Origin of the sequence: Flagellimonas sp., assembly GCF_965233845.1 — a bacterium.
In the GTDB taxonomy this organism is placed as follows: domain Bacteria; phylum Bacteroidota; class Bacteroidia; order Flavobacteriales; family Flavobacteriaceae; genus Flagellimonas.
On sequence record NZ_OZ247584.1, the window covers coordinates 115343 to 172770 of the forward strand.

The 57428-nt window shown below is 42.8% G+C and carries 58 protein-coding genes, 1 tRNA gene and 1 pseudogene (2 of these 60 running past the window's edge); 36 read left to right on the plus strand and 24 right to left on the minus strand.

Annotated features, from left to right (window positions below):
* Positions 1 to 129, minus strand: partial view of a hypothetical protein gene (locus ACO6S0_RS00525; RefSeq protein ID WP_422350105.1) — the beginning only. It extends 441 nt beyond the left edge of the window; the window shows 129 of its 570 coding nt (coding positions 1–129); its start codon is at positions 127 to 129; its stop codon lies beyond the left edge, outside the window.
* A 70-nt stretch (positions 130 to 199) separates the two neighbouring features.
* On the opposite strand from ACO6S0_RS00525, the gene ACO6S0_RS00530 reads away from it, so the two are divergent.
* Together ACO6S0_RS00530 and ACO6S0_RS00535 are read left to right on the plus strand one after the other, a co-directional pair.
* Positions 200 to 427 (plus strand): hypothetical protein, encoded by a 228-nt coding sequence (locus tag ACO6S0_RS00530; RefSeq protein ID WP_422350106.1) that lies wholly within the window; start codon positions 200 to 202, stop codon positions 425 to 427.
* A gap of 337 nt (positions 428 to 764) precedes the next feature.
* Positions 765 to 1040, plus strand: coding sequence for a hypothetical protein (locus ACO6S0_RS00535; RefSeq protein WP_422350107.1), 276 nt, complete (start codon positions 765 to 767; stop codon positions 1038 to 1040).
* Positions 1041 to 1085: 45 nt separating this feature from the next.
* On the opposite strand, the gene ACO6S0_RS00540 is transcribed toward ACO6S0_RS00535, so the two are convergent.
* The 11 genes from ACO6S0_RS00540 to ACO6S0_RS00590 form a co-directional block, all read right to left on the minus strand.
* Positions 1086 to 1709 carry a hypothetical protein gene (locus tag ACO6S0_RS00540; protein ID WP_422350108.1) on the minus strand — a complete coding sequence of 208 codons (624 nt, stop codon included), beginning with the start codon at positions 1707 to 1709 and terminating at the stop codon, positions 1086 to 1088.
* A gap of 53 nt (positions 1710 to 1762) precedes the next feature.
* On the minus strand, positions 1763 to 2077 hold the full coding sequence (locus tag ACO6S0_RS00545; protein ID WP_422350109.1) for a type II toxin-antitoxin system RelE/ParE family toxin: 315 nt from the start codon (positions 2075 to 2077) through the stop codon (positions 1763 to 1765).
* Positions 2059 to 2301, minus strand: a complete 243-nt coding sequence (locus ACO6S0_RS00550; RefSeq protein WP_422350110.1) for a hypothetical protein — start codon at positions 2299 to 2301, stop codon at positions 2059 to 2061. Before ACO6S0_RS00550 ends, ACO6S0_RS00545 begins: the two co-directional genes overlap by 19 nt.
* A 76-nt stretch (positions 2302 to 2377) precedes the next feature.
* The gene (locus ACO6S0_RS00555; protein WP_422350111.1) at positions 2378 to 3007 is read right to left on the minus strand and encodes an NAD(P)H-dependent oxidoreductase; all 630 of its coding nucleotides are present in this window, start codon (positions 3005 to 3007) and stop codon (positions 2378 to 2380) included.
* Between the two features lie 2 nt (positions 3008 to 3009).
* Positions 3010 to 3735 carry a GNAT family N-acetyltransferase gene (locus tag ACO6S0_RS00560; protein ID WP_422350112.1) on the minus strand — a complete coding sequence of 242 codons (726 nt, stop codon included), beginning with the start codon at positions 3733 to 3735 and terminating at the stop codon, positions 3010 to 3012.
* Positions 3732 to 4181 (minus strand): DMT family transporter, encoded by a 450-nt coding sequence (locus tag ACO6S0_RS00565; RefSeq protein ID WP_422350113.1) that lies wholly within the window; start codon positions 4179 to 4181, stop codon positions 3732 to 3734. The genes ACO6S0_RS00560 and ACO6S0_RS00565 overlap by 4 nt, the downstream gene beginning before the upstream one ends.
* 35 nt (positions 4182 to 4216) lie before the next feature.
* The gene (locus tag ACO6S0_RS00570) at positions 4217 to 4825 is read right to left on the minus strand and encodes a Crp/Fnr family transcriptional regulator (RefSeq protein WP_422350114.1); all 609 of its coding nucleotides are present in this window, start codon (positions 4823 to 4825) and stop codon (positions 4217 to 4219) included.
* A gap of 52 nt (positions 4826 to 4877) precedes the next feature.
* Positions 4878 to 5330: a nuclear transport factor 2 family protein gene (locus ACO6S0_RS00575; RefSeq protein ID WP_422350115.1), complete on the minus strand. Its 453-nt coding sequence runs from the start codon at positions 5328 to 5330 to the stop codon at positions 4878 to 4880.
* A gap of 202 nt (positions 5331 to 5532) precedes the next feature.
* Positions 5533 to 6438 carry a universal stress protein gene (locus tag ACO6S0_RS00580; RefSeq protein WP_422350116.1) on the minus strand — a complete coding sequence of 302 codons (906 nt, stop codon included), beginning with the start codon at positions 6436 to 6438 and terminating at the stop codon, positions 5533 to 5535.
* Positions 6439 to 6521: 83 nt separating this feature from the next.
* Complete coding sequence (locus ACO6S0_RS00585) at positions 6522 to 7211, minus strand: Crp/Fnr family transcriptional regulator (protein WP_422350117.1); 690 nt, start codon at positions 7209 to 7211, stop codon at positions 6522 to 6524.
* A 78-nt stretch (positions 7212 to 7289) separates the two neighbouring features.
* Positions 7290 to 8018, minus strand: a complete 729-nt coding sequence (locus ACO6S0_RS00590; RefSeq protein WP_422350118.1) for a Crp/Fnr family transcriptional regulator — start codon at positions 8016 to 8018, stop codon at positions 7290 to 7292.
* A 51-nt stretch (positions 8019 to 8069) separates the two neighbouring features.
* On the opposite strand from ACO6S0_RS00590, the gene ACO6S0_RS00595 reads away from it, so the two are divergent.
* The 10 genes from ACO6S0_RS00595 to ACO6S0_RS00640 all read left to right on the plus strand — a co-directional run bounded on the left by ACO6S0_RS00595 (position 8070) and on the right by ACO6S0_RS00640 (position 18572).
* On the plus strand, positions 8070 to 10454 hold the full coding sequence (locus tag ACO6S0_RS00595) for a heavy metal translocating P-type ATPase (RefSeq protein WP_422350119.1): 2385 nt from the start codon (positions 8070 to 8072) through the stop codon (positions 10452 to 10454).
* A 3-nt stretch (positions 10455 to 10457) separates the two neighbouring features.
* A complete protein-coding gene (locus tag ACO6S0_RS00600; protein WP_422350120.1) occupies positions 10458 to 10907 on the plus strand; it encodes a hypothetical protein in 450 nt (149 codons plus the stop codon).
* Between the two features lie 66 nt (positions 10908 to 10973).
* Positions 10974 to 11183: a cbb3-type cytochrome oxidase assembly protein CcoS gene (ccoS, locus tag ACO6S0_RS00605; protein WP_420402069.1), complete on the plus strand. Its 210-nt coding sequence runs from the start codon at positions 10974 to 10976 to the stop codon at positions 11181 to 11183.
* 2 nt (positions 11184 to 11185) lie between these two features.
* Positions 11186 to 13390, plus strand: a complete 2205-nt coding sequence (gene ccoN, locus ACO6S0_RS00610; protein WP_422350121.1) for a cytochrome-c oxidase, cbb3-type subunit I — start codon at positions 11186 to 11188, stop codon at positions 13388 to 13390.
* A gap of 93 nt (positions 13391 to 13483) precedes the next feature.
* Positions 13484 to 13669 carry a CcoQ/FixQ family Cbb3-type cytochrome c oxidase assembly chaperone gene (locus ACO6S0_RS00615; RefSeq protein ID WP_138835662.1) on the plus strand — a complete coding sequence of 62 codons (186 nt, stop codon included), beginning with the start codon at positions 13484 to 13486 and terminating at the stop codon, positions 13667 to 13669.
* A gap of 4 nt (positions 13670 to 13673) precedes the next feature.
* A complete protein-coding gene (locus ACO6S0_RS00620; RefSeq protein WP_422350122.1) occupies positions 13674 to 14627 on the plus strand; it encodes a cbb3-type cytochrome c oxidase N-terminal domain-containing protein in 954 nt (317 codons plus the stop codon).
* A gap of 66 nt (positions 14628 to 14693) precedes the next feature.
* Positions 14694 to 16103 (plus strand): cytochrome c oxidase accessory protein CcoG, encoded by a 1410-nt coding sequence (gene ccoG / locus ACO6S0_RS00625; protein ID WP_422350123.1) that lies wholly within the window; start codon positions 14694 to 14696, stop codon positions 16101 to 16103.
* A 23-nt stretch (positions 16104 to 16126) separates the two neighbouring features.
* Positions 16127 to 16573 carry a FixH family protein gene (locus ACO6S0_RS00630; RefSeq protein ID WP_422350124.1) on the plus strand — a complete coding sequence of 149 codons (447 nt, stop codon included), beginning with the start codon at positions 16127 to 16129 and terminating at the stop codon, positions 16571 to 16573.
* A gap of 3 nt (positions 16574 to 16576) precedes the next feature.
* Positions 16577 to 17287, plus strand: a complete 711-nt coding sequence (locus ACO6S0_RS00635; RefSeq protein WP_422350125.1) for a sulfite exporter TauE/SafE family protein — start codon at positions 16577 to 16579, stop codon at positions 17285 to 17287.
* Positions 17288 to 17303: 16 nt separating this feature from the next.
* Positions 17304 to 18572, plus strand: coding sequence for an acetyl-CoA hydrolase/transferase family protein (locus ACO6S0_RS00640; protein ID WP_422350126.1), 1269 nt, complete (start codon positions 17304 to 17306; stop codon positions 18570 to 18572).
* 88 nt (positions 18573 to 18660) lie between these two features.
* On the opposite strand, the gene ACO6S0_RS00645 is transcribed toward ACO6S0_RS00640, so the two are convergent.
* Positions 18661 to 19482, minus strand: a complete 822-nt coding sequence (locus tag ACO6S0_RS00645; RefSeq protein WP_422350127.1) for a universal stress protein — start codon at positions 19480 to 19482, stop codon at positions 18661 to 18663.
* 16 nt (positions 19483 to 19498) lie between these two features.
* Entirely contained in the window at positions 19499 to 20857 is a 1359-nt protein-coding gene (hemN, locus tag ACO6S0_RS00650; protein WP_422350128.1) for an oxygen-independent coproporphyrinogen III oxidase, read from the minus strand.
* 158 nt (positions 20858 to 21015) lie between these two features.
* Here hemN and ACO6S0_RS00655 point away from each other — a divergent pair, with 158 nt between their 5' ends.
* Positions 21016 to 22863: a CBS domain-containing protein gene (locus ACO6S0_RS00655; RefSeq protein ID WP_422350129.1), complete on the plus strand. Its 1848-nt coding sequence runs from the start codon at positions 21016 to 21018 to the stop codon at positions 22861 to 22863.
* A gap of 2 nt (positions 22864 to 22865) precedes the next feature.
* Positions 22866 to 24062, plus strand: a complete 1197-nt coding sequence (locus ACO6S0_RS00660) for a succinylglutamate desuccinylase/aspartoacylase family protein (protein ID WP_422350130.1) — start codon at positions 22866 to 22868, stop codon at positions 24060 to 24062.
* Positions 24063 to 24104: 42 nt separating this feature from the next.
* Here the strand turns inward: ACO6S0_RS00660 and ACO6S0_RS00665 are convergent, their stop codons facing one another.
* Together ACO6S0_RS00665 and ACO6S0_RS00670 are read right to left on the minus strand one after the other, a co-directional pair.
* Entirely contained in the window at positions 24105 to 24830 is a 726-nt protein-coding gene (locus ACO6S0_RS00665) for an energy transducer TonB (RefSeq protein WP_422350131.1), read from the minus strand.
* A 105-nt stretch (positions 24831 to 24935) separates the two neighbouring features.
* Positions 24936 to 25634, minus strand: coding sequence for a DUF2490 domain-containing protein (locus ACO6S0_RS00670; protein WP_422350132.1), 699 nt, complete (start codon positions 25632 to 25634; stop codon positions 24936 to 24938).
* Positions 25635 to 25885: 251 nt separating this feature from the next.
* On the opposite strand from ACO6S0_RS00670, the gene ACO6S0_RS00675 reads away from it, so the two are divergent.
* From ACO6S0_RS00675 to ACO6S0_RS00700, 6 genes are all read left to right on the plus strand, one after another.
* Positions 25886 to 26674, plus strand: a complete 789-nt coding sequence (locus ACO6S0_RS00675; RefSeq protein ID WP_422350133.1) for a universal stress protein — start codon at positions 25886 to 25888, stop codon at positions 26672 to 26674.
* 22 nt (positions 26675 to 26696) lie between these two features.
* Positions 26697 to 28532, plus strand: a complete 1836-nt coding sequence (locus tag ACO6S0_RS00680) for an SLC13 family permease (protein ID WP_422350134.1) — start codon at positions 26697 to 26699, stop codon at positions 28530 to 28532.
* Between the two features lie 16 nt (positions 28533 to 28548).
* Complete coding sequence (pckA, locus tag ACO6S0_RS00685) at positions 28549 to 30177, plus strand: phosphoenolpyruvate carboxykinase (ATP) (RefSeq protein ID WP_422350135.1); 1629 nt, start codon at positions 28549 to 28551, stop codon at positions 30175 to 30177.
* Positions 30178 to 30188: 11 nt separating this feature from the next.
* The gene (locus ACO6S0_RS00690) at positions 30189 to 31505 is read left to right on the plus strand and encodes an ATP-dependent 6-phosphofructokinase (RefSeq protein ID WP_422350136.1); all 1317 of its coding nucleotides are present in this window, start codon (positions 30189 to 30191) and stop codon (positions 31503 to 31505) included.
* 138 nt (positions 31506 to 31643) lie between these two features.
* Positions 31644 to 31943 (plus strand): HPF/RaiA family ribosome-associated protein, encoded by a 300-nt coding sequence (locus tag ACO6S0_RS00695; RefSeq protein WP_422350137.1) that lies wholly within the window; start codon positions 31644 to 31646, stop codon positions 31941 to 31943.
* A 47-nt stretch (positions 31944 to 31990) separates the two neighbouring features.
* Complete coding sequence (locus ACO6S0_RS00700) at positions 31991 to 32617, plus strand: hypothetical protein (protein WP_422350138.1); 627 nt, start codon at positions 31991 to 31993, stop codon at positions 32615 to 32617.
* Between the two features lie 293 nt (positions 32618 to 32910).
* Here the strand turns inward: ACO6S0_RS00700 and ACO6S0_RS00705 are convergent.
* Positions 32911 to 34259: pseudogene (locus ACO6S0_RS00705) on the minus strand (sugar porter family MFS transporter).
* 31 nt (positions 34260 to 34290) lie between these two features.
* Positions 34291 to 35538 carry a 3-deoxy-D-manno-octulosonic acid transferase gene (locus tag ACO6S0_RS00710; RefSeq protein WP_422350139.1) on the minus strand — a complete coding sequence of 416 codons (1248 nt, stop codon included), beginning with the start codon at positions 35536 to 35538 and terminating at the stop codon, positions 34291 to 34293.
* Between the two features lie 79 nt (positions 35539 to 35617).
* On the opposite strand from ACO6S0_RS00710, the gene ACO6S0_RS00715 reads away from it, so the two are divergent.
* The 6 genes from ACO6S0_RS00715 (at position 35618) to odhB (ending at position 43713) form a co-directional block, all read left to right on the plus strand.
* Positions 35618 to 36760, plus strand: coding sequence for a DegT/DnrJ/EryC1/StrS family aminotransferase (locus tag ACO6S0_RS00715; RefSeq protein WP_422350140.1), 1143 nt, complete (start codon positions 35618 to 35620; stop codon positions 36758 to 36760).
* On the plus strand, positions 36757 to 37773 hold the full coding sequence (gene galE / locus ACO6S0_RS00720) for a UDP-glucose 4-epimerase GalE (RefSeq protein ID WP_422350141.1): 1017 nt from the start codon (positions 36757 to 36759) through the stop codon (positions 37771 to 37773). The genes ACO6S0_RS00715 and galE overlap by 4 nt, the downstream gene beginning before the upstream one ends.
* 130 nt (positions 37774 to 37903) lie before the next feature.
* Entirely contained in the window at positions 37904 to 39181 is a 1278-nt protein-coding gene (locus tag ACO6S0_RS00725) for an amidohydrolase family protein (RefSeq protein WP_422350142.1), read from the plus strand.
* A gap of 31 nt (positions 39182 to 39212) precedes the next feature.
* Positions 39213 to 39569 (plus strand): hypothetical protein, encoded by a 357-nt coding sequence (locus tag ACO6S0_RS00730; RefSeq protein WP_422350143.1) that lies wholly within the window; start codon positions 39213 to 39215, stop codon positions 39567 to 39569.
* A 97-nt stretch (positions 39570 to 39666) separates the two neighbouring features.
* Entirely contained in the window at positions 39667 to 42465 is a 2799-nt protein-coding gene (locus ACO6S0_RS00735; protein ID WP_422350144.1) for a 2-oxoglutarate dehydrogenase E1 component, read from the plus strand.
* A 24-nt stretch (positions 42466 to 42489) separates the two neighbouring features.
* Positions 42490 to 43713: a 2-oxoglutarate dehydrogenase complex dihydrolipoyllysine-residue succinyltransferase gene (odhB, locus tag ACO6S0_RS00740; protein ID WP_422350145.1), complete on the plus strand. Its 1224-nt coding sequence runs from the start codon at positions 42490 to 42492 to the stop codon at positions 43711 to 43713.
* A 187-nt stretch (positions 43714 to 43900) separates the two neighbouring features.
* Here the strand turns inward: odhB and ACO6S0_RS00745 are convergent, their stop codons facing one another.
* Positions 43901 to 44344, minus strand: a complete 444-nt coding sequence (locus tag ACO6S0_RS00745; RefSeq protein WP_422350146.1) for a retropepsin-like aspartic protease — start codon at positions 44342 to 44344, stop codon at positions 43901 to 43903.
* A 37-nt stretch (positions 44345 to 44381) separates the two neighbouring features.
* Here ACO6S0_RS00745 and ACO6S0_RS00750 point away from each other — a divergent pair, with 37 nt between their 5' ends.
* From ACO6S0_RS00750 to ACO6S0_RS00795, 10 genes are all read left to right on the plus strand, one after another.
* Positions 44382 to 45149 (plus strand): TatD family hydrolase, encoded by a 768-nt coding sequence (locus ACO6S0_RS00750; RefSeq protein ID WP_422350147.1) that lies wholly within the window; start codon positions 44382 to 44384, stop codon positions 45147 to 45149.
* A 9-nt stretch (positions 45150 to 45158) separates the two neighbouring features.
* Complete coding sequence (locus ACO6S0_RS00755; protein ID WP_422350148.1) at positions 45159 to 46184, plus strand: asparaginase; 1026 nt, start codon at positions 45159 to 45161, stop codon at positions 46182 to 46184.
* Positions 46185 to 46253: 69 nt separating this feature from the next.
* Positions 46254 to 46341, plus strand: a tRNA-Ser gene (locus ACO6S0_RS00760).
* A gap of 78 nt (positions 46342 to 46419) precedes the next feature.
* On the plus strand, positions 46420 to 47154 hold the full coding sequence (locus ACO6S0_RS00765) for a MotA/TolQ/ExbB proton channel family protein (RefSeq protein ID WP_422350149.1): 735 nt from the start codon (positions 46420 to 46422) through the stop codon (positions 47152 to 47154).
* A gap of 26 nt (positions 47155 to 47180) precedes the next feature.
* Entirely contained in the window at positions 47181 to 47627 is a 447-nt protein-coding gene (locus tag ACO6S0_RS00770) for a hypothetical protein (protein WP_138835613.1), read from the plus strand.
* Positions 47628 to 47639: 12 nt separating this feature from the next.
* Complete coding sequence (locus ACO6S0_RS00775) at positions 47640 to 48257, plus strand: ExbD/TolR family protein (RefSeq protein ID WP_420402101.1); 618 nt, start codon at positions 47640 to 47642, stop codon at positions 48255 to 48257.
* Between the two features lie 12 nt (positions 48258 to 48269).
* On the plus strand, positions 48270 to 48752 hold the full coding sequence (locus ACO6S0_RS00780) for an ExbD/TolR family protein (protein WP_249970193.1): 483 nt from the start codon (positions 48270 to 48272) through the stop codon (positions 48750 to 48752).
* Between the two features lie 178 nt (positions 48753 to 48930).
* On the plus strand, positions 48931 to 49551 hold the full coding sequence (locus ACO6S0_RS00785; RefSeq protein WP_422350150.1) for an ExbD/TolR family protein: 621 nt from the start codon (positions 48931 to 48933) through the stop codon (positions 49549 to 49551).
* 8 nt (positions 49552 to 49559) lie between these two features.
* Entirely contained in the window at positions 49560 to 50036 is a 477-nt protein-coding gene (locus ACO6S0_RS00790) for an ExbD/TolR family protein (protein ID WP_422350151.1), read from the plus strand.
* 99 nt (positions 50037 to 50135) lie between these two features.
* On the plus strand, positions 50136 to 50795 hold the full coding sequence (locus tag ACO6S0_RS00795; protein WP_422350152.1) for a porin family protein: 660 nt from the start codon (positions 50136 to 50138) through the stop codon (positions 50793 to 50795).
* Here ACO6S0_RS00795 and ACO6S0_RS00800 read toward each other — a convergent pair.
* From ACO6S0_RS00800 to frr, 5 genes are all read right to left on the minus strand, one after another.
* The gene (locus ACO6S0_RS00800; RefSeq protein WP_422350153.1) at positions 50790 to 51392 is read right to left on the minus strand and encodes a hypothetical protein; all 603 of its coding nucleotides are present in this window, start codon (positions 51390 to 51392) and stop codon (positions 50790 to 50792) included. The genes ACO6S0_RS00795 and ACO6S0_RS00800 overlap by 6 nt on opposite strands.
* Positions 51392 to 52849 (minus strand): RNA polymerase factor sigma-54, encoded by a 1458-nt coding sequence (gene rpoN / locus ACO6S0_RS00805; protein ID WP_422350154.1) that lies wholly within the window; start codon positions 52847 to 52849, stop codon positions 51392 to 51394. The genes ACO6S0_RS00800 and rpoN overlap by 1 nt, the downstream gene beginning before the upstream one ends.
* Positions 52850 to 52892: 43 nt before the next feature.
* Positions 52893 to 54326 carry an asparagine--tRNA ligase gene (gene asnS, locus ACO6S0_RS00810; protein ID WP_422350155.1) on the minus strand — a complete coding sequence of 478 codons (1434 nt, stop codon included), beginning with the start codon at positions 54324 to 54326 and terminating at the stop codon, positions 52893 to 52895.
* 86 nt (positions 54327 to 54412) lie between these two features.
* Entirely contained in the window at positions 54413 to 56809 is a 2397-nt protein-coding gene (locus ACO6S0_RS00815) for an efflux RND transporter permease subunit (protein WP_422350156.1), read from the minus strand.
* Positions 56810 to 56884: 75 nt separating this feature from the next.
* Positions 56885 to 57428, minus strand: the 3' portion of a protein-coding gene (frr, locus tag ACO6S0_RS00820; RefSeq protein WP_422350157.1) for a ribosome recycling factor. It continues 11 nt past the right edge of the window; only the last 544 of its 555 coding nucleotides appear in the window; its start codon lies off the right edge, out of view; it ends in the stop codon at positions 56885 to 56887.

Consider the following 57428-nt stretch of genomic DNA (forward strand, 5'->3'; position numbering starts at 1 on the left):
CCCAATTGTAACATATGCATTTGGAATTTCTCCCTCTTCTGAAATTACTTTACCAGATAAGGTAACTCCATTTTGGCTGCATAGGCTCATGGAAGTTAGGAAGCATAAAACTAGCAGATAGTTTTTCATATGTTGTACAACGGTTTGGCTATATGTAGTGCCGAACTTTAAAATTACACAAAACTTAATTTGAAAAACAATGGCTGAAAAAACAGAACAAATTGAATTAAACGAAGAGGCATTACATATAGCTGATGTTATATGCCGTCTTTTTAAAAGTGGGCACATCAAAATAGGTGTTAATATAGAACCTGAATATGCTGAATGTGGTGATGGTAGGTGGAATATTTCACAAGCCTATGCAATAGTAGGTGGTGAGTATATTAAACTTGATGAAGGGAGGGTTGAAATCATAGATGGCATATAACTCGTTTATATCCACAATGTACCCATTTTTATACGCATAACCTTCCCTTTTGGAAGGATATCACCTACTTTTTATCGAAAAGTGGATATTTCGCCAGTCCTAAATTTTATGCCATTATAGTGGGTTATCCGCAACTACAGAATTCTTCTGTTTTGTTTTAAACCGTATATTTACACCGTCAACACGTCTTATAAATCTCGCAACGCGTAATCTCCTAATTGGTTTAAACAAAAAGATAGGGAGGGCATACGGGTGAAAGTCCCGAGACCTGTCTGAGCGTTGCTTGGGCGTGTTGACGGTGATCCTCCCTCTTGTTTAACCAAAATTTCATGTTCTTATGTCAACACAAAAAGGTCAGAACAATTGCCCGCATTGCCATGCGGCACTTGCGCCTAAAGGCGCAGCCCCATTTTCCCAACCCTCCCCCGCACAACAAGCACTCCTGGAGTATGTAAGCCCTTTAGATGGCCCAGACAGGGTAAAGGCTCTAAAACTGGTGCACGATATTGTGGTCTACCACTCCGAAGAAATCTTGGACGGGGAAGAAAAACGCGCCCTCTACCAAGTAAAGGTACTTTGGGATTTAATTGAGGATACCTTTCAAAAAGGCTAAAAAAAAAAGGGAGGCCGTGCCTCCCTTTTCCAGCTTGCACGCAAGCTATTTTTTAAAGGCATAGCTTTCCAATACCTGGCCCCCAAATTTTTTTACCAGATTGGCGGCAATGTCGTCCAAGGCCATCTGGTAGGCCTCAATGTTCATGTGCAGGGTGGCATCGTCTGGGGCATTGTAATGGATATCCCAAGAGAATAAGGCTCCCTGCTCGGTTTGGGAAACCTGCACCAGGGCCAAACCTTCCGTATACCCATAATTGTTGGGTTCCTCCGATCGGGAGATGTACCCCAGCTGGTTTTCGTACCAGACCACCTTTTCTGTGTGTTTTAGACCTTCGGTCTGCCCTTCCATGGGCACAAAATGGCAGGTGAACTCGGTGCATTTGCCAGCGGTGTATTGGGCATCCACTTTTTCAAGTCCCGCGCTATAGTTGGGCATATGTTCTGGCTTGCCCACCATTTCCCAAACTTCGGGGAGGCTGGCGTTCAGGTTTAGCTTAATGCGGTTACGTAAAGGACTTGAAACATAGGTGCTGGGATTGGGTACCTGTACTTGGGTTTTGGCCACATCTGCCTGAGCGATTTTGGACGATTGTGCTTTGGTGGTACATGACACCAACTGTAATGCCATGCAAAGGCCTGTGAAGGCCATAATTTTGGTAATTTTCATCTTGTTTACTTTTTTGTGGGACGAAAGTAAGGGCAGGGGATGACAGCCCTATGTCAGGAGGGTTTTCGCAATATTTCCCAAAGTTTCCTTGGGTCTTGCCTGTTGTCCCAAAAGGCGGTGATAATGATACGCTCCTTGGTGACCTTGTAATACAAATTAAATGGCCCCAATGGAGGTACGCGTACCCCTTTAAAACGGGTGGATCTAAAAATGAATGGGTTTGTGGAAATCAGCTGGGTTCTTTTGGAGACCAACTGTACAAGTTTCTGCGGGTATAGGGTGGATTTGGTTTTCTTTGTCCAATATTCTAGAATGCCTACAAACTGAATATCTGCTGTCTTGGTCCAGGCTACAGGCCTTGGAGCCATTCAAGATTACGTTTGTCCATAGCTTCTTGGGAAATAAGCCTTCCATTTTTAATATCGTCCTCGCTCAACTCCAACATTGCCTTTTGTTCTTGGGTAAGTTTAACGGCGTCCAAGGATTGGGAGCCAGCCGAAAGTAGATGATCCAAGGCTTCCAAATAACCCTTGTCATTAATGGTCTTGATCTTGTGGATCAATCCATTTCTTAAGTTGTCCATAGTGGCCATCTGCATTGATTTTGTTCCTATAAATATGCAAAATTTAACTGAGTTGGGAACATACGAGCTGTAAAATAAGTGGGCCTTAAATATGCGCAAACAGTTCTTCACCGGGTTTTCGCACTTTGGCCAGGTGTTGGGAGTCGTCGTCCAGGCTTCTAAAACCAACGGGCACGATCACGGAGGCGTTCAGGCCTTTTTGGTCCAGTCCCAAAATAGCGTTGTATTGGTCCGCTTCAAAACCTTCCATGGGGCAGGCATCAATGCCCAGCTCGGCACAGGCGGCCAACAAATTGGCCATGGCAATATAGGTCTGGTTCTTGGACCAATGAAACTGCTCTTCATTGGATTTCTCTCCAAGTTTGGCCTTCATAAAATCTCCATAGCCCGTAAGCTGGGCTACATCCAAATCTCTTGTAACGGCTGTGAGTTCAATAAAACCATCAATACCTTCTGGGGCTACTTGATTCTCATTGCAAAAGACAAACAAATGCGAAGCATCTGTGATTTGCGATTGGTTCCAGGACACACTTCGAAGTTGTTCACGAAGGGATTGGTCTTCAATGATAAGCACCTTATAAGGTTGCAGTCCATAAGAGGAAACCGAAAGTTGAATGGCCTCTTTCAAGAGTTCCATATCCCCTTGGGATACCTTTCTGTTGGGATTGAATTTTTTGGTAGCGTAGCGCCAATTTTGGTGAATTATAAATTCCATTTTTAATCTTGTTTTAGTTTATAGTTCTGCATTAAAAAATCCATGGTGAAGCCCATTTTCAGGTACATGTTTTTGGCCATGTCAGAAGCCTGCAGCGTAGCCCATTCCGAGCCATCTTCGATGGCTTTGTTCAGAATGTTGTACATGATTTCGGTGGCATACCCCTGTTTTCGCTTTTCGGGGATAATGCCCAGGGCGTGCACTCCAGCAATTTTTCCGGTCCTGTATAGGATTACGGTGCCTACCAATTCCTTATTGTGGTAAACCAGATAGTAGGGAACTTTGTCCAGGGTCTTTTCCAGCGTTGTGGCACCAAAATCATAACCAAAGGCAGACATAAAGGCCGTGCTCCATAGGGCAGCTTGTACAGCAGTCTCCACACGTTTAAAATCCAAACTTTTTAGAGGATTAAATGTGGACTTTAAGGGCAAGCTCATTCCTGTTTGGTTAAACTGGAGTTCGAAACCCTGTTGGGCCAATAAGGAATCGTCCGTTGTATCTGGATTAAAATAGGAGAAGGTCAATTGGGGATGTTGTTCCATGGTATCCTTAAGCTGGCCCATAAGGTCTTCGGATATGGGAGCTTCCGTCCAAATTTTATTGGGCCATTCTGATTCGGGAATGAAGGAACTGGAAATTTGCCCTTCCTGTTTAAATCCATGGAACTGTTCTCCTGCCAGTTTCCAAAGTCCAGTTAAATTCTGAATGTTTGCTGTGATTTTTTTCATTTTGTATTGATTAAAAGAATGCCCAGGGTCATGGCCAGAGCACCAATAAGGCGTTTAGGGGTTATGGGTTCAATGGGCAGGTTGAGCCAGCCAAAGTTTCCGGCAATCAAGGAAAAAAGCAGTTGTCCGCATAAACCCAGTGCGATGATTTTGGAAATACCCACTTTTGGAATCGCATAGAAATACAAACTGATACCTGCCATGCTAAATAGCCCTCCAATCCACCATAAATACCACGGAATTTCTGGAACAGAGAACATTTGAAAAGAGGGTTTGCCCCAAAAAAGGACAAACAATATTCCTAAAATGGCACTGGTCAAAGAAGTGAAGATAACGGCAAGCACGGGTTGCCTTAAAAGGGAGCCCAACTGGGAACTGAACCCCGCCTGGACAGCCAAAAACACGCCTCCCAACAATGCCAACATGTATAATCCTATAAATTTCATGCAGCAAATTTGAGGTGAAAAATGATGCTTTTCCTTTACATATGTTGAGGCGGGTCTTTTTCTTTGAATTTTTTTCGGATTCTGCTCAATTGGGTAGGGGTAATACCCAAGTGCGAAGCAATATAATGCAGGGGAACCCGCTGTTCAATTTGAGGATGGGCAGTAATAAAGTCCATATAGCGTTCCGAGGCCTCCTTCATCACAATTTCAATTTCACGCTGCTCTTTGTCCACCACCCAGTTTTTTTCCAGATAGGCAATGTAAAAGTCCTTTAGGTCAGCATGTTGTTTGATTAGGGATTGATATTGGGCATGTTCAAAAGCGAACACCAGACTGTCTTCGATGACGGTGAGCGCAAAATGGGACGGTTCTTTTTTCAATGCAGAAACCGTGGACCCCACAAAATCCCCTTCCAGAAAAATGTTTTTGTGGTATTCAACTCCATCTGGACTTAAATAATGGGAAACAATGGACCCTTCCAATAAAATATGGATGTGTCGCGATGTTTTACCAATATCCAAGAGGCGGGTGCCCTTCTTCAATTCCTGATATTCCCCTAAGGAGTAAAGAGCCTCAAAAGATACCTCAGAAATGGGATGGTACCGACCAAATACTTGTTTGATATGCAATTTATAGTGATCCACAGGAGCAAGTTAACAAAAGAATTAGCTGCGTTGAATTACAATGGAACTCCTTTTAGTGCAAGCTGGAATCCTTAAACTGCCAAAGTACGTTCACAATCTGCCATTTGCCGTTGAGCTTAACAATGTGCATATAATCAATCCAGTCATCGGCAATGAGTTTTACAGAGGCCGTTTTGTCAAACACATCCAGAATCACCACTTCTTTCTTTGGATTTTCTGGGAATTTGTCGCCATTTTGGTTATAGGTTTCCGCCAATAGAACCATGGCATCGGTGAAGGTTTCCCGCAAATATTCTTTTTTGGCGAATTTGTCCGTCCAGAAGGTGCGTTTTACCATTCTGGGGTGTGCAGAACGTTCAAATTGTTCAGGTTTTACCTGGTGTTGCGACTCGATATAGTCCAAGGCCGCTAGTTTGATTTCCAAGGAATCCTGTGGCGTCTGGGCGCGGAGGCAGCCTGTACTTAGGGCAATAAGAGCCATGGTAAAAAATGTTTTTTGCTTCATTTAACTGTGTTTTTTGATGATTTTGGTATGCAGATGTATCGACCTTAAAATTCAAGGTCTTTAGGAGGACAAAGTCTGGAAATTATAATCAATTTTCCCCAAAACTGAGTTAAAATTCCAGCAGCGTACTTTTTGGAAAACCCTGAAGGAATCAATGTAACGGATGAAAGTCTATTCCAGAAATAAATGAAGGCGGTGTTTCCTAATTTTCAACAACCTGATCCATTTTTCGGGGACTGTCTTTGGCTACCCCTTCCATGCCCAGTTCAGGAATGACCAACAATGGGGTTTGTGTATGGAAAGCAGTTCGTTTAACGATAGGCTCACGGGTCATTTGTTCCATGTAGCTGTGCTGGTAATTGAGCATGGCCAACAGATGAATGTTGAGTTCCTGTGTAAACAATTCCAAGGTTTTGGAAACTGAGTTGAGCTCGGAAACTGTATGCACATAGTGCTCCATCCCTTCGAAATACCTTCGAAGCATATTCAAGTTAAATTGCTGAAGTTCAGATAGTGCCTTGATTCCATATTGTACATGTACAATGCGAATTGTGGCTTGGAACATTTGAGCCAGTTCCAATAGCGGATTCAGTTCCGAAGTGGAATAAAAGCGGTTAAAATCTGTGGCAAAAGCTATTTCGGTGGGGGTGATAAACTCAAAATGCTGGGGAATGGCCAAAACTGGACATTTTTTGGTGCTCTTTATAATGCGCACCGTATTGCTTCCCATAAACACCTCTTCTATACCAGAGGCTCCTTTGGTACCGGTAATGATCAATTGTATTCCGAAGGTATCCACCAAATCCTTGATTTCCTCCGTCAACAGGTTAAAGGAAGATATGGTCTCAAAGCTGTGTTTGGAATTTCGGTATTTGCTCTTTATCCGGTCCACGGTCTTCTGCAGCCCTTCTTCCGAAGCGTCCCTAACCGCATCCACAATACGTACCCCATTGACCATTTTGGCCATGAACCTGCCACTTGGAATAACCGGGGTGTACGTATTCAGCAGATAAAAGGCGCAGTTCCTGTTCCTGAACAATTGCATAGCATAGTCTATGGCATTCCATGCGTTATCTGAAAAATCTGTGGGTATTAATATTTTCTGCATTCCTCCAATTATAAAAACAAGGTAAAATTACCGTTCTGTGGAGGGGCATACTATGACAAATATCAGTTTAATGGACAAAGGGTTTAAAGACCTTCCGCCAGCTCTATCAGTTTCCGTTCGTTTTTTATCCCAATTTTTTTGCCGGAAGCATTGATCAAACCTTTTTTCTTGAATTCGGAGATAATTCGGATGGCCGATTCTGTGGCAGTGCCCACTACATTGGAAATGTCTTCCCGTGAAAGGGTGAGGGCCAAAAAGCCTTCCTCATCTTCTCCAAAATTGTTCTTGAGATAAAGAATCGCCTCGGCAATACGCTGCTTTACCGTTTTTTGTGACATATTCACGATCACATCGTCTGCCTCTTTAAGGTCGTGGGCCATATGGCGCAGGACTTCCAGGGTGAAATTTGGATTTTTATGAAGGGTATGGGTAATGCTTTCTTTGGGAATGAAACAGACTTCCATATCATTGACGGCAACTGCGGATAGGTTTGTGGTTTCCTCGGCAATTACAGATCGTTGTCCTATTACTTCCCCTTTGGTGGCCAATTTTACAATTTGGTCCTTACCATTGGCACTTAGTTTGGACAATTTGGAAACCCCGTCGCGCACACAGTACACTCCGTTGAGCTTGTCCCCTTCTTCAAAAATAGGGTCTCCTTTTTTTATTTTTTTAGTGGTTTTGGAATCTGAAACTTTTTTCAATTCCTCTTTGCTCATCGCCCGCAAGGAGTTGAATTGCCTGATGATACAATTTTCACATCTACTTTCCATACAATTGCTATTTACCTGTTACCTGACGTCTAAAATTACGGCTAATTTAAGTAAGGAAAACTGTAATTTTATAGGTTTTTAAATCAATGTTTTTAACTTTTCCATATTGCCCAAAACAATTTCCCCTTTATCGATGGACAATGCACCCTTACGCTTGAATTGGGTCAATAAATTGATAATGTATTCGGGCGAAGTACCCAATACGGAAGCCATATCCTCCCGCCTTAAACGCATTTCAAGTTTTCCGTCTGCTTGTTGACCAAATTTTTCCGCTAAATAAATCAACAGGTTGATCAGACGTTCTTTAATGCCCTTATGGGCAGAAAAGGCTATCCGGGCATTTTGGTTCAGGTTAATGTCCTGTACCATAGCTTGTAATAGGTCGTTACAAAAATCCGTATTGATACGAAGATTTTCGGAAATCTCATTTCTATCCAAACAATACAGTTCCGTATCGGTTAAGGTAGTAGCGGAAACCCTGGCTCCCTTGTTGGAAATCAATGACCGTTTGCCCATAATTTCACCCTTTCCCAAAAAACGTAGAATGTGCTCTTTACCAGATTTGTCAATGGTACTGAACTTACAAGCACCTTCTTTAATGCAGTATAATTTTTTAAGTTGTTGGTTTTCATGAAAAACGGTGGTTCCTTTAGGCAAAAAGACGGATTCTGACGTCCGCATCACTCGCTCCAAAGCCTTTGCAGAAAGCGACTTGAGGTTACGTAGTTCATCAACACATATGTCCATGCGCTTTTCCATAAAACAAAGGTAGTCATCATCAAAATCAGAATACCTGACATAAGTCATATTTTAGTACATTGAAGCGTCTCATATTTGCATCAGGTAAAGCAAATGTAAATGGCAAATATGACATGTTATCATTGCGGTGATGACTGTGGCAGGGACAAGGTGCGTTTTGATGAGAGGGATTTCTGCTGTCATGGTTGTAAAACAGTGTATGAAATTTTTACTTCAAATGGCCTTTCCAACTTCTACGAAATTGAGGCCAAAGCTGGAAACACCCCAAAAGAAGTAAGAAGCAACTACGATTTTTTGGATAATCAGGAAATCGTGGAAAAGCTGTTGGAGTTCAATGAGGAAGCCATCCAGGTAATAAATCTGAGCATACCTTCCATTCATTGCAGTTCCTGTATTTGGGTGCTGGAGAATTTAAATAGGCTTCATCCCGCTATCACCAATTCCCAGGTGGACTTTCCTAAGAAAACGCTGCGAGTTACCTATTCCTCACAAGATTTTTCCCTAAAAGGTTTGGTGCTGATGCTGAGCAGTATTGGTTATGAACCCTATATCTCCCTGGACGAGTACGATAAAAAGGAAAAAAAGAAAGATCGCTCCTTGATCTATAAGTTGGGGGTGGCAGGTTTTGCCTTTGGCAATGTGATGCTTTTGTCTTTTCCTGAATACTTTGAAGTTGAGGAATTCTGGCTGGAACAGTACAAACCTGTGTTTCGCTGGTTGATGTTTGCCTTTTCCTTGCCTGTGGTGTTTTATGCTTCGCAAGATTATTTTATATCGGCCTACAAGGGCTTGCGATCCAAACTTTTGAACATTGATGTACCCATTGCCCTGGGTGTTCTCACTTTGTTCTTGAGAAGTACGGTCGATATCATTTTTGATTTGGGCTCCGGTTTTTTTGATAGCCTGACTGGACTGATTTTCTTTTTGCTCCTTGGCAAATTCTTTCAACAAAGAACCTACTCCTTTCTTTCTTTTGAGAGGGACTATAAATCCTATTTCCCAATTGCCGTTACCCGTCTGAATCAGGATAAATCCGAAGAAAATATCCAAATCTATAAGGTTAAGGTAGGGGATAGGCTCTTGATTAGAAGCAACGAGATCATTCCCGTGGATTGCATATTGATCAAGGGATCAGCGCAAATCGACTACAGTTTTGTAACCGGGGAATCCCAAGCGGTTTTTAAAGAATCGGGAGAAAAACTTTTTGCAGGAGGGAAGCAACTCTCTGGACTACTGGAAGTGGAGGTGCTCAAATCCGTATCCCAAAGCTATCTGACCCAACTTTGGGGCAATTCGGTGTTCTCTAAAGATAAGGCGAGTGCCTTCCAAACCTTAACGGATAGTATAGGGAAACGGTTTACAGCCGGCGTGTTGACCATTGCCACTTTGGCAACCCTATTTTGGTTGGTATACGAGCCTAGCATGGCCCTAAATGTTTTTACTGCTGTACTGATCATTGCCTGTCCTTGCGCCATTGCATTGGCGGCCCCCTTTACCTTGGGGAATATGTTGCGCATATTTGGGCGGCAAAAATTGTACCTGAAGAATACCAACGTAATAGAGCGCTTGGCAAAGATTGACACGGCTATTTTTGATAAAACCGGAACCCTTACCACAACAAAAAAAGATGCCATCTTATATGAGGGCGTTGAACTCACCTCAGAAGAAATCGCGTTGCTCAAGACCACGCTGAGGGCATCCAACCATCCATTGAGTCGGTCGTTATATGGGATTTTGAAATCCAACGCGATTATGACGTTGGACGAGTTCCAAGAACATACAGGCAAGGGGATTGAAGGTAGGGCCAACCAACATTCCGTCAAGATTGGGTCTGCAGGTTATGTGGGCAGGGATTCCGTTCATACCACTGCGGATACGGCGGTTTACATAAGCTCAGATGACGATTTTAAAGGACGTTTTGTTTTCAAGAACAGTTATCGGGAAGGCGTTTCCACGGTGTTTCAGTCACTAGGGAGTTCCATGCAAATTGGAGTTTTGTCAGGGGATAACGATGGGGAACGCAAACAGCTGCAAAAAATACTTCCCGTGAGGACCCAGATGCACTTTAACCAGAAACCAGAGGATAAACTACAGCATATAGAGCATTTGCAGAAAGAACATAAAGTACTGATGGTTGGGGACGGACTCAATGATGCTGGGGCCTTGGCCCAAAGTGATGTGGGCATTGCGGTCTCGGAGGATATCAATGTGTTTTCACCGGCCTGCGACGGGATTTTGGACGCCTCCCAATTTAACAAACTGTCCACTTTTATGGAGCTTTCAAAAAAATCCATTCAAGTGATTAAAATGAGCTTTGTACTGTCTCTTTGCTATAACGTGGTGGGGCTGTATTTTGCGGTAACTGGTCAATTACAACCTGTTATAGCCGCCATTTTAATGCCCTTGAGTTCCATTAGCATTGTTTTGTTCACTAGCTTAATGACCAATGCTCTGGGACGAAAACTAAAACAACCAACTAACTAAGTCATGAGCAAAAAACTTATTAACCAACTAAGGGAGCGAATAGGGCCAAATATATTGGCCATCAGTATTGGAATTGTGTATTTGTGGTTTGGGACCTTAAAATTCTTTCCACATATGAGTCCTGCCGAAGATTTGGCAAAAAACACCATTCATCAATTGACTTTTGGACAACTTTCAGATGGTATTACCATCAATTTATTGGCATTTTGGGAAGTGTCCATAGGCATTCTGTTGGTATTCAATCTGTGGAGAAAGGGTGCACTGATCATCACCATGGTTCATATGATATTGACCTTTACTCCACTATTGCTGTTTCCTATGGATTCTTTTCAAAATCCCCCATGGATTCCGACCCTTTTGGGACAATATATTGGAAAGAACTTGATCATAGTGGCGGCGCTTGTTACGCTATGGCGGCAAGCCCAAAAAAAAGAAATATATAAATCGCTGTAAAAACTGATATATGTCATTTTTTGCCAATGGGCCTGACAGTAGTTTTACAGCCAAATTCAGGTAGGTATGAGTGTTATTTATGTGTTGTTGGCCATAAGCATTACGGTTGCCCTGGTCTTCTTTGCCGCATTTGTATTGTCCGTCAGGAGTGGGCAGTACGATGACGCCTACACCCCCTCTGTCCGAATGCTTTTTGAAGACGAACTTTTGGATCAAGAATCCGATTTAGATAAAGACAAAGCAGAAATCACACAAACTAAAAGAACAAACCAATAAATATGGAAATACAACAATTTCACTACGACAACAAAATCGTACAAAAGTTTTTATACGCCACCATGTTATGGGGTGTTGTTGGAATGTTGGTGGGTCTCCTGCTGGCATTTATGTTTTTGTTCCCTAACATCACCGACGGCATTTCATGGTTGAGCTTTGGACGTATTCGTCCCCTGCATACCAACGCGGTAATTTTCGCATTTGTGGGGAACGCCATTTTTGCCGGGGTGTATTATTCTACCCAGCGGTTGTTAAAAGCCAGGATGTTCAGTGATGCGCTGAGTAACATCAATTTCTGGGGATGGCAATTGATCATTGTGGCGGCAGCCATAACACTACCATTGGGGTACACCACCTCCAAGGAATATGCAGAACTTGAGTGGCCCATAGATTTGGCCATTGCTGTCATCTGGGTAGTTTTTGGTTGGAATTTGATTGCCACCATCTTAAAGCGTAGACAGCGTCACTTGTATGTGGCTATTTGGTTCTATCTGGCCACCTTCGTGACCGTGGCGGTATTGCATATCTTCAATAGCTTGGAGTTGCCCGTATCCGCTTTAAAGAGCTACTCGGTCTATGCTGGGGTTCAGGATGCACTGGTGCAGTGGTGGTATGGGCATAATGCGGTAGCATTCTTCCTGACCACGCCTTTCTTGGGACTGATGTATTATTTTGTTCCAAAGGCAGCGAATAGGCCCATTTATTCCTATAGGCTTTCCATCGTCCACTTTTGGTCCTTGATATTTATCTATATCTGGGCAGGTCCGCACCACTTGTTATACTCCTCATTGCCTGACTGGGCACAGAACTTAGGGGTGGTTTTCTCCGTGATGCTGATTGCACCTTCTTGGGGTGGTATGATCAACGGATTGTTGACCCTCCGTGGTGTTTGGGATAAAGTAAGAAGTGATGCCACCCTGAAATTCATGGTAGTAGCCATCACGGGTTACGGTATGGCCACTTTTGAAGGACCCATGTTGTCCTTGAAAAACGTAAATGCCATCGCCCACTTTAGTGATTGGATCATTGCCCACGTACACGTAGGGGCCTTGGCCTGGAACGGATTCTTGACCTTCGGGATGATCTATTGGTTGGTTCCCAAAATGTTCAAGACCACCTTGCATTCCAAAGGCTTGGCCAATCTCCATTTCTGGATTGGCACCCTGGGGATCATTCTATATGCATTGCCTATGTATGTGGCCGGGTTTACCCAAGCCTTGATGTGGAAAGAATTTAACCCAGATGGTAGCTTGGTATACGGTAACTTCCTCGAGACTGTTACCCAGATCATCCCCATGTACTGGATGAGAGCCATCGGGGGAACCATGTTCATTGTGGGTATGTTGATTATGATATACAACGTGGTCGTAACCATTAGAAAAGGAAGCGGCGTTGAAGATGAATTGGCCGAAGCTCCGGCTCTGGCCAGGGTTTCCAAAAGACGTGTGGCTGGTGAAACCTTCCACAACTGGTTGGAAAGAAGACCCGTACAGCTGACCATCTTGGCCACGATTGCCATATTGATTGGGGGAATCATCCAAATTGTACCAACAATTTTGGTGAAATCCAACATCCCGACGATAACCAGTGTAAAACCATATACCCCTTTGGAATTGGAAGGACGTGATCTCTATATCCGCGAAGGCTGTGTGGGATGTCACTCCCAAATGATCAGACCTTTTAGGAGCGAAGTGGAACGTTACGGTGAATATGCCAAGGCCGGGGAATTTGTTTACGATCACCCATTCTTATGGGGTAGTAAGCGTACCGGACCGGATTTGCTTCGGGTAGGAGGAAAATACTCGGACAACTGGCATTTGAACCATATGTACGATCCACAAAGTACTTCGTCGGGATCCATAATGCCAGCATATCAATGGTTGGTAAGAAATGAACATGATCGAAGCCAAGTGCAGAGCAAGATGGAGGTCATGGTCAAACTTGGGGTTCCGTATACGGAAGAGGATATAGCCAATGCACCGCAATCTATGGCGGAGCAGGCCGAGGCCATTGAAAAAAATCTCTATACCGACCCGGAATTTGCCAAAACTTATGAAGCTGATAAGCAGTACGCGGCGGATAATGGAGAAGATTTTGTAGAGATGCGAGATCGTGAAATTGTGGCACTGATTGCCTATCTACAGCGATTGGGCACAGATATCAAGATGCAAGACACTGAAGAACTGCTATCGCAAAACAAAGAATAAAAGAATCAGGATGATAGAGTCAAGACATAAGAATCAAGAGACAAGAACTCTTAGCTTGAATCTTGGCTCTTCCATCCAAAATCTATACAAGCTATGTTGAAATTCGTAAAAAACCACATGGAAACCATAGACGGGGTAGCCAGTTATCCCATGATATCGCTAATGATCTTCTTTGTGTTTTTTGTTGCCTTGTTTTGGTGGGTGTTTACCGCTACCAAGGAACATATCAAAGAGATGGGCGAATTGCCTTTAGATAACGATCAACCTAACAAACTATAATATTATGAGCACAAGAACACCGTGGTGGATCCGTATTCCAGTAATCTTCTTTCTAATCTTTGGATTGATGGAATACTTCATAGATTCAGGAGACAAACCCGCAATTATCGAATATCCGATCACTCAGTTTTTCCTGTTGTTGGTCCTAATGATTTTGATTGCGATTGAGCTAATATTGAAGTCCATTGAAAACGTAATGTTCCAAACCCTTTCCGAAGAAGCGAAGGCCAATTACTTGGCTTCCAAAAACAAAAAGACGGAATGGACATGGGCCAAAAATATATACAAACGTTTGACCAAGAGCCGTGAGATTGAAAGGGAAAGTGAAATTATCATGGATCACAATTACGACGGTATCCGGGAATTGGACAATGTATTGCCTCCTTGGTGGGTATATCTATTTTACGCAACCATTGTTTTTAGTGTTGTTTATCTGGTTCGCTTCCACATCATTGGCGACTATGACCAGGCCATGGAGTACGAACAGGAAGTGGCTGCTGCCAAAATTGCCATTGAGGAATACAAGAAAACAGCAAAAGATTTGGTGGATGTCAATACGGTGGAATTTCTATCCGACGCTGCTGATTTGAGTGCAGGAAAACAAATATTCACGGACAACTGTGTGGTATGCCACATGGCTGATGGAGGAGGAGGTATTGGCCCCAACCTTACGGACGAATACTGGATTTTGGGTGGAGGTATCAAAAATGTCTTCAACACCATTTCCGAAGGTGGCCGTGATGGTAAAGGAATGGTAGCATGGAAGCAAAGCTTAAAGCCAGCTGAAATGGCCCAGGTAGCCAGTTATGTACTGACCATGGGCGGTACCACACCGGCCAATCCCAAGGCTCCAGAAGGAGATGTCTGGATAGATCCGGATGCTCCCGCACCCGCAGAAACCGAAGAAGCTCCGAATGAGCAAGTTTCGGATTCCACGGATGTAGCCATGAATGAATAGTTGAATACTAAACTCCACTTTTAAGGGGAGATGTCCGAAGGACAGAGAGGTATAACCAAAATTGCAATGGAAGAAAATTTCAGGGATTCCATAGGAACCATTACCAAAGAAGGAAAAAGGGCATGGATCTATCCCAAAAAACCGAGTGGCCGATTTTATGAGTATCGCAAATATGTGAGCTACGGTCTATTGCTATTTTTGTTTGCCTCTCCCTTTATCAAAATACAGGGACACCAGTTTCTGCTGTTCAATGTACTAGACCGGAGGTTCAATATTTTTGGATTTCCCTTTTGGCCCCAGGATTTTCATTTGGTGGTAATCTCCATGATTATCGGAGTTATTTTTATCGCCCTTTTTACGGTGGCTTATGGTCGGATTTTTTGTGGATGGATATGTCCCCAGACCATTTTTATGGAGATGGTCTTCCGCAGGATTGAATACTGGATTGATGGAGATAGAGGAGCCCAGACCCGCTTGGACAAAGCTCCGTGGAATGCCAAAAAAATCTGGAAACGTTCTTTAAAATGGACCATCTTTTTTGTCATTTCTTTTTTGATAGCCAATGTATTTCTGGCCTATTTGATCGGGAGCGATAAATTAATTGCTTATATCACGGATGGACCAATGGCACATTTGGGTACCATGGTGCCCTTGCTCATTTTTACGGGAGTTTTTTATTTCGTCTTTGCCTGGTTCCGGGAGCAGGTGTGCATCATAGCTTGTCCCTACGGAAGACTTCAGGGTGTTTTGTTGGATGATAAATCCATCATTGTGGCCTATGACCATAAACGTGGAGAAGGGGAGGCAGGACGTAAAAAATTCAGAAAGAATGAAGACCGGGATGCCTTGGGCCATGGCGATTGTATAGATTGTTTTCAGTGTGTGAATGTATGCCCAACCGGAATTGATATCAGAAATGGAACCCAACTGGAATGTGTAAACTGTACCGCCTGTATTGATGAGTGTGACCATATCATGGAAAGCATCAACAAACCCAAAGGCTTGATAAGGTATGCCAGCGAGGATGAAATCAATAAGAAGGAAAGGTTCAAGTTTACGGCCAGAATGAAGGGCTATACGGCCGTTCTGTTCATCTTGACGGGAATCTTGGTCGGAATGCTGTTCCTTAGAAATGAGTTGGAGGCCAATGTCCTCAGGCTGCCAGGGCAGTTGTACGAAAGAAAGGAAAACAACATCATCAGTAATGTATATACCTATAAGTTGGTCAATAAGACTACCAAGGACGTTGAAGATGTCAGTTTTAAGTTATTGTCCCATAAAGGCGAAATAAAAATGGTCTCCCAAGATCAATTTGTGGTCCCTGCGGAGGAACTTGCAGAGGGAACATTGTTTATAGAGATCAATGTATCGGCATTGACAGGGGACAAGGACAAGCTCAAAATAGGGATTTATAGTGGGGATAAACTTATAGAAACCACGGTAGCCCAATTTTTGGCACCAAGAAGTTATAATTAGGCATAAGGTTAAAAACGAGAAAAATGAAAATCAATTGGGGAACAGGAATCGTGTTGAGTTTTGTGGCATTCATTGCCTTTATTCTATATTTCGTGGTTCGGATGAGCACAGATGATAGGGCCAACCATGATTTGGTCACCGATGATTATTACAAACAGGAACTGGCCTATCAGAAAGAGATTGATGCATCCAACTCCGCGGCCAAAATGAACGCCCAATTGAAAATTGAAAAAACTGGGGAAGGTTTGAGAATTAGCTTCCCGGAAAAGTTCGACTATAAAAAAATTGAAGGCACTGTGTCCCTTTACAGACCGTCCAACAAGCATTTGGATATTGACTTTCCTTTAAGTTTGTCCAATACACATTTGCTCATACCTGACAATAGCTTGGTGGGCGGTCGCTGGGATATAGCCATAAAATGGTCGTATGAAGGTAATACCTTTTTGCACAAAGAAAAATTGACCTATTAGATCATGTTGGTATCGGCGTTGGCATTGGGATTTTTGGGAAGCTTGCACTGCTTGGGCATGTGTGGCCCCATTGCCTTTATGCTGCCGTTGGATAGGGAAAGCAACGTCAAAAAAATTTGCCAGCTTTTTATATATCATTCAGGACGATTACTGGCTTACGCCAGTATTGGGGTGCTGTTTGGATTTTTGGGCAAGGGACTTTCCCTTTTTGGGATGCAGCAAAAACTATCCATAGGAATGGGCGTTTTGATGATTCTTTTGGTTTTGGTACCTACTAATATTTTTGATGCCCACAAACTGTCCAGGCCTATCTATACCCTTTTGGGAAAAATAAAATCAAAATTGGGTAAGGAACTTCAAAAAAAGACCCCTGATGCTTTTTTAACCATTGGCTTTTTGAATGGCTTCCTACCTTGTGGATTGGTGTATATGGCCTTGCTTGGTGCCATAGCTTTGGGCAACGCATGGCAGGGTGGACTGTATATGATGCTGTTTGGGGTGGGAACTATACCCTTAATGACCGCGGCGGCCTATTCAAGTTCTATTTTAAGCACTCCCATAAAATCCAAAATTCGCAGATTGATTCCAGTTTTTGTGGTATTGATCGGAGCACTTTTCATTATCAGGGGAATGGGATTGGGAATTCCTTATGTCTCCCCAAAACCCATGAATGCCCACATGGAATCAACAAGTATAGAATGTCATCAACCATAGCTATAAAAAAATACAAGTGAAAATAACATCAGCAGAAGAAGCCGTTGGCTTGGTAAAATCAGGAGATCGTGTTTTTGTTCAAGGTGCGGCAATGACCCCAAATGAACTTGTGGACGCCCTTTGTGAACGCCATAAGGAGGTTGAGAACGTGGAGATAGTATCCATTCATACCGAGGGAAACGCTAAATACACGGAAGAACCTTATTGCAATTCCTTCCATCTTAATTCCTGTTTTGTGGGTGGGAATGTTAGAAAAAGTGTAAACACACCAAATGCGGGTTATATCCCGATTTTTTTAAGTGAGATACCTTGGTTGTTCAAACGCAATATTTTGCCTTTGGATGTGGCCATTGTGCAGGTTTCCCAACCAGACAAACATGGATATTGTTCCCTGGGTGTTTCTGTGGATGTGGCCTTACCTGCTGTAAGGACCGCAAAGAAAATCATAGCGCAGATCAACCCGTCTGTACCACGCACGCATGGAACGGGAATTGTACATATTGATGAAATAGAATTCGCAATTGAGGTAAATAGACCCATTCATGAACATAACCCAGGGGTTATTTCCGATTTGGAGCATGAAATTGGTGCCAATGTAGCCTCTTTGATAGAAGACGGAGCCACCCTCCAAATGGGTATTGGCAATATCCCCAATGCGGTTTTGGACAATCTAAAAAACCACAAACGCTTGGGCATCCATACCGAAATGTTTTCTGATGGGGTACTGCCCTTGATTGAGCAAGGTGTAATCACTGGGGAGGACAAGGCGGTAAAACGGGGCAAAATTGTAAGTTGCTTTGCCGTGGGTTCCCGTAAACTCTATGACTTTATTGATGATAATCCCATTTGTGATTTTAGGGATTCCGGTTACACCAATGATACGGCAAGAATTCGACGTAATCCCAAGGTGACGGCCATTAACAGTGCCATCGAAATTGACCTTACCGGGCAAGTCTGTGCAGATACCATTGGTAGCTATCAGTTTTCTGGGGTTGGTGGCCAGATGGATTTCATTAGGGGAGCCTCCCTTTCTGAAGGAGGTAAGCCCATTTTTGCCATGTCTGCGGCAACCAAAAAGGGTGTTTCCAAGATTGTGCCTTTTCTTAGGGAAGGTGCTGGTGTAACCACGACCAGGGCACACGTACATTATGTGGCCACGGAATATGGAGTGGTCAATCTATATGGAAAAAATCTACAACAGCGAGCAAAGGCTTTGACTTCCATTGCGCATCCTGATCATAGGGAAGCGTTGGAAGCAGCGGCCCATAAAAGGTTCCATCAATAGTTGACTTTTAAAAATAGATAGAATAAAAAAAGGGGAGTTGAAAACTCCCCTTTTCCCATCATGTAAAACCCAATCAAATACCAATCAATCAAATTTTAAAGGTTACAACAGCCGTATTGGAATGATTGGCAATATTTTCACCTATACTTCCCATAAAGAAGTGGGACAATCCTTTTCTGCCATGGGTTGGTATTCCTATGAGATCAGCGGCTACTGACTCACTATAATTTAATACGCCCTTTTCTACTGTATAGTCGTTGTAGATTTGAACCTCTAGCCCAACTTTGGCCAAATTCAAGAATTTGGACACCCGGTTATAGGCATCTTCCGTACTCAAGAATTCATCTCCTGGGGTATTGATATACACTAGATGCAATTGGGATTTTAAGAGTTTGGCCATTTCTATTGCCTTTAAGAGGGCAGGAACACTTTCCTCCTTAAAATCGCAGGCAAAGACAAAACGTTCCGGTCTAAATTTTTCCATGTCACCTTTGATGACCAAAACAGGTATATCTGAAGTTCTAACCACACGTTCTGTATTGGAACCAATAAAGATTTCTTGCAGTCCATCCGTTCCATGAGATCCCATGACAATAAGCTCGGCATCGTGCTTCTCAGCAACTTCGCTTACCTCGCTAAATACTTTATAGTGCTTAATTATGGGTATGATGTTGACACCCTTTAAATAGGGCTTGTCCAAAAAGTCATTAAAGCGCTTTTCCCCAATTTTGATCAGATGTACAATTTGCTCTTGGGACACATATCCAGAATCGGTCATGATGGCCGGTGAAAGCTCCAGCATATGGAGTACCAAAAGTTCAGATCCATGCATTTTGGCAAGATCAGCTGCTACTTTTAGGGCTTGTTCGCTTTGTTTTGAAAAATCTACGGGTACAATAATACTTTTCATCTGATTCGGGTTTAAGTTAAACGGTCATGGAAAACAGTCGGGTCTCTGGCTTTTTGCGATGTAGTTTTAAGTCAAATGCCATACTGATATTCCGAATAAATGGTCTTCCTTTAGGAGTGACTTTTATCTGGTTGGTGCCAATATCCACCAATCCGTCCAACTCCAATTCGGTAAGGTTCTCAATGATTCTTTCAAAATCTATGGTTTGTGTTTCTTCCATTTCCCATGCGGTCTCAAACCGGCACATGAGATTTAGGATATGTCTTCGTATGATTTCATCTTCCTCATTCAACACATGGCCCCTAAAAATGGGAATTACCCCATGGGCTACCAGATGTTGATATTCTTCAATGCTCTTCACGTTTTGGGCAAATCCATACCAGCTATCGCCAATACTCGAAACCCCAAGCCCAATCATCAATTGGGTTTTGGACGGGGTGTAGCCCATAAAGTTCCTGTGGAGCGTGCCATTTTCCATCGCGTGGAACAAACTGTCCGTAGGCAATGCAAAGTGATCCATTCCCACATCTTTATACCCGAATTCGGTCAACATGTTTTTTCCAAGCTCGTACTGCTGTTTTTTTACTTCTGAAGTGGGAAGGTCACTTTCCTTGTATCCGCGTTGCCCGTTGCCCTTCATCCAAGGAACATGGGCATAACTATAGAAAGCAATACGGTCTGGTTTCAGCGCATTGGTCATGGTAACCGTCTGCTTAACATCTTTCAGCGTTTGAAAGGGTAAGCCGTATATAATATCGTGCCCAACAGAGGTGTATCCAATTTCTCGGGCCCATTCGGTAACCTTCTTCACATTCTCAAAGGGTTGAATACGGTTGATGGCTTTTTGTACCGTTAAATTGTAGTCTTGCACACCTAAACAGACTCTTCTAAACCCCACATCAAAAAGAGCCTGTAAGTGTGCTTTGGTTGTGTTATTTGGATGTCCTTCAAAACTAAATTCTGGATGTTCTGCCTTACTTCCCAACCGAAGAATTCCCTTGACCAACATTCTTAAGTGTTCAGGGGAGAAAAAAGTTGGGGTGCCCCCACCCAGATGAATTTCTTTGATGATAGGCTTGGAACCCAAAATATCACAGTATAATTGCCATTCCTTGAGAACCGATTGTATGTACGGAAGTTCTACTTCATGCCTTTTGGTAATCCGTTTGTGGCAGCCACAAAAAGTGCACATGCTCTCACAATAAGGAAGGTGGATATACAAACTGATTCCTTCTTCCACAGATTCTTTATACGCCCTCAGAACGCTGTTTTTCCATTGCTTTCCGGAGAAGGATTCTATGTCCCAGTAAGGTACTGTTGGATAGCTTGTATATCGGGGGCCAGGGACATTATATTTTTGGACTAGATGACACATAGGGGTTTATTGTTTATAGTTCAAAATTACCCCTGGGCATGCTCAAAAAACATGATAAATATCAGTAAGGAACTAAATGGGACTGACAAGTATCATGTTTTAACAATAGCTGGGATTGTAGTTTTATACCCTACCGATGAAATACACTTTACAGTAAAATGGGTGAACATATTCCGGATAGCAAGTTTGATCAAGAAGAGCGGAAAGTTTTTGTAAAGCATCTGTTGGATGATCTTAAAGCCTTGGAGCAAATCTTGGGCAATAATCTTATAGAGAGCGATGTGGTTCGCATTGGTGCGGAGCAAGAGTTGTGTTTGGTCGACGAAGATTACCGACCTTCCGGGGAGTCCATTCAACTTTTGGATGCCATCAATGACGATCATTTTACAACGGAACTCGCCAATTACAATTTGGAGATCAATCTGGACCCATTTGAACTCAAAGACGACTGCTTCTCCAAGGTGGAGTCCCAATTGACCAATCTGCTGGAAAGAGCAAAATCCAAAGCGGAGAAACTGGGAATCAAGATCGTCTTAACGGGTATTTTACCCACCATCAGTAAAAATGAACTGGGGATAGATTTTATGACCCCAATTCCCAGATATCATAAATTGAACGAGGTATTGACCCAATGCAGGGGTGATCATTTTGCGTTGAAGATCAGGGGTGTAGATGAGTTGACCTTGCGTCATGATTCTGTACTGTTCGAGGCCTGCAATACCAGTTTTCAACTGCACCTTCAAATTCCCCAAAAGGATTTTATCCCTAGCTATAATTGGGCTCAGGCTATTACAGGGCCTGTACTGGGCGTATGTAGCAATTCTCCTTTGTTGATGGGGAGGGAGTTATGGAAAGAAACCAGAATTGCCTTGTTCCAACAAAGTTTGGATACTCGAAAATGGTCCTACGCCTTAAAGGAACAAGTGGCCAGGGTAGGTTTTGGCAATCATTGGCAAGAGGAATCCGTGGCCGAGATTTTTAAGGAAGATATCTCTGCCCATCGAATCCTATTGACCAAATCCATCAATCAAAATTCTTTGGAGCTTTTGGAAAACGGGGCCATTCCCAAACTTGAAGCCCTCAATCTATTTAATGGAACAGTATACCGTTGGAACAGGCCGTGCTATGGGGTGGGCAATGGGAAACCCCATTTACGGATTGAAAACAGATATATTCCTTCAGGTCCTTCGGTTATGGATGAGATGGCCAATTTTGCCTTTTGGGTAGGATTGATGGTGGGAAGGCCCAAAAAGTATGATAACATGCCTGCCATTATGGACTTTAAAGAGGCCAAGCACAATTTTATTAAATCCGCGATTACCGGAAGACAAACAGTGCTTTCCTGGCTGGGAAAAACCGTAACCTTAAAAAAGCTGATAGTAAAGGAGTTTCTTCCCATCGCAAAAAAAGGTTTGTTGGATCATGGGGTGGATTCCAAAGATGTGGAACGCCTACTTGGGGTAATTGAAAACCGTACAAAAACAGGAACAGGAGCGGAATGGCAAGTGAAGAATTTTAGGAGATTACGAAAGGAAATGAAGCTGGATTCGGTTCTGGTCAAGTTGACCGAGGCCATCCATGAAAATCAAAAGAAAAACATGCCCGTCCATAAATGGACCATGATCAATGAAAAGGAATCTACTGCAGAGCCCTATCTCTGGGTAGGACAGATCATGTCTACCCGACTTATCAAACTGTATGAGAATGATTACGCCAATTTGGCGGTATCCATTATGCAGTGGAACAATATTCATCACATTCCTGTGGAAAATAGTCGTGGTGAACTTTCGGGACTTTTGACTTGGAGCCATATTGCAGAACTGGAACACGACAAAGAAGAAAACAATGCCCTTGTTTCGGATTTTATGATACATAAAGTGGTCACGGTGCAGCCACGCACCAAAATAGAAACCGCCAAAAAACTAATGGAGGAGTATCAAATAGGATGCTTGCCTGTTTGTGTGGGCTCCCATCTTGTTGGAATCATAAGCAAGGTTGATTTATAACTATGGCCAAAGTATACAGCAATGCGCTAGAGGAAACCTTGGAAGTTGACCGCATCATCGGACAATTAAAAGGGGATAAGGATGGTCCCACTGTGGTCTTTTTTGCCGGTATCCATGGCAATGAACCGGCAGGAGTTTTTGCCTTAAAGCATGTAATCCGTGAATTGAAACTTCGTCAAACACCAATTCGTGGACAACTCTACGCCATAGCGGGCAATCTGCAAGCCTTGGAGCAAAAGGCGCGTTTTGTGGAAAAGGACCTGAACCGGATTTGGGTCGCGGAAAACCTAGAGCAAACACTTCAAAATGGTGATGGGATTTCCAAGGATGAACAGGAAATGATTGAGCTTTATAGGCTGTTGCAAGCAATTCTTGAGCAAAATCAACCACCTTTTTATTTTATTGATCTGCATACTACTTCCAGCGATACCTCCCCCTTTATGGTCTTGAATGATAGTTTGCTCAATCGAAAATTTGCTTCCCAATATCCCTTGCCCACTATTTTGGGGATAGAGGAGTATTTGGTAGGGGCTTTGTTAAGCTATATCAATGAGTTGGGTTATGTATCCCTTGGGTACGAAAGCGGTCAACATGACGATGTTGTATCCATCAGGAACTGTACGCATTTTATCCACTATACTTTAGGAATAACCGAGCTGGCTGCATATTCCCCAGCAGAGCTGGCAAAATTGAGGATGGAGATAACCGAATCCAGTAGGGTTTCAAGCAAATTTTATGAGATTTATTACCAGTATGAAATCCAAAACAGCGGTGGATTTGAGATGCGGCCCGGGTTCAAGAATTTCCAAAAAATTCCTAGGGGTACCGCCATTGCCACGGACAATGGCAACAAGATCATGACCCAGCGGAAACGGCAGATTTTTATGCCCTTATACCAAAAGTTGGGCAGTGAAGGGTTTTACTATATTAAATCCATACCTCTGGTGCTATTATGGATTTCCAAGGGATTGAGAAAGTTCAAAATGGATCACTTGTTGGTTTACCTTCCAGGAATCCAATGGAGTTCTGGGAAAAAAGATGGTTTGTTGGTAGATCAGCGTATAGCCAAATTTTTGGCCAAATCCTTTTTCCATTTATTGGGATACCGCACCCGTCAATTGGATAGCACCCATTTGGTGGTAAAAAGTAGGGAAATGGCATCTAGAAATTTAGAGTATAAAAGTTCTGGATGGTACTAAAAAAAACTCCTGTTCTAAACAGGAGTTTCTCAAGTTAGGTGTCTATAACATTTTAAAGGTAATCGGAATAGCGTAGGTAACCTTAGTGGGCTTGCCTCTTTGTATACCTGGCTTAACCTGGGGAAGTGCAGAGATGATCCTTACGGCTTCCTGCTCCAATAACCTATCCGGTCCCCGTTGCTTTATGTGGGCAACCCGACCGTTGGAATCAATTACGAACTGTACAAATACCTTGCCGGTTATTCCCATTTCGAGTGCTGTTTTGGGGTATTGGAATGTATTTCGAACATGCTCTTGTACCTTTTGGTTAAAACACGCTTTGCGCTCTTCCTCTGTGCTTAGGTTTTCACAACCCGGGAAAACAGGTACATGCTCTATCAGGGCGAATGGGATAATTTCCTCTTCTTCCACTTCCCCAACATTTACATCTTCAATGGCTATGACCACATCCTCAATAAAGGCATCCTGATTACTTTCGGTACTTTCGATCACGGTTTCCTCAATGTCTTCAACGTCTTCCACAATTTCAATTACATCAGGAGCTGATGGAGGAGGCGGTGGCGTTGTTGTACGAACCATTTCGGTAATGGGGACATCTTCCTTAAGATCGTCCATCACTTGAACCACTTCCGAAACGTTCGTTTCCTTGTCGTAGGTCTTGACCTCAAATGATTGCCATGTTACAAACAAAACCGAGGTCAAACCTATCATAAAATAAAGGCTGCTGTTACGGCCAATATCTGCATTAGGGTTCTTTTTTGGTTTCATGACTTATGTATTTAACTGAAATAAAATTAGACAGCTACTTTGTCAAAAAACATGATAATAGTCATGATGATTACAAATATGATAATTGAACATGGGTATTGCTGGTTATTTTTCAATTTCAGCCAAATCTTGATGGGTAAAATCGGTGGTGAAAGTAATCCCCATGAGAATGGCGTTATGGTGTGAAGTTTGAAAATGGTTTTTCAAATAGCCCAATTCAATCTTAAGGTCTGGGGACAACTCCCTCCCTATACCGATATAGAATCTATTTTGGTTAAAAAGGACCCCATCCAGATTTACAAAAACCTCGTTGGACGATTTCACAAAGGTCTTCCCGTAAATGGGTCTTTGGAACTGCAATCGATAGCGAAACCGATTATTAAAATGGGTTTGGCCATGATTATGGATCCATCGGTTTTCAAGTCTCCATCTATGTGACAAGGAATTCATACTGAATTTATTCTTCCAAGTAAATTCCTCATATAACCAATATTGAAAGGTCAAGGATGCTTCACCGGAATCCAAATACGATTTGGAATTAACATAGGCCACACCTCCCGTAAGGATGATGGAATGGTTCAGATGATAAGAAGCACCTGTCTTGATAAAGGAGAAATCGTAAACTTCAAATGGCTCGTGATGCCTTAAAATTCCCAATATGGGAATACTCCATTTCTCATCTATCTTATTGGTTCCGGAAAATTCCAGCCAAGAACCTGAACCATGCCCATCAAAAGTTTGGGAGCTAAGCGCACTTTGGAAAAGAATACAAGAAAGGAGGTGTAAAAGGCGGATAAACCTCATGGATTTGGCTTAGGAGATTTTAGTGCAAAGGTTGGCTTTTGAACCAGCTTAAAATATGATACTTGTCAGTCCCCAATGAATTTGAGCCTCAATCTTGGGTGTAGTGAAAATCTGGTAATACTTGGGCAAAAAATACCGGTTAACGTAGCCTTAACGTAATAAAATTTCAAACCTGATTTCTGTCATGTTTTAGGTGAGTGGTGCATTCTAATTTTGAATCAAAGATTTTAAGTCATTTAAATTTTATAGGTATGAGTATTCAGAAAATTTTAGTCCCGTTCGATTTCTCAGAGGCTTCCATAAATGCGTTGGAATATGCCATTGTTTTTGTTGGGCCAACGCGCAATATAGAACTTCAAGCCTTATATGTTTCGGCCATGCCGATAACGGAAGGTCAGGAGAAAACCCTGAAATTGGATTTTGGTCAGGTTGTGAAATCCTTTAATACCAAAATCAAAACACCACCTTCATTTAGTACCGTTACAGGTAATCTCATTGAATCTATTTTGGAGTGGCATAATACTAATGGCTCTGATTTGATATTGATGGGAACCATGGGGGACAAGGTTACGGATGAGGCCATAACCAACACCTCACGTTTGGTTTTGGAGGCCAATTGCCCGGTAATCTCGGTTCCCTTCGGGACTCCGATCAGAGAGCCAAAAGATATTGCTTTAGTGATGGGCCGCGAAGAAATTGATGACAAGGAAGTATTGAAGACCCTTTTGGACGTAGCAAGAACCTTTGACTCAAGAGTTCATGCACTGACCATTTACAGGGAATCGGTATACGCGGAAGAATCTATTGTGGACAGCACGGAGAACCTTTTGGAATATTATTTGGAGCATTTTTATGAAGAACACGCCTTTAGCAAAAATCAGGATGTGGAAGAGGGCATTTTGGAATACATCAACAAAAAGAACATTGATCTTTTGGCTATTCTGCCCAGAAACCATACCCAAATGAGTACCCCGTCTGAAGGGAGATTGACAAAGTTGTTGACCCTTCACTCCGAGATTCCTGTTTTGACCTTGGATTGATGATTGTCCCAAAATAGAAGCGATGATCACACTATTGGTAGTATTGGGTATTACGATCATTCTGTTTGTTTGGGGAAAGTTTCCACCGGATGTGGTGGCCCTAATGTCCATGTTATCCCTGTATTTGCTTGGTATCCTGGACATTCAAGAAACCTTGTCTGGATTCAGCAATTCAACAGTGATCATGATTGCGGCCTTGTTCATTATTGGAGAAGGACTTTCAAGAACGGGATGGACAGCCGTGGCCGGACAGCGATTTGTAAAATGGGCCAAGAGCAGCGTTCCCAAACTGCTGGTCATTGTAACCCTGGGATCTAGTTTACTGTCTGGATTTGTAAGCAACACAGGAACTGTTGCTGCCTTGCTGCCAGTTACGGTAACCGCAGCCTGGAATGCAGGAACACTACCGTCCAAATTATTGATGCCAGTGGCATTTGGCTCCAATACGGGAGGTTTGCTTACCCTTACTGGGACACCTCCAAATATTATTGCCAGCAATGCTCTGGTGGAAAACGGATTGGAAGGATTTTCATTTTTTGAGTTTGGATTGATCGGCCTTCCGCTGCTTTTGATATCCATTCTCTATTTCAGATATGTGGGCTACCGATTGTTGCCCAGTCATAGAACCAAGAATAGACCTATGGCATTGGATGAGGAAATGCATAAATGGATTGAGAACTACAGTATAGGGGATAACCTATACCGACTGCGTATTAGGTCCATGTCTCCGCTGATCAACTCCAAGGTTGGGGATTGGGATTTTGAAGAAGTCCATAATGTCTCCCTCATGCGATTAAAAAGAAGGCATCCCCATCCGCTGCAAGGCATACATCAATTTGTGGAATTACCAGACCCCCAGACAGAGATGCGGTACCATGATATCATCACGGTGAAGGGAGAAGCCGAGGATGTGGATAAACTGGTACTGAAATTTAGTTTGGGGGTAATTCCATGGAAGCCTGAAAAAGATTTGCTTAAAAAGGAGCTGATCAACCAAGAAGTTGGAATGGCCGAGATGATCATCACCCCTAAATCTGTTTTTGTGGGCAAGACCCTCCCACTTGGGCATTATCTAAGTCAAGCAGGGGTTCAACTCTTGGCAGCCTCCAGAAACAGCAGGCCACTAAGTGGAAAAATTAAGATTGAAGCCGGAGACGCTTTTGTGATTCGAGGGCCATGGGAAAACATGGAGACTTTGACCTCCATGTATGAAAACTTAGTCATTTCGGGAAGCCCTGAAGCCCTGTCCAAAAATGTGGACATGATAACGCCCAAAAGTTATATCGCACTGGGAACCTTAGTATTGATGATTGCCCTTTTGGTATTTAAAATATTGCCCGGTGCCATTGCAGCCCTTGCCTGTGCTGGAATTATGATGTTGACTGGCTGTGTTCCCATAAGCAAGGCCTATAAAGGAATTAGTTGGACCAGCGTGGTAATGATTGCCGCAATGATTCCCATGGGACTGGCTTTGCAGAAAACAGGAGTGGCCCAAATGGCCGCAAATAGTTTGGTCGATTTACTGGGGAGTATACACCCTACGGCATTACTGGCAGGCATATTTTTATTGACTACCACCTTTAGCCAGACAATAAACAACTCGGCCACCGCAGTCTTGATGGCACCTATAGCCATAATGGCGTCAACAACCTTGGGGGTGTCTCCCAAGCCTTTTATGATCGCTGTGGCCATAAGCGCCTCCACGGCATTTTTAACTCCTGTGGGGACCACCACCAATGCAATGGTGCTGTCTTCTGGGGGATACAAGTTTACAGATTATGTGAAAGTAGGAGGGCCACTGCTGCTCCTATTCTTTATAGCAACACTAGTACTGGTTCCATTGATATGGAGCTTTTAACCTTAAAACAGAAATTATGGACGAAGTCATGGAAACAACCAAAGATTTAAGCAAATATGGCTTACAGAACGCTACGGCACATTGGAATTTAAGTGCTGAGACCTTGCAAAAGATTACTGTGGAAAAAGGAATGGGCGTGGAGACAGAAAATGGCACCCTGTCCATCAACACGGGAAAGTTTACCGGACGATCTCCAAAAGACCGTTTTTTGGTAAAGGATGAGTACACCAAGGACAGGATTTGGTGGGGCCGAATCAACAAACCCATTTCTCCTGAAAATTTTGACAAGCTTTATGATGAGGTGGTAAATTACCTTTCCGATAAAGAAATCTATGTTCGGGATGGAGCGGTATGTGCCGATCCAAAATACCGCACCAATGTGCGTACCATTACAGAATTTCCTTGGTCCAATTACTTTATCAAGAACATGTTCTTGAGATTGAACGAAGCAGAATTGGAAGATTTTGAAGAGGATTGGCTTGTGTTATGTGCACCGGGCTATGAGTGTCCAAACCCAAATGAGTTTGGAATCATAGCAGGGAACTTCTCTATTTTGAACTACACCAGAAAAATTGCACTTGTTGGAGGTTCTGAATACCCGGGAGAGATGAAAAAAGGTGTTTTCACGGCCTTGAATCTAATTCTTCCTGTGGATAAAAATGTGCTGCCCATGCACTGCTCTGCCAATGTTGGCAAAGAGGGAGATACGGCGATTTACTTTGGACTTTCCGGAACAGGGAAGACCACACTTTCTGCCGATCCAGACCGAAAATTGATCGGTGATGACGAGCATGGCTGGACCGAGGATAACACGATTTTTAATTTTGAAGGAGGCTGTTATGCGAAGGTCATCGATTTAACAGAGGAAAAAGAGCCGGACATTTATAGGGCCATTCGCCCTGGAGCACTTCTGGAAAACGTAGTTTTTAAGGAAGGAACCAAGGAAGTGGATTACTTTGATAGCAGCATTACCCAAAACACCAGGGTGAGCTATCCTATTGATCATATCGACAATATCCAGACCCCTTCGTATGCCGGCAATCCAAAGAACATATTCTTCTTGACCTGTGATGCCTTTGGTGTATTGCCTCCAGTATCCAAGTTAAGCCCTGGCCAGGCCGCATATCACTTCATTTCCGGATACACCGCCAAGGTGGCTGGGACCGAGGCAGGTATCAATGAACCTGTGCCTTCTTTCTCTGCTTGTTTTGGAGAACCTTTTATGCCTTTGCACCCAGCGGTTTATGCTGAAATGTTGAGCAAAAAAATGAAGGAAGCCGGGGTAAACGTTTGGTTGATCAACACGGGATGGAGTGGAGGTCCTTACGGTGTGGGATCCCGAATTAAACTGAAGTATACCCGAGCCATGATTTCGGCTATTTTGGAAGGAAAATTGGATGAAGTTGAGTTTGATGCCCACCCAGTTTTTGGATTGCATATGCCTAAATATTGTCCTGGGGTTCCCACGGAAATATTGGATCCCATGAACACCTGGTTGCAAAAAGGAGCTTATGTGAGTAAATCCATTCAGCTGGCACATTCGTTTCATATTAACTTTGATAAATTTGCTAGTGAAGCATCAGAGGAAATCCTTAATGGAGGTCCCTTGATTGATTCGCACCATAGCTTGGATCATCATTTTTAATCAAAAACAGTGTGAGCGAAACAAATAGATTTCAAATAGAACATCTTGGAGTGCCAAATTATAAATCTCCCCTGCAGTTAAGTACTGTCAGGGGAGATCATATCTTTAATTTCGTCAGCGAATCGGATCGGTTGGTCTTTGATATTTCCATGGATCAATACACCCATTGCCTTTCTACCGGCGAGGAGCCCAATTGTTTGGAAAAGGCGGGCCCCCGTCAAAATATCTTTTTTGACCCCAAGGAAACCACGGCAGCCATAGTAACTTGCGGAGGTCTCTGTCCGGGAATAAACAATGTGATACGCGGGGTGGTCATGGCCCTTCATTACTTCTATGGAATCAAACGCATCGTAGGTATACCCTACGGCTATGAAGGCCTAAATCCTGAAATGGGTCACGGATTTGTAGAACTCACACCGGAAAAAGTTAAGGACATTCATCAGTTTGGGGGCACCTTTTTAGGTTCTTCCAGAGGAGGACAGGATGTGTCCGTAATGGTGGATACCTTGGAGTCCAACAACATCAATATGCTGTTTGCCATTGGAGGGGATGGTACCCTCAAAGGGGTGGATGCCATTGGTGAGGAAATCAAAAAAAGAGGAGCCAATATCAGCGTAGTGGGAATTCCAAAAACCATTGACAATGATATTGATTTGATTGATGAGTCCTTCGGATTTGAAACCGCCTTTGATGTGGCCAGTCCTATTCTCAGGGACGCGCACAATGAAGCGGCAGGAGCATATAATGGTATTTCCATAGTCAAACTTATGGGGCGGGATAGTGGTTTTATTGCCGCATCCGCGGCTTTGGCCATGCCTGTGGTAAATTTTGTGTTGATTCCGGAGATGGATTTTCAGTTGGAAGGGGAATTAGGATTTTTAGGGGTGTTACGAAAACGTCTTGAAAGAAAAAAACATGCGGTCATTGTAGTGGCCGAAGGTGCAGGTCAGCAACTTTTTACGGATAAGAACAGGGTCAAGGATGCATCAGGAAATGTAAAGCATGCGGATATTGGGGTTTTTCTAAAGGATAAAATCAAGGAGTATTTTACGGATATTCCGGTGACCATCAAGTACATTGATCCCAGTTATATTGTTAGAAGTGCCCCGGCCAATTCCAGCGATAGTGTTTACTGCAGTCGCTTGGCCTATCATGCCGTACATGGGGCCATGGCAGGGAAGACCAAGTTTGTGGCGTGTAAAGTGAACAACAAGTTTGTGTACATCCCTATTTCGGAAGTCACCAAAAAACGCAAGAAAATAGATTTGGAAAGCGAGTTTTGGTTTTCGGTGCTGCAGAGCACGGGGCAACCTTTCTTGCTGAAGTAAGATTTCACGGGTAAACATCATCTTTTTGGGGGCCCATTGTAAAGGGATAGCAAATTTTGTCCTACCCAATCCTGATAATTGTCATTTTTTCCGGAATAGGGTCTGGCTAGCTTTATACTGATTTTAAAAAATAATATTATGGTAGTCAACATTCAATATCAGAAAATGAAGTCCAGTGAATCCTTGAACAAAATATTGTTGAAGAAGTTAGAACGTCTTGGGGACAAGTACAGTTGGGTTATTAAGGCCAACGTACTGTTCAAAATTGAACATGACAAAGCTGGGGAAGATAATATTTGTGAGATTGAATTGAGTGCTCCCGGGCCCAGATTGTTTGCCAAGTCCAAATCGCATGATTTTGAGAAATCCATGGCAGAGACCGTGGACGATTTAAAAAGACAATTGGAAAAAAGACAAGGGGTCTTTATTAGACATTGATAGGTAATTCCTGAGGTACCGCAAAGTGAACCATTAAAATTAAGACGATGAAACCAAAGTTGATTCTATTATCATTGATTCTTTTGACTGGATGTGCTTCCACCCAATTGGTGGGAACCTGGAAGAATCCGGATATTGTCTTGTTTGATGCCTACAAAGTTCTGGTGGTGGGGATGAGTCAAGACGATGAGGTACGCATCGAGTTTGAGACCCGATTGACGGAAAAATTGGAACAAACGGGAGTGGAAGCCATGCGCAGTATAGATCTTTTTGATGTGGAGTTTACCTCTTCTGAAAAATCGGAGGAAGAACTTTCCGATGTAGAACAGCAATTGTTGGATAAGGGCTTTGATGCCATTCTTTTCACCAAAGTTGTTGGAACGGAAAATAGGCGGACCTTTAGGGAGCGTATGAACAAGTTCAATAACCTATATACCCGTTTTAGTACGGATTATCTAGGGCATCAGGATATGTATTATGACCCTGAGTACTACGAGACCTTCAATTTATACCATATTGAAACAGCGCTCTACTGTATCTGTGTGGATAAGGAACGAGAACTAATTTGGAAGGGAGACTTTGAGGTAACCGAACCTAGTAAGGTGAACAAAACCATTGACACATACATCAGGCTAATGACCACCGCCATGCAGGAAGAGGATGTGATTTTTTAGGTGATTTCAAGAGCTTAACAATGCGGTAGACCAACCATCTGCCGCATTTTTTTATCCCAAAAGCCCTAAAAAGTCCAAAAGGATGCAAACAGGGATGGCTATCAAAATGATTACAAGGACAAACACCATAAGCCGTAAAAAGCCAACCAGCATTTTGTTGCCAAAAGAGATTTCATCAGTCATAGTAGTGTAATTTCCTATCAATGTACGGAATTATTCACAGATGTTTTGCAAATGTCCACGCTATATTCGACTAAATGTCAGCTTTTAAGCATGTGATGTACAATCCTGTCTTATTCGGATTTGCCGCTCAACTTCCTGCCCAATTCCTCCAGGGATACCCCTTTGGTTTCTGGCATCTTAAAGATGGCCCATAGGAGTTGCAGTACCATCATGCCGGCAAAAAAGTAATAAATATACCATACTGAATCCTTCATATAGCCTTCTTGGTCGTCAAGAAAGATAGGTGTTACCAACGTGATCAGTGCGGCAAAGACCCAATGCGTACTTGTGCCCCATGACTGTCCAAAAGCTCTGACCCGGTTTGGAAAGATTTCGGAAATAAACACCCATATCACAGCCCCTTGACCTATAGCGTGGGAAGCTACGAACAAACAAATGAACAAGATGGTAAACGATGGGGCAAGTTGCTGTTGAAAACATATGCCCACCATGATCAAACTAAAAATGTAGCCCAAAGACCCTATAATGATCAATTGGCGGCGGCCCAGCTTATCCAGTAGCCGTACACCAATAATGGTAAACACCAGGTTGACTATGCCAATGGCTATGGAATTGAAGAGAGATTCCTTGCCTCCCAAACCTGCCTGTTCTAATATTTCAGGAGCGTAGTACAACACAAAATTGATCCCGGACAACTGGTTGAAAAAAGCTATCAAAAATCCCAACCACAGAATTTTGGAGTATTTTTTTTGGAAAAGACCTTCATTGGAGGCCGTTAGGTCTAGATTTGATTTTATCTCATGGATTTGTTTTTCAGCTTCTTCTAAAGAATAAATGCCCTTAAATACCTCCAGTGCGGCTTCGGAATCTCCTTTTGCGATATCAACCACCTTGGGCTGTTCGGGATCTTTAGTACCATTAGGGTATATAACAAGGCGGGCAGTGCTTCAATGCCCAACATCCACCGCCAATCGTTGGCTCCATCAAAACCTTTGAGGGCCCAGTTTGAAATAAAAGCCACCAAAATCCCAAAGACGAGCCAGAATTGGTACAATCCACCCAATTTTCCCCTATTGCTGCTGGTAGTAATCTCAGAAATGTAAATTGGGGCGGCCACTGACGAAACCCCAACCCCAACACCACCAACAAAACGAAAGAAAGAGAACAAATAAGGTTCGGGGGCCACGGCACATCCCAAAGCGGAAACAAAAAAGAGCACTCCTACCCAGAACAGGGTTCTTTTTCTGCCCAAATTTTTTGTGGGGATACCACCAAGTAGAGCACCAAGCACAGTTCCCCAAAGGGCCATGCTCATAATAAAGGTGCCATGGAAAAGTGGGCTTGTGTCCCAAAGTTCTTTGATTGGCAAGTTGGCCCCGCTGATTACAACGGTATCAAAACCAAATAAAAAACCCGCTAGGGCAGCGGTAAGGGAAATTCTAAAAATGCGGTTGTTCATCAGGTTGATTTTCGCTAAAACTAGGAAAAATTTAAAGAATGCTTTTGATCAACTCCATAACTTTGGATGTGGCGCCCACATTTTGTTTGATATATAAGGAATTGATTTCACCAGTTTGCTTTCTATAACTTTCATCCAGCACCAGCTGATCTAGAAGTGATTTGAATTCCGATTCATTCTGCACCACACAGATTCCTTTTTTATCAACCAAATCCTCAGCTTCCTTGAATCCGCTATAATCAGGGCCAATGATAACCGGTATGCCAAAAACGGCAGGCTCCAAAGTATTGTGCAGTCCTGTGGCAAAGGCTCCACCCACATAGGCCACATTCGCATAGCTATAAATTTTGGTCAACAGTCCAATGGTGTCAACAATGAGCACATCATATGTACTTAGGTCATCACCTGCCTTTATTTCTGAATAGCAGATCACTGCTTTGCCAATGGATTCCTTGATTTTTTCGATATGGGCCGGCTTTATGGTATGTGGGGCCAGTACAAATTTAACTTGGTGGGAAGAGGCATTGATATATGCTGTCAATATTTGCTCATCTTCAGGCCAGGTACTTCCCGCAACAAAACAAAGATGGTTTTGCTTAAAGCCATCCATAAAATCCAATTGGTTATGCTGTACCAGTATTTCTGAGACGCGATCAAAACGTGTATCCCCACTTACCACAAGATTTTGATGCCCCAGTGATTTCAAGAGCAATTTGGAGTTTTCGTCCTGAACAAAAAAATGGGTGAATGCATTGAGGCTTTTCCGCATAAAACTGCCCCATGGTTTAAAAAAGACTTGTCTTTTGGAGAAAATCGCAGAAACCAACAAGGTTGGAATATTTCTTTGCTTCAGCTCCCTGAGGTAATTGGGCCAAATCTCATATTTGATAAAAATGGCGAGATCTGGATTTAGACTATCCAAAAATTGTTTGGCGTTGGATAGCGTATCCATGGGTAGGTACAGAATAAGATCGGCAAGCGAACTTTTCTTTTTTACCTCATACCCCGAGGGCGAAAAAAAGGTGAGCACCAATTTATGGGAAGGATATGTAAGTCGGATTTGTTTTAAGATAGGAACCCCTTGCTCGTACTCTCCCAAAGAAGCAACATGCATCCAAATCCATTTGTCATTGGTCTCGTCCAGCGACTTAATGATGTTTTTGGATTTTTTTCGGCCCGTAACAAACAATTTCATTTTTGTGCTAAACAGGGCTGCAAGATGAAGGCTCCACCAGGTCAGCCTTAGCAATAGGTCGTAAATGAGGTGCAAGAGATTCATTTTCCGCTAAATTACATTCTTTCATCAATAGGCCATTATGGCATCTTAATTTCTTAATTTTGTAACTCAATTTATCTTGATGAAGAAAATACAGATGGTTGACCTTAAAGGTCAATACGAAGGGATAAAAAATGAGGTGAATTCTTCCATCACCGAAGTCCTGGAATCCTCAGCATTTATTAATGGTCCTTATGTTCATTCCTTTCAAAAGGAACTGGAAGATTATTTGGAGGTAAAACATGTGATTCCCTGTGCCAACGGAACAGATGCATTGCAGATTTGCATGATGGGACTGGGCTTACAACCTGGGGATGAGGTTATCACTGCTGATTTTACCTTTGCGGCTACCGTAGAGGTTATCGCCCTACTCAATTTAACCCCTGTCCTTGTTGATGTGGAACCGGACACGTTCAACATTGATCCCAAAGCCATTGAAAGAGCAATTACATCCAAAACCAAGGCCATTGTGCCCGTGCACCTTTTTGGGCAATGCGCCAATATGGATGCGATCATGCAACTAGCGGAAAAGCACAACTTGTTTGTGATTGAGGACAACGCCCAGGCCATAGGTGCCAGTCATACTTTTCAAGATGGTAGTAAGAAAAAGGCGGGAACGATCGGTCATGTGGCCTCTACCTCCTTTTTTCCTTCCAAAAATTTAGGCTGCTATGGCGATGGCGGAGCCATTTTCACCAATGATGATGATTTGGCGCATGTTATACGGGGAATGGTCAACCACGGAATGTACAGAAGATATTACCATGATGTTGTAGGGGTGAACTCCCGTTTGGATTCTTTACAGGCCGCAGTACTGAAGGCCAAACTCCCCAAATTGGATGAGTACAACAAGAAGAGGAGAGAAGCTGCAGCAAAATATTCCAAAGCTTTTGATGGGCAACCCAATATTGTGGTTCCGAAAATACTGAGCGATGAGATGGATGGCCATGTTTTTCATCAGTATACACTTCGGATTTTGAACGAAAAAAGAGACGAACTGGTGCAACATTTGAACGATAACGGCGTTCCATGTGGGGTGTACTATCCAGTTCCGCTCCATTTGCAGAAGGCCTATGTTGATAATCGCTATGATGAGGCGGATTTTCCGATCACCAACCAATTGGTCAAAGAGGTGATTTCGTTGCCAATGCATACAGAATTGGATGACGAACAAATTGTATTTATCACCAACTTGGTCTTGGATTTTGTAAACAATCAACCATGAAAATACTTGTAACAGGGGGACTTGGGTTTATAGGGTCCCATACCGTTGTTGAACTTCAAAATGAAGGTTTTGAGGTGGTCATCATTGATAATTTATCCAATTCATCTGAAGATGTTCTGGATGGCATAGAAGCCATTACCGGAATACGGCCCATTTTTGAAAAATTTGACCTTCGGGATAAGTCCGATGTTCAGGATTTCTTCAAAAGGCATAGTGATCTGAAAGGGGTTATCCATTTTGCTGCATCAAAAGCTGTGGGAGAGAGTGTGGAAAAACCGCTCCTGTACTATGAAAACAATCTTGGGGTTTTGGTGTACATGCTTCAAGAGCTCACAAAAATGGATAAGGCCAATTTCATTTTTAGTTCTTCCTGTACGGTTTATGGACAGGCAGACGAGTTGCCCATTACGGAAGACGCCCCGGTAAAACCTGCGGAATCCCCGTATGGAAATACCAAACAAATTGGCGAGGAAATTATTAGGGATACCTGTAAAATTAGCCCGCAATTGTCAGCCATTGCGCTACGGTATTTTAATCCAATTGGGGCTCACCCATCTGTGGAGATAGGGGAATTGCCCCTGGGAGTGCCGCAAAATTTGGTGCCCTTTATCACTCAGACTGCGGTAGGGCTAAGGGAACAACTTTCTGTTTTTGGAGATGATTATCCCACAGAAGATGGAACCTGTATCCGGGATTACATTCATGTGGTGGATGTGGCAAAAGCTCACGTTGTGGCGTTACAACGGTTATTGAATCAAAAAAATGAAGGCAATTACGAGGTATTTAATCTTGGGACAGGCACAGGCAGCTCGGTCTTGGAGGTTATTCACAGTTTTGAGCGTGTTTCCGGTAAAAAATTGAACTACAAGATCGTGGATAGACGACCTGGAGATGTGATCAAAGCCTATGCCGATACCACAAATGCAAATGAAGTGTTGGGTTGGAAAGCGGGGTCTACTTTGGATGATTCCATGAAATCGGCCTGGGATTGGGAGCGCAAGGTAAGAGGTTAATATCGACAACAAAGAAAATCAAAGAGCCCGTCATACGACGGGCTTTTTTTTTGCTCATCTGGACAGGGTGCTATGGCTTTAACGGAATCAATGCTTACATTTAGAGGATAATCTTTTAGCTAACTCAGATATGAAAAACTTTCTTTTACTTCCGGCATTGCTTGTGGGATCTATCCTAATGGCCCAAGAGACCTATCTACATTGTGGTAATATTGTGGACGTCCAATCCGGCAAAACACTTTCGGAGAAGACCATAGTGGTTTCTGGAAAATCCATTAAATCCATTCAAAACGGGTACAAAACTGGAGGTGAGGAGGACATCGTTATCGATTTAAAAGATAAGACTGTCCTACCTGGTTTTATTGATATGCATGTGCACATAGAAACGCAATTCAACCCACAAACCTACGTTCAACGGTTTACCTTAAATGAAGCTGATGTAGCATTTATTTCGTCCTTACATGCCAAGCATACCTTGATGGCTGGATTTACTACAGTGAGGGATTTGGGGGGCAGTGGTGTCAATATTGCCCTTAAAAAAGCTATAGCTAACGGCACGGTTGCTGGTCCACGGATTTTTACAGCAGGAAAATCCATTGGTACCACGGGGGGGCATGCAGACCCTACCAACGGTATGAAAAAGGCATTGATGGGCGACCCAGGTCCAAAGGAAGGTGTTGTGAATTCGCCCGAGGATGGAAGAAAAGCGGTACGGCAACGCTACAAAGATGGTGCGGATGTGATTAAGATAACCGCAACCGGTGGTGTTTTAAGTGTAGCTAAAAGTGGACAGAATCCACAATTTACCATAGAGGAAATCAAAGCGATCACGGAAACCGCCAAAGACTACGGAATGTTAACAGCAGCCCATGCCCATGGGGATGAGGGTATGCAAAGAGCCATATTAGGTGGAATCAAGACCATTGAGCATGGAACCTTGATGAGTGATGAGACCATGGATTTGATGGTAAAGCATAATTCGTTTTTGGTACCTACGATCACTGCAGGAAAGCAGGTGACCGAAAAGGCCAAGATAGCAGGTTATTTTCCACCGGTAGTGGCCAAAAAAGCCAGTGAAATAGGCCCAAAAATTCAAGGAATGTTCCAAAAAGCGGTCAAAAAGGGTGTGCCCATTGCCTTTGGTACGGATGCGGGGGTGTTCCCCCATGGCGAAAATGCCCGGGAATTTATCTATATGACCGAAGCAGGAATGCCAATAATGGAAGCTATTAAATCTGCTACGGTGACCAATGCCAAGCTATTGGGAATGGGGGACAATCTGGGGCAGCTAAAGGAAGGTTTTTTGGCAGACATCATTGCAGTGGATGAAAGCCCAAAAGACAATGTGGAAACCCTTCGGAATGTGACTTTTGTAATGAAAGAAGGTAAAGTGTATAAGTCAATGTAAACCATTTTTGCCCACCTGGCGTATATATCGCATGCTTCCCCAATACAATAATAGCTTGGAGGTCTTAAAAGAGGCGAAAAAGGAGCGTCTTTATGGGGATTTGCTTTTGCAACTTAAAAAAGACTTTGCGTTGGCCAGTGCTCCATTGGACTTTTCCAAGGACATTGAGGCAAAAGACTTAAAGTCCCTATTGCATGAGAAAATCTATTTTCTGATTTTGGAAAAATTCCAGAACTATTTGAACCTACTTTATGTGGTGGATATCCCTGAAAGGGAAATTAAAAAGTTAACCGCTCTGGATGCCGTGGATGCCTCTTCCGCCGTTTGCTTTTTGATCCTTAAAAGGGAGTGGCAGAAAGTTTGGTTTAGACATAAATATAACTCCTAGGTGGATTTTGTCAAATTAGGCTAAGTTTGTTGATGTACCTATGGTATTTGTTGTATTTTTGACTAAATTTTTGCATTGCTTTTGCTAGAAAATATCAATGGATAAATATTCCTTTTTAAATGCTGCGCACACCTCATTTTTTGCGGAGCTATACGATAAATATCTAACAAGCCCAGATAGTCTTGAACCCAGTTGGAGGGCTTTTTTCCAAGGTTTTGATTTTGGATTGGAAAGCTCCTTGGAAGATTTGGGGGTGGAAACTCAAGAAACGGGTATGGTGGTGCTTTCCAATGGAAAGCAGGTAGAAATGCCCGAAACGCTTCAAAAAGAGTTTCAAGTCATTAGGTTGATTGATGGTTATCGGTCTCGAGGACACTTGTTTACACAAACCAACCCTGTTCGGGAAAGAAGAAAGTATGAGCCGACTTTGGAAATTTCCAATTTTGGTCTGACCAATGCCGATTTGGCTACGGTTTTTGACGCAGGGAAGATTATTGGAATCGGTTCCAGTTCCCTAAAAGATATTATTGCCCACCTCCAGCGTATCTATTGCGATGCCATTGGGGTGGAGTATATGTATATCCGAACCCCGGAACGGATTCAGTGGATTCAGGATTGGTTGAATGTAAATGATAACCATCCCAATTTTTCTCCAGAAGAAAAGAAAAATATTCTCAGAAAACTGAATGAGGCCGTTTCGTTTGAAGGATTCTTGCACACCAAATATGTAGGGCAAAAACGCTTTTCCTTGGAAGGTGGCGAATCTTTGATTCCCGCTTTGGATGTCATTATCGAGAAAGCCGCAGATGCTGGCGTGAAGCAATTTGTAATGGGAATGGCCCATCGTGGCCGATTGAACGTACTGACCAACATCTTTGGTAAATCGCCCAAGGATATCTTTAGCGAATTTGATGGGAAGGATTATGAAGAGACCATCTTTGATGGAGATGTAAAATATCATTTGGGATGGACTTCAACAAGAGAAACAGACTCGGGAAAAGTGGTCAATATGAATATTGCCCCCAACCCGTCCCACCTGGAAACGGTAAACGGAATTGTTGAAGGGATTGCAAGGGCAAAACAAGACCGATATCACCAAGAAAATGTATCCGAGGTACTGCCAATTTTAGTGCATGGTGATGCCGCATTTGCAGGACAGGGAGTAGTATATGAAATCATACAAATGGCCCGCTTGGATGGCTACCATACGGGAGGAACCATTCATATTGTGGTCAATAACCAAATAGGATTTACAACCAATTATTTGGACGCACGATCGTCCACCTATTGCACGGACGTGGGCAAAGTGACTTTGTCGCCAGTATTGCACGTAAATGCAGATGACGCAGAGGCAGTGGTGCATGCGGCTACTTTTGCGCTGGAATATAGAATGCGTTACAAACGCGATATTTTCTTGGATTTGTTGGGATACAGAAAGTATGGGCACAATGAAGGGGACGAACCCAAGTTTACCCAACCCCTATTGTACAAATCCATTTCCAAGCACAAAAACCCAAGGGATATCTATGCCGAAAAATTGATTGCGGAAGGTATCATTGACAAGGATTACGTCAAGAGCTTGGAAGCAGAATACAAGAAAAACCTGGAAGAGGATTTGTTGGATTCCCGTAAGGTGGAGAAGACCCGTATTACTCCTTTTATGCAAGATGAGTGGGAAGGTTTTAGACAGGTGACGGAGGATGCCATGTTGGGTGAAATCAACACCAAATATCCACTTAAAAAGCTGGACGAAATTGCCAAGAGCATAACAGGCCTGCCAGAAGGCAAAAAGTTTTTGCGCAAGCTGGAAAGGCTAGTGGCTGCCCGGAATAAAATGTATTTTGAAGACAACCAACTGGATTGGGCCATGGGCGAGCTTTTGGCCTATGGGTCTTTGATGGAGGAAGGCTATGATGTCCGTATGACCGGTCAGGATGTGGAACGGGGAACCTTTTCCCATAGACATGCGGTAATCAAGACCGAAATGCATGAGGAGGAAGTAGCCCTGCTCAATGAATTGGGAGCAAACCAAAATGGGAAGTTCCATATATACAACTCCCTATTATCAGAGTATGCGGTGATGGGATTTGATTATGGCTACGCCATGGCTAGTCCGAAAACCTTGACCATATGGGAAGCGCAGTTCGGAGATTTCAGTAATGGAGCACAGATTATTATTGATCAATACCTGTCCTCCGCGGAGGATAAATGGAAATTGCAGAACGGATTGGTGCTATTGCTGCCACATGGGTATGAAGGTCAGGGTGCTGAGCACTCTTCTGCAAGAATGGAAAGGTACCTTCAGCTTTGTGCCAAGGACAATATGTACGTGGCAGATGTCACAACCCCCGCCAATATGTTCCATTTGTTGCGAAGACAAATGAAAGCTGGGTTTAGAAAACCCTTGGTAGTTTTTACCCCAAAAAGTTTGTTGAGACATCCAAAGGTTTTATCCACCAAGGAAGAAATGGCCAAGGGAAGTTTCCAACCGTTAATTGATGATACGGAAGCGTCTGCACCCAAGGTGAAAACCCTGGTTTTCTGTACGGGGAAATTCTACTATGATTTGCTCGACAAAAAAGAAGAATTGCAGCGAGACGATGTGGCCTTGGTCCGTTTGGAACAATTGTTCCCGCTACCTTCCAAGGAAATGCGGAGTGTGCTAAAGAAATACAAGAATGCGAAGGATGTGGTGTGGGCCCAGGAAGAACCCAGAAATATGGGAGCTTGGGGGCATTTGTTGATGCATTTTGAAGAAGCCAAAACCTTCAGGGTGGCTTCGCGAAGATTCTATGGAGCTCCTGCTGCGGGAAGTGCAGTAAGATCTCAAAGAAGACATGCGCAGGTCTTGGAATATGTCTTTGACAAGACCAAGGATAATATGGTTAGACGATAATTAAAAAGCATAAACTAGAATAACATGGTTTTAGAAATGAAAGTTCCCTCGCCAGGGGAATCCATAACCGAGGTAGAAATAGCAGAGTGGTTGGTGCAAGATGGTGATTATGTGGAAAAAGACCAGGCCATTGCCGAGGTCGATTCTGATAAAGCTACTTTGGAACTTCCAGCGGAAGAAAGTGGAATCATAACCCTAAAGGCTGAAGAAGGTGACGCCGTTGCCGTAGGTGAGGTGGTATGTTTGATTGATACCAGTGCCGCCAAGCCAGAGGGAGATGCAGCTCCTGCCGCAGAAGCCAAATCTGAACCGAAGGAAGAACCAGCAAAAGTGGAAGCCCCAAAAGCGGCTGAAGCAAAAAAGGAAACCTATGCTTCCGGAACACCTTCTCCTGCGGCCAAGAAAATCTTGGATGAGAAGGGCGTTGATGCTACCTCTGTTTCTGGAACAGGAAGGGATGGACGAATCACCAAAGATGATGCTGTAAAAGCAGTTCCATCCATGGGGACTCCAACAGGTGGAAACAGGGGAGAATCCCGTTCCAAGCTTTCGATGCTTCGAAGAAAAGTAGCTGAACGATTGGTTTCTGCCAAGAATGAAACGGCTATGTTGACCACCTTCAACGAGGTGGATATGTCTCCCATTTTTGCGCTACGAAAAGAATACAAGGAAACCTTTAAAGAAAAACACGGGGTAAGTCTTGGGTTTATGTCTTTCTTTACAAAGGCCGTAGTCCGTGCTTTGGAAATGTATCCCGCGGTAAATTCCATGATCGATGGCAAAGAAATGTTGTCTTTTGATTTTTGTGATATCAGCATAGCTGTATCCGGACCAAAAGGATTGATGGTTCCCGTAATAAGAAATGCAGAGAATTTAACTTTCAGAGGTGTGGAAGCCGAGGTTAAAAGGTTGGCCATTAGAGCTAGGGAGGGAGAGATCACTGTGGATGAAATGACCGGAGGTACCTTTACCATAACCAACGGAGGGGTGTTTGGCTCCATGTTGTCCACGCCTATTATTAATCCTCCGCAAAGTGCCATACTTGGAATGCACAACATTGTGGAACGACCCATTGCCAAGGATGGACAGGTGGTCATTGCGCCAATTATGTACGTGGCTTTGTCCTATGACCATAGAATTATTGATGGAAAGGAATCCGTGGGATTCTTGGTTGCCGTGAAGGAAGCATTGGAAAGTCCTGAAGAATTACTGATGGACGGCAATGTAAAGAAGGCTCTGGAGTTATAGGGCAGATTAGCTTCGATTTTGTTTCTGGCGCTCTTTTAGGGATAGGGAACTTCCTAGGGTCTATCGCATGCTAAAAAGGTGAAAATGCTTGGATTTGAAAATGGGAAATTCCATTAATTCTCTCAGCTTTTGTCCATTTTGTATGTTTAACCAATAACCAATACGGTGAAGGTTTTCAGGTAATTGATTATGGCTTTTTCAAAAACAAGCACCTTTTATCATAGTCGATAATAGCTTTTCCTTTATTAAGGATATCTCCGCCTATAATGCCATCAACAGGTAGGGAGTTATGTGAGGTTAAGGCCTGATTTACATGGACCAAATCAAACAGCACGATTTTCTGTTTTTTCTTGGTCCAAGACCCAATCTGAACTTTGTTTTTTGCAGAGACCAAGGTTTCCATTTCGGTTGCACCCGCACCTGCAGCCTTGATATCAGATACTTCAGAAATCATTTTGAAGTAGTCTATTTTATCCATGCCCACACAGGTGTTGGAGGCTCCCGTATCCAGGATAAATCGACCTGAGATCCCATTGATCATGGCTGAAATTTCAAAATGATTGGTGGCTGTCAACACCAAGGGTATCCGCGCGTAATTTTTGGATTTCAAGAATTTTTTGAGGGTTTTCATCCACAATTTTTATTAAAGATAAACCTATTTTTGCTTTATGGTTATAACGGATACACATACCCATTTGTATAGCGAAGCCTTTGATGAAGATCGGGCCCAAATCATACAATCTGCCATGAATTTGGGAGTGGAACGATTCTTCATTCCAGCAATTGATTCCACCTATACCCAATCCATGTTGGATTTGGAATCTGACTTTCCCAACAATGTTTTTTTGATGATGGGATTGCATCCTACCCATGTGAAAGAAAACTTCAAGGAAGAATTGCAGCATGTGGAGGAGATGTTGGCCAAAAGAAAGTTCTATGCGGTGGGGGAAATCGGTATCGATTTGTACTGGGATAAATCCTTTTTAAAGCAGCAGCAAGAAGCTTTTATCCATCAGATTAGGTTGGCGAAGAAATACCAACTTCCCATTGTGATCCATTCCCGGGAATCCTTTGACGAGATATTTGAAGTATTGGAACAGGAAAAAGGTGAAGATATGTATGGGATATTCCATTGCTTTACCGGAACGTTGGAGCAGGCGCATCGAGCTATTTCGTTCAATATGAAACTGGGAATTGGAGGGGTGGCCACCTTCAAAAATGGAAAAATAGATCAGTTCTTGCATGAAGTGGACCTGGAGCATATCGTCCTTGAAACGGACTCCCCATATCTGGCGCCAGTGCCGTTTAGGGGAAAGCGAAATGAAAGTTCCTATATAATTAAGGTGTTGGAAAAGTTATCTGAGATCTATAGCATGGACAAGGAAGCGATTGCCAATATTACCACGGAAAATTCAAAACAGGTTTTTGGAATTTAATCTGAAGAAATGAAAACAAACATATTGTTGATCTATACGGGAGGCACCATTGGAATGGTCAAGGATTATGAAACTGGAGCTCTAAAAGCGTTCAATTTTGAAGAGCTGGTCAACAACATTCCTGAACTGAACCAACTGGATTGTGAAATTCAAGGGCTTTCATTGGAGGACCCCATTGATTCTTCAAACATGAATCCAAAATACTGGGCAACCATAGCCACCATGATTGAGGAAAACTATAAAGCTTATGATGGTTTTGTGGTGCTGCATGGGAGCGATACCATGAGCTATTCAGCATCGGCCCTAAGTTTTATGTTGGAGAATTTGGCCAAACCTGTCATCTTTACCGGGTCGCAGTTGCCCATTGGGGACCTGCGCACGGATGCCAAGGAAAATCTGATTACCTCCATTCAGATTGCAGCATTACAGAGCAAGGGTAAACCCGTGATTCAGGAGGTGGGGCTATACTTTGAATATAAGCTGTACAGGGCCAATAGGACAACCAAAATCAATGCGGAGCATTTTGAGGCGTTCGCTTCCCTAAATCATCCACCTTTAGTAGAATCTGGAGTGCATCTTAATGTGCATCATTCCTATCTGTTGAAACGACCTTCAAAATCAAAACCCTTACAAGTGCACAAGAACATGGACGACAATGTCATGGTGCTTAAACTTTTCCCGGGATTGAATCAAGAAGTGCTAAAATCGGCTTTGCAAGTAACGGGATTAAAAGTATTGATTCTGGAAACCTATGGTGCTGGAAATGCTCCAATGGACGATTGGTTTTTGTCTGAAATTGGAAAAGCCGTCCGCAAAGGTCTACATATTATTAATGTTACCCAGTGTTCTGGAGGAAGTGTTGCCATGGGGCTTTATGAGTCCAGTGAAAAGCTCAGGCAGATGCAATTGATTAGTGGAAAGGATATTACGACGGAGGCGGCAATTACCAAGGCGATGTACCTGTTGGGAACCAAGGTTTCCCGCAGGCTTTTTAAAACCATTTTCGAAACTTCCTTACGCGGCGAAATGCACTAAAATTAACTCCTTAAATTTCGTTAAATAATTATTTTTTCGTTTATTGCTCGGCCTATACTGAGATTGATTAGAGAGGTGGCCGAGTGGTCGAAGGCGCACGCCTGGAAAGTGTGTATACACCAAAAGTGTATCGAGGGTTCGAATCCCTTCCTCTCTGCTAGGTATTAAAATTCTTTGGTATAAAAATTTTTATATCTTTAACATTATTAACTAACTAAATTTAAGTTTTAGAAAAATGAAAAAATTATCCTTTACTCTGGCTGCTGCCGGAATGTTTGTTATGGGAACTACAACTGCATCTGCAGCTATGTTTCAAGATGAAGCCGCGGCCGAAGCCAGCAAAGGTTTCACCCAGGTTTTGAAAGAACAGTTTATCCAAGGGGGTCCTGCTTTCATGGGAATCGTACTTTTATGTTTGATCCTGGGATTGGCGGTTGCCATTGAGAGAATAATTTATTTGAATTTGGCCAGTACCAATTCTGCCAAACTGAAGCAACAAGTGGAAGATGCTTTGGCTTCCGGTGGCGTTGAAGCTGCTAAAGAGGTATGCAGAAACACCAAAGGGCCTGTTGCTTCCATTTTCTACCAAGGTTTGGATAGAGCTGGTGAAGGTTTGGAATCCGCTGAAAAAGCTGTTGTGGCTTATGGTGGGGTTCAAATGGGACAATTGGAGAAAAACGTTTCTTGGCTATCATTGTTTATCGCTATTGCACCCATGCTTGGGTTCATGGGAACGGTAATTGGTATGATTGCGGCCTTCCAGAAAATTGCAGCTGTGGGTAACTTGAGTGCCTCTTTGATTGCTGGTGATATTCAGGTGGCGTTATTGACAACCGTATTCGGTTTGATCACTGCGATTATCCTTCAAATTTTCTACAACTATATCATTGCAAAAATCGATAGTATCGTAAATGACATGGAAGACTCCTCCATATCTTTAATAGATATGTTGGCAGCACATAAAAAGTAATTACGAAATTTAAACTATCGGGAATCATGAATAAAATAATTAAAATAGTATTGATTGTCATCGGGTTGGTAGCAGCCGTACTTTGGTTCTCTCTACCATCCGCTGATGACCCAGATGCCATTAATAGCGGATCAATGAACTTTATGTTCGTTATCATGTACATATTATTGGCAATAGCTGTTGTGGCTTCATTGTTCTTTGGACTTAAAAAATTGCTTTCCACACCTGGAAGCCTCAAGAAAACACTGTTTGCACTTGGAGGTTTGGCCATTGTGGTAGCCATTTCTTATGGACTTTCTTCTTCTGAAGAAGCAAAGGCGGTAGCGGATTCATTTGCCAACAATCCAAACATTGTCGCAACGGAAGGAACGGTTAAGAACATTGGCATGGGATTGAATGTTTTCTTTATCCTAACTGCCGTAGCCGTAGCTCTAATGGTTTTTCCAGGGTTGAAAAAAATGTTTGTTAAGTAAAAACTCAAAGTTATGCCTAGAAGAAAAGGAGCACCAGAAGTGAATGCCGGTTCTATGGCAGACATCGCTTTCCTATTGCTTATCTTTTTCCTGGTTACCACGACCATTGAAACGGATGCAGGATTGGATCGTATGTTGCCACCAATGGAACCGCCAGAGGAGGATGTGGTAATCAAGCAAAAGAACATTTTTACGGTTAACATCAATAAAAATGGACAATTGCTGGTTGAGGATGAGTTGATGGACTTGAAAGGTTTGAGAAAGGCCGCCATGGACTTTCTTGAAAATGGAGCGGATGGTTCCTGCAATTACTGCAAGGGACGTAAAGATCCAGCTTCCTCGGATAACCCATCCAAAGCGATTATCTCTCTGAAGAATGATAGGGAAACCAAGTACAGTACCTATATTACCGTTCAGAATGAGTTGGTAGGAGCTTACAACGACCTTAGAAACAGAGAAGCCGAAAGAATCTTTGGAAGATCTTTTGTTGAAATGGAAGCCGAATATTTGGATCCTAAAAACAAAGATTTATTGTCAGCGTCCCAGTTGGAAAAACTGAAGGATGATGTAAAGAGGATTCAAGATATGTTTCCACAGAAACTATCGGAAGCTGAAACAACAAGTAACTAAAGTAATTAACGTATGGCAAAGTTTGCAAAAAAGAAAGATGGCGATTTGCCTGCGGTATCAACCGCATCGTTGCCAGACATCGTATTTATGCTACTGTTCTTTTTTATGACGGTAACTACGATGAAAGATAGTTCTTTGTTGGTGGAAAATACGCTTCCAAATGCAACTGAAATCAAGAAGTTGGAGAAAAAAGACCGAGTTATCTACATTTATGTAGGGAAGCCTACGCAAGAATATCAAAAGGTTTTTGGTACTGAGCCCAAAATCCAGTTGAACGATAAGTTTGCAAATGTGGATGAGGTAGGATCTTATATTTTGGCAGAGCGTGCCAAAAAACCACAAGAATTACAAAATGTATTGACTACCGCATTGAAGGTGGATAAGAACGCCAATATGGGTCTTATTGCCGATATTAAACAACAATTGAGAGAAGTAAATGCCCTTAAGGTCAACTATACGACTTATGAAGGTAATGCTTTCAACAATCTGCAGTAGACAATAACTTAGATTTAGTGGAAAACGCTCCAAGTTTTAGATTTGGAGCGTTTTTTTATGCACTTTCATTAAATCTTCCGAATCGTGTTGGTCTCCAGTGTTTTGGAATAGTTGTTGTGATGGTTTGGATAGCCCATTCGGGCTAATTAATCATTACGTCCAACTAAATATTTTCATTATGGCTAGAAACAACGAAATCCCGGAAGTGAATGCCGGATCCATGGCAGATATTGCCTTTCTGTTACTTATTTTTTTCTTGGTCACGGCAACTATCCAAACCGATATGGGACTGGATAGAAAGTTACCTTCAAAAGAACCCACACCACCTATTACGTTTAATGAGCGAAACGTGTTCAGGATTGTTCTGAACAAAAATGATGAACTCATGGTGGAAAGCAAAGTTATGCAGCTCAAAGACCTTCGAAATGCGGCAATTGCATTTTTGGACAATGGTGGAGAGATCCAGGGAGAGAAAAACCATTGCAGTTACTGTATGGGAGCACGAAATCCAAATTCATCAGACCATCCCAAGGAAGCTATTATTTCTTTGAACAGTGATCGAGAGGCTACCTATGGCACCTATGTCACGGTGCAAAATGAATTGACTGCGGCATATAACGAATTGAGAAATAGGGAGTCCCAGCGTTTGTTCAATATGGATTTTGTGGAAATGGAGAAGCGTTATTATGATGTTGAGACCCCACCTGAAATCAAAAAGGAGCTGAAGGAGCATATTTTGGCAATTAGGGACTTGTTTCCCATGCAGTTGTCCGAAGCGCAAACCAATCAAACTAAATAAAAAAGATCATGGGAAATTTTAAAAAAAGCAAAAAGGGAATGCCGGCAATTTCAACCGCGTCCTTACCGGATATTGTATTTATGCTCCTCTTCTTTTTTATGACGGTGACTACCATCAAGGACTATCCTATGCTGGTTGACAATGAACTGCCAAAGGCAGATCAAGTCAAGAAATTGGAAAAGAAGGATCGGGTCATTGAGATATATGTTGGGAAGCCCACCGAGGATTTGGCCAAGGTTTTGGGTACAGAACCTAAAATCCAATTGGACAAAAGATTGGCCAATGTAAATGAGGTTGCCCCTTATGTGCTTTCGGAGCTTGCCAAAAAACCGGATGCCATAAGAAATTTGGTAACGGTTTCCTTAAAAGTAGACAAAAAAGTGGGTATGGGCATCGTTTCTGATATCAAGGAAGAACTGCGAAAAGTAAACTTGCTAAAAGTGAATTATACCACTTACGAGGGCAACAGTTTTTCTGGACAATAAGCCAGATAATTTTAGCTAAAAAACAATCCAAATGTGTATTTTGGATTGTTTTTACTGCTTTTGCCTATGAGGAATTGGACTTCTTTAATAACATTGCTTTTGAGCTGGTTTGCCATCCAAGGAATTTCTGCCCAAACTCCACAGCCGGTGGATGACCGGTACTTGGAGGATCAGTTCTATGTTGGTTTGGGATTTAATTTTTTACTCGATAGGCCAACGGATGTGGTTCAAAGAAGTCTTTCGTACAATCTGCAGACGGGATTTATCAAGGATATTCCACTATCACGCAGAAGAAATGTTGGATTGGGACTTGGATTGGGATATGCCGTCAATTCTTATTATACCAATATTAAAGCCACCCAAATCGGGGATGCTGTCACGTATGAAGTGGTGAGTACGGACGACATAGTTCGAAGCAAGTTGGAAACCCATACCGTTGAAGTTCCCTTGGAATTAAGATGGCGTACGTCAACTGCCGAGGAATATAAGTTTTGGAGAATTTATGCAGGAGGCAGATTGGGCTATGTCTTTTCTGGAAGATCAAGGTTGGTCATGGATGAAACAGGAGCTGAGGGATTTTCGAATGGCGATATCGAAAAACTGCAATACGGATTGACCTTGAGTTTTGGCTATAATACTTGGAATATTCATGCCTATTATGCCCTTAATCCCTTGCTGGAAGATGGAACCCAAATTGAAGGCGGAGAATCCATAGATATGCGTGTGCTGCGTATCGGCTTGATTTTTTACATTTTATAGCCAGTACTTTAAGATAAGCAGTTGGGATCCCATCCCAACCATAAACCCAATCAACAATTCGGCTTTACTGTGTGCTTTGAGGTACAATCTTGAAGTTGCCACGAGTCCGGTCAATAGGGTAAACAAACTTATTCCAAGGGTGATGTTTTGTTCAAAGTGGATGCTAAGTCCAATCATGAACATCAACAAGCTTCCCATGCCCAATAGGTGCATACTGGTCTTGAATTTGAGAAACAGCAATATCAGGGCAGCCCCCGTTGCGGTCAACAAACCGGTGAAAAAGAAGAAAAGCTCATTCACATAGTTGTTGGGGATTACCTTGTACAGAATCATTAGAAGTAGCACACAGCTGATATATAAGGGATACTTGCGTTCCTGAAGGGTGGGCAGAAAAATAGATTTAATGACCCCTAGATTTTTCAGGATAAGAAAGAAAATAATCGGGATAATTACCGTTAGAATAAAAATGGGAAGAATATTACCGCTCTGCACTTCCAGAGTACTATATGGGGTTAACCTGAAGAAGAGCAATGTTCCTCCTATCGGGACAAATAAAGGGTGAAAAATGTACGAGATAATATTGAGGAAATGATGCATTAGATTTGCTTTCTTAACCTCGCCACAGGTATTCCTAGCTGCTCTCGGTATTTGGCGACGGTTCTCCTTGCTATGGGATACCCTCTTTCCTTTAGTATTTTGGCTAATTTATCGTCAGTTAACGGCTTTTTCTTTTCTTCTTCACCAATTACGGTTTCCAATATTTTTTTGATTTCCTTGGTGGAAACATCTTCTCCCTGCTCATTTTTCATGGCTTCAGAGAAATATTCCTTAATCAGTTTGGTGCCATAGGGAGTGTCCACATATTTACTGTTTGCAACTCTTGAAACGGTGGAAACATCCATGCCAATTTGATCCGCAATATCCTTGAGAATCATTGGGCGCAACTTACGCTCGTCCCCACTTAGGAAATAATCCTTTTGGTAATTCATAATGGAGCTCATGGTCACATACAAGGTTTGCTGCCGTTGTTTGATAGCATCAATAAACCACTTGGCCGCATCCAGTTTTTGCTTGATAAAAAGAACCGTGTCTTTTTGGGCCTTGGATTTTTCCTTGGAATTTTTGTAGCCCTCCAGCATATTGCTGTAATCCCGGCTTACGTGCAGTTCCGGCGCATTTCTACCGTTCAGGGTCAGCTCCAATTCTCCTTCAACAATTTTGATGGAAAAATCTGGAACAATATGCTCAATAATTCGAGTGCTACCGGCATAGGAGCCACCGGGTTTTGGATTCAATTTCTCAATTTCCGAAATGGCTTCTTTGAGCTCCTCCTCGCCAATATGGTGCTTTTGCAGTAGTTTGGAATAGTGCTTCTTTGTAAACTGGTCAAAGGACTTCTCCAAAATGGTTATGGCCAATTCCACTGCTGGTGTTCTTTCCTTTCTTTTGAGCTGGATGATCAAACACTCTCCCAATGACCGCGCTCCCACACCAGGGGGATCCAATTCCTGGACGGTTTTAAGGACTGCTTCAATGTCTGTTTCCTCCACATAAATGTTTTGGGTAAAGGCCAAATCGTCCATAATATCTGAAAGAGGTCTGCGGATGTAACCACTTTCATCTACGCTTCCCACCAAAAACTCGGCAATGGCCCATTCCTGGTCATCTAGATAAATGGTATTGAGCTGGTTGATTAAATATTGGTTAAATGAAGTACCAGAAGCGTAAGGAATGCTCTTTTCGTCATCATCCGCACTATAGTTGCTTGTCTGGGTTCGATAGTCCGGAATCTCATCATCACTAAGGTAGTCGTCTATATTGATTTCGTCAGCAGATATGGTTTCGCTGTCGGTAGAATCGTCAAAGGCATCCTCATACGCATCATCAATGCCTTCCTTTTCCTCTTTTCCGCTCTCCAAGGCAGGGTTTTCCTCCAATTCTTGCTTTAATCGTTGTTCAAAGGCCTGAGTGGGCAATTGAATCAACTTCATAAGCTGAATCTGCTGCGGTGACAGTTTCTGGGAAAGCTTGAATTGAAGATGTTGTTTTAGCATAAAAAACTACCGTATTGCTTTCTGATAAAATTACGCAATCCTATTAAAATTCCGCATTTTGAGGAAACCTTGGGTAGGGGATAACATCCCGGATATTCCCCATGCCTGTGGCAAATTGAACCATACGTTCAAACCCAAGCCCAAATCCACTGTGGACAGCGGTTCCAAATCGTCTAAGATCAAGGTACCACCACAGTTCCTTCTCATCAATATCCAGCGCTTTGATTTTTTGTTGGAGTACTTCCAGGCGTTCTTCCCTTTGCGAGCCTCCCACAATTTCTCCAATCCCGGGAAACAAAACATCCATGGCCCGGACTGTTTTGCCATCTTCGTTCAATCGCATATAGAAAGCTTTGATGTTGGCCGGGTAATCAAATAGGATCACAGGGCACTTAAAGTGTTTTTCCACCAAGAACCGCTCATGTTCGCTTTGAAGATCGGCACCCCATTCGTTAATGGGAAACTGGAATTTCTTTTTCTTGTTGGGCTTACTGTTCCTCAGAATGTCTATAGCCTCCGTATAGCTTACACGTTTAAAGTTGTTATCCACAATAAACTTGAGCTTTTCGATAAGCGCCATCTCCGACCTCTCGTTTTGGGGTTTGGATTTTTCTTCATCCAAAAGACGCTTTTCCAAAAACTCCAGGTCATCTTTGCAGTTCTCCAATACATATTTAAGGATGGATTGAATAAAATCCTCTGCCAAGTCCATGTTGCCGTCCAGGTCATAGAAAGCCATTTCCGGTTCTATCATCCAGAACTCTGCCAAGTGTCTGGACGTATTGGAATTTTCCGCCCTAAACGTGGGGCCAAAGGTATAGACCTTTCCCAATCCCATGGCGTAGGTTTCGGCTTCCAACTGCCCGGAAACGGTCAAGTTGGTCTCCTTTCCAAAGAAGTCTTGGGAATAATCAACCGCACCGTCTTCTGTTAAAGGCGTGTTTTGTGGTTCCAAGGTACTTACCCTGAACATTTCCCCAGCTCCCTCGGCATCAGAGCCTGTAATTATTGGGGGATGCATATAATAAAAGCCATTCTGCTGGAAATATTGGTGGACGGCAAAAGCCAAGGCTGATCGTACCCGCATTACTGCAGAAAACGTATTGGTGCGTACCCTTAAATGCGCTTTCTCCCTTAGAAATTCCAAAGAGTGCTTTTTAGGTTGAATTGGATAGGTCTCCGGATCGGCGGTACCATGGACAAAGACGTCTGTTGCCTGGATTTCCACACTCTGGCCTCTTCCCTGGCTTTCAACAAGGGTGCCAGTTACCTTTAAGGCGGCACCTGTGGATATCTGCTTGAGCAATTCCTCATCGAAATTTTCAAAATCGACGACACATTGAAGGTTATGAATGGTAGATCCATCATTCAGCGCTACAAAACGGTTGCTTCTAAAGGTTTTTACCCATCCGTTCACCTCTACACTTTCTCCAATTGGTTGCTTTGCAAGCAGTTCTTTTACAGAATAAGACTTCATTATAATCTATGGTAAATTAAGCGGTAAAGATAGCTTTTTGGTCAAAAAGGATAACACGTAAACTGCAATTAAAACAGACCTTGTGGCTATTTGTCCTTGATATTGACTTCTTCCTGGGGAAGGATATCTATCTGTGGTTTTTTGAGTACTTGTTTGTTGGCAATGCTTCGCTCCAATGATAGGAGTAAGGAAGGAAGTAGAATCAAGTTGGCGAGCATTGCAAAGAGCAAAGTGGCGGATACCAATCCTCCCAAGGCCTTGGTGCCCCCAAAACTTGAAATGATGAATACGGAAAATCCAAAGAACAGGACAATGGAGGTATAGAACATACTTACCCCTGTTTCCCGAAGCGCCGCATATACGGATCTTTTGATATGCCATTTATGGGTGGCCAGTTCTTGGCGGTATTTGGCCAAGAAGTGAATGGTGTCATCCACGGAAATTCCGAAAGCAATGCTGAAAACCAGAATGGTGGAAGGCTTGATGGGCACTCCCAGATAACCCATAACCCCAGCGGTAATGACCAGCGGGAGTAAGTTGGGTACCAATGAAATGACGATCATCCGAAACGAACGGAACAAATAGGCCATGAACAATGAAATTAGTCCAATGGCGAGCGCCAGTGACAATAGTAAATTCTTGACCAGGTATCTGGTACCCTTGAGGAACAACAGGGCCTTTCCGGTCATATATACATTAAATCGCTCCGAAGGAAAGAACTTGGTGATGGATTCCTGCACATCCTTCTCGATTTCCTCCATGCGGTCAATTTTCACATCACGCATGTAAGTGGTCAACCTTGCTGTCTGTCCAGTGCTATCCACAAAACTTTCAAGTAGGTCACCGTCGCTTGAGGACTTTCTGACCACATCCATGATAAAGGTGTTTTCCTGGGACGTAGGGAGCTGATAATATTTAGGGATACCGTTGTAAAAGGCTTGCTTGGAATATTTTACCAGATTGACCACGGATACTGGCTTGGACAGTTCCGGTATCTCCTCAATAACGGTTCCCAACTGATCCATGCGTCTTAAGGTGGCTGGTTTGGTAACCCCATTTTTTCGCTTGGTGTCCACAACAATTTCCATGGGCATGATGCCATCAAACTCTTCCTCAAAAAAACGAATGTCCTTAAAGTAGTGGGTGTTTTTGGGCAAGTCTTCAATTCTACTGCCTGTAATTTCAATTTGGTAAATACCGATAATGCTCAATACCAACACAATGACTGAGGTAATGTAGACAGCAATACGATGATTTCTAACGATATGTTCCATCCAATTGACGAACATGTCAATCCACTTTTTGTTCAAGTGTTTTAAGTGCTTGGTCTTGGGAAGCGGCATAAAACTGTACAAAATGGGGATAATCAATAGCGAAAGGACGAAAATCCCAACAATGTTGATGGAAGCTACAATACCAAATTCCTTTAGCAGATCGCTGTCAAGGATGATAAAAGTGGCAAATCCCGAAGCTGTGGTGATGTTGGTCATCAAAGTGGCATTCCCAATTTTGGAAATGACCCTTTGTAGCGAAAGGGCCTGATTCCCGTGTTTTTTGACCTCTTGCTGATATTTGTTGATCAAGAAGATGCAATTAGGTATTCCAATTACAATGATCAAGGGTGGAATAAGGGCTGTAAGTATCGTTATTTCATATTGGAAAAGGCCCAAGATTCCAAAGGCCCACATCACCCCAATAATTACCACAAACATGGAGATGAAGGTTGCCCTGAAACTTCTAAAGAAGAAAAAGAAAATAATGGACGTTACAAGTAGTGCGGCTCCAATAAACACCCCAATCTCATCTACAATGGATTTGGTATTCCAGGTACGGATGTACGGCATCCCGGAAACACGGACGTCCAAATTGGTTTCCTCTTCAAAAATCTTGACCAAATCACCCAGATCATTGAGGATAAATTCATTCCGAACGGCAGTGTTCATAATGTCCTTATCCAAGTAGATGATAGTTTGGATGGTTTCACTTTCAGCGTTATAGATTAGATTATCGTAGAAAGGAAGTTCTTTAAAAAGATGGGTTCTTATGGCATTTATCTCCTCTTCGGTTTGGGGTGCTTCCTGAATCAGGGGCTCCATAACAAACACCTGCTGTTCACTGTCTTTCTTTAGAACTTTGAGATTGTCCGTGGAAATAACGTAGTCAATCTCGGGAAAAGCATCCAATTGTTTGCTCAACTTGTTCCACCGATTGAAGTTACTGGGAGTAAACAAAGCGGAATCCCTAATAGCGAGTACTATGGCATTGCCTTCTTCCCCAAAAATGCTCTTGAAGGCATTGTACTGTACAGTGGCTGGGTGGTCATCTGGTAGAATGTTGGCTTCTGTATTGGAGAACTGCATGTTCTTCCACTGCATGGCCAAGAAGACCGTAAAGGCGGCAACTCCAAGAAGGATCAAAATTCTATTGCGCAGAATTAGACGTGCGACCGTGGGCCAAAATCCTCTTGTAAGCTTTGCTACCATACGATTTTTATTGGGCGCAAAGGTAGAAAATGATTGTTTGTGTTCCTAAAGATAGCCAAGGGTTGTTTGTGGAGGCTATACCTTCATGATTTCTGCCTCTTTGACGGTAAGAATGGCATCCACTTTTTTGCTGAAGGTGTCTGTTAGTTCCTGAACATCAACTTCGGCATTGCTCAATAAATCTTCTGAGATTTCAAGCTTCTTGAGCTCCTTGTTGGCATCTTGTCTGGCGTTCCTAATGCTCACTTTGGCATCTTCAGCCTCAGATTTAGCTTGTTTTACCAACTGGATCCGGCGCTCCTCCGTCAACGGTGGGACATTAATGATGACCATCTCGCCATTGTTCATGGGATTAAAACCCAGATTGGCATTCATAATGGCGGTTTCTATTTCTTGAAGAAGCGACTTTTCCCAAGGTTGTACGGATATGGTACGTGCGTCCGGAGTATTGATGTTCGAGACCTGGGAAAGTGGAGTGGGCGAGCCGTAATATTCAACCATTACAGTTGAAAGCATTACAGGGCTGGCTTTACCCGCACGAATTTTAACCAAGGCCTTTTCCAAATGGGAAATGCTCCCTTCCATACTTTCCTTGGTGGTGTCTAGAATAAAAGTTACT

Excerpts from the sequence above, each read along its gene's own strand:
- ACO6S0_RS00530 (WP_422350106.1), top strand. The coding sequence starts at position 200 with ATGGCTGAAAAAACAGAACAAATTGAATTAAACGAAGAGGCATTACAT.
- ACO6S0_RS00535 (WP_422350107.1), top strand. The coding sequence starts at position 765 with ATGTCAACACAAAAAGGTCAGAACAATTGCCCGCATTGCCATGCGGCA.
- ACO6S0_RS00540 (WP_422350108.1), bottom strand. The coding sequence starts at position 1,709 with ATGAAAATTACCAAAATTATGGCCTTCACAGGCCTTTGCATGGCATTA.
- ACO6S0_RS00545 (WP_422350109.1), bottom strand. The coding sequence starts at position 2,077 with ATGGCTCCAAGGCCTGTAGCCTGGACCAAGACAGCAGATATTCAGTTT.
- ACO6S0_RS00550 (WP_422350110.1), bottom strand. The coding sequence starts at position 2,301 with ATGGCCACTATGGACAACTTAAGAAATGGATTGATCCACAAGATCAAG.
- ACO6S0_RS00555 (WP_422350111.1), bottom strand. The coding sequence starts at position 3,007 with ATGGAATTTATAATTCACCAAAATTGGCGCTACGCTACCAAAAAATTC.
- ACO6S0_RS00560 (WP_422350112.1), bottom strand. The coding sequence starts at position 3,735 with ATGAAAAAAATCACAGCAAACATTCAGAATTTAACTGGACTTTGGAAA.
- ACO6S0_RS00565 (WP_422350113.1), bottom strand. The coding sequence starts at position 4,181 with ATGAAATTTATAGGATTATACATGTTGGCATTGTTGGGAGGCGTGTTT.
- ACO6S0_RS00575 (WP_422350115.1), bottom strand. The coding sequence starts at position 5,330 with ATGAAGCAAAAAACATTTTTTACCATGGCTCTTATTGCCCTAAGTACA.
- ACO6S0_RS00580 (WP_422350116.1), bottom strand. The coding sequence starts at position 6,438 with ATGCAGAAAATATTAATACCCACAGATTTTTCAGATAACGCATGGAAT.
- ACO6S0_RS00585 (WP_422350117.1), bottom strand. The coding sequence starts at position 7,211 with ATGGAAAGTAGATGTGAAAATTGTATCATCAGGCAATTCAACTCCTTG.
- ACO6S0_RS00590 (WP_422350118.1), bottom strand. The coding sequence starts at position 8,018 with ATGACTTATGTCAGGTATTCTGATTTTGATGATGACTACCTTTGTTTT.
- ACO6S0_RS00595 (WP_422350119.1), top strand. The coding sequence starts at position 8,070 with ATGGCAAATATGACATGTTATCATTGCGGTGATGACTGTGGCAGGGAC.
- ACO6S0_RS00600 (WP_422350120.1), top strand. The coding sequence starts at position 10,458 with ATGAGCAAAAAACTTATTAACCAACTAAGGGAGCGAATAGGGCCAAAT.
- ccoS (WP_420402069.1), top strand. The coding sequence starts at position 10,974 with ATGAGTGTTATTTATGTGTTGTTGGCCATAAGCATTACGGTTGCCCTG.
- ccoN (WP_422350121.1), top strand. The coding sequence starts at position 11,186 with ATGGAAATACAACAATTTCACTACGACAACAAAATCGTACAAAAGTTT.
- ACO6S0_RS00615 (WP_138835662.1), top strand. The coding sequence starts at position 13,484 with ATGTTGAAATTCGTAAAAAACCACATGGAAACCATAGACGGGGTAGCC.
- ACO6S0_RS00620 (WP_422350122.1), top strand. The coding sequence starts at position 13,674 with ATGAGCACAAGAACACCGTGGTGGATCCGTATTCCAGTAATCTTCTTT.
- ccoG (WP_422350123.1), top strand. The coding sequence starts at position 14,694 with ATGGAAGAAAATTTCAGGGATTCCATAGGAACCATTACCAAAGAAGGA.
- ACO6S0_RS00630 (WP_422350124.1), top strand. The coding sequence starts at position 16,127 with ATGAAAATCAATTGGGGAACAGGAATCGTGTTGAGTTTTGTGGCATTC.
- ACO6S0_RS00635 (WP_422350125.1), top strand. The coding sequence starts at position 16,577 with ATGTTGGTATCGGCGTTGGCATTGGGATTTTTGGGAAGCTTGCACTGC.
- ACO6S0_RS00645 (WP_422350127.1), bottom strand. The coding sequence starts at position 19,482 with ATGAAAAGTATTATTGTACCCGTAGATTTTTCAAAACAAAGCGAACAA.
- hemN (WP_422350128.1), bottom strand. The coding sequence starts at position 20,857 with ATGTGTCATCTAGTCCAAAAATATAATGTCCCTGGCCCCCGATATACA.
- ACO6S0_RS00655 (WP_422350129.1), top strand. The coding sequence starts at position 21,016 with ATGGGTGAACATATTCCGGATAGCAAGTTTGATCAAGAAGAGCGGAAA.
- ACO6S0_RS00660 (WP_422350130.1), top strand. The coding sequence starts at position 22,866 with ATGGCCAAAGTATACAGCAATGCGCTAGAGGAAACCTTGGAAGTTGAC.
- ACO6S0_RS00665 (WP_422350131.1), bottom strand. The coding sequence starts at position 24,830 with ATGAAACCAAAAAAGAACCCTAATGCAGATATTGGCCGTAACAGCAGC.
- ACO6S0_RS00670 (WP_422350132.1), bottom strand. The coding sequence starts at position 25,634 with ATGAGGTTTATCCGCCTTTTACACCTCCTTTCTTGTATTCTTTTCCAA.
- ACO6S0_RS00675 (WP_422350133.1), top strand. The coding sequence starts at position 25,886 with ATGAGTATTCAGAAAATTTTAGTCCCGTTCGATTTCTCAGAGGCTTCC.
- ACO6S0_RS00680 (WP_422350134.1), top strand. The coding sequence starts at position 26,697 with ATGATCACACTATTGGTAGTATTGGGTATTACGATCATTCTGTTTGTT.
- pckA (WP_422350135.1), top strand. The coding sequence starts at position 28,549 with ATGGACGAAGTCATGGAAACAACCAAAGATTTAAGCAAATATGGCTTA.
- ACO6S0_RS00695 (WP_422350137.1), top strand. The coding sequence starts at position 31,644 with ATGGTAGTCAACATTCAATATCAGAAAATGAAGTCCAGTGAATCCTTG.
- ACO6S0_RS00700 (WP_422350138.1), top strand. The coding sequence starts at position 31,991 with ATGAAACCAAAGTTGATTCTATTATCATTGATTCTTTTGACTGGATGT.
- ACO6S0_RS00710 (WP_422350139.1), bottom strand. The coding sequence starts at position 35,538 with ATGAATCTCTTGCACCTCATTTACGACCTATTGCTAAGGCTGACCTGG.
- ACO6S0_RS00715 (WP_422350140.1), top strand. The coding sequence starts at position 35,618 with ATGAAGAAAATACAGATGGTTGACCTTAAAGGTCAATACGAAGGGATA.
- galE (WP_422350141.1), top strand. The coding sequence starts at position 36,757 with ATGAAAATACTTGTAACAGGGGGACTTGGGTTTATAGGGTCCCATACC.
- ACO6S0_RS00725 (WP_422350142.1), top strand. The coding sequence starts at position 37,904 with ATGAAAAACTTTCTTTTACTTCCGGCATTGCTTGTGGGATCTATCCTA.
- ACO6S0_RS00730 (WP_422350143.1), top strand. The coding sequence starts at position 39,213 with ATGCTTCCCCAATACAATAATAGCTTGGAGGTCTTAAAAGAGGCGAAA.
- ACO6S0_RS00735 (WP_422350144.1), top strand. The coding sequence starts at position 39,667 with ATGGATAAATATTCCTTTTTAAATGCTGCGCACACCTCATTTTTTGCG.
- odhB (WP_422350145.1), top strand. The coding sequence starts at position 42,490 with ATGGTTTTAGAAATGAAAGTTCCCTCGCCAGGGGAATCCATAACCGAG.
- ACO6S0_RS00745 (WP_422350146.1), bottom strand. The coding sequence starts at position 44,344 with ATGAAAACCCTCAAAAAATTCTTGAAATCCAAAAATTACGCGCGGATA.
- ACO6S0_RS00750 (WP_422350147.1), top strand. The coding sequence starts at position 44,382 with ATGGTTATAACGGATACACATACCCATTTGTATAGCGAAGCCTTTGAT.
- ACO6S0_RS00755 (WP_422350148.1), top strand. The coding sequence starts at position 45,159 with ATGAAAACAAACATATTGTTGATCTATACGGGAGGCACCATTGGAATG.
- ACO6S0_RS00765 (WP_422350149.1), top strand. The coding sequence starts at position 46,420 with ATGAAAAAATTATCCTTTACTCTGGCTGCTGCCGGAATGTTTGTTATG.
- ACO6S0_RS00770 (WP_138835613.1), top strand. The coding sequence starts at position 47,181 with ATGAATAAAATAATTAAAATAGTATTGATTGTCATCGGGTTGGTAGCA.
- ACO6S0_RS00775 (WP_420402101.1), top strand. The coding sequence starts at position 47,640 with ATGCCTAGAAGAAAAGGAGCACCAGAAGTGAATGCCGGTTCTATGGCA.
- ACO6S0_RS00780 (WP_249970193.1), top strand. The coding sequence starts at position 48,270 with ATGGCAAAGTTTGCAAAAAAGAAAGATGGCGATTTGCCTGCGGTATCA.
- ACO6S0_RS00785 (WP_422350150.1), top strand. The coding sequence starts at position 48,931 with ATGGCTAGAAACAACGAAATCCCGGAAGTGAATGCCGGATCCATGGCA.
- ACO6S0_RS00790 (WP_422350151.1), top strand. The coding sequence starts at position 49,560 with ATGGGAAATTTTAAAAAAAGCAAAAAGGGAATGCCGGCAATTTCAACC.
- ACO6S0_RS00800 (WP_422350153.1), bottom strand. The coding sequence starts at position 51,392 with ATGCATCATTTCCTCAATATTATCTCGTACATTTTTCACCCTTTATTT.
- rpoN (WP_422350154.1), bottom strand. The coding sequence starts at position 52,849 with ATGCTAAAACAACATCTTCAATTCAAGCTTTCCCAGAAACTGTCACCG.
- asnS (WP_422350155.1), bottom strand. The coding sequence starts at position 54,326 with ATGAAGTCTTATTCTGTAAAAGAACTGCTTGCAAAGCAACCAATTGGA.
- ACO6S0_RS00815 (WP_422350156.1), bottom strand. The coding sequence starts at position 56,809 with ATGGTAGCAAAGCTTACAAGAGGATTTTGGCCCACGGTCGCACGTCTA.